This window comes from Flavisolibacter ginsengiterrae DSM 18136, assembly GCF_059568575.1.
The window spans coordinates 1-57,671 of record NZ_JCANTR010000024.1 but is presented as its reverse complement, the minus strand read 5'-3'; the positions used below and the strand labels follow the sequence as shown (position 1 = coordinate 57,671).

The 57,671-nt window shown below is 42.1% G+C and carries 59 protein-coding genes (1 of these 59 running past the window's edge); 27 read left to right on the top strand and 32 right to left on the bottom strand.

The features are described 5' to 3' along the window. The 6 genes from BP74_RS19020 to BP74_RS18995 all read left to right on the top strand — a co-directional run. Window positions 1-50, top strand: partial view of a DUF805 domain-containing protein gene (locus tag BP74_RS19020; RefSeq protein ID WP_496376640.1) — the final stretch only. It extends 307 nt beyond the left edge of the window; only the last 50 of its 357 coding nucleotides appear in the window; its start codon lies beyond the left edge, outside the window; it ends in the stop codon at window positions 48-50. A 214-nt stretch (window positions 51-264) separates the two neighbouring features. Next, the gene (locus BP74_RS19015) at window positions 265-531 is read left to right on the top strand and encodes a hypothetical protein (RefSeq protein WP_496376638.1); all 267 of its coding nucleotides are present in this window, start codon (window positions 265-267) and stop codon (window positions 529-531) included. 12 nt (window positions 532-543) lie between these two features. Then, window positions 544-1,221 carry a hypothetical protein gene (locus tag BP74_RS19010; RefSeq protein WP_496376636.1) on the top strand — a complete coding sequence of 226 codons (678 nt, stop codon included), beginning with the start codon at window positions 544-546 and terminating at the stop codon, window positions 1,219-1,221. Further along, complete coding sequence (locus tag BP74_RS19005) at window positions 1,197-1,973, top strand: sensor histidine kinase (RefSeq protein ID WP_496376634.1); 777 nt, start codon at window positions 1,197-1,199, stop codon at window positions 1,971-1,973. Before BP74_RS19010 ends, BP74_RS19005 begins: the two co-directional genes overlap by 25 nt. Next, window positions 1,970-2,623: a response regulator gene (locus BP74_RS19000; protein WP_496376632.1), complete on the top strand. Its 654-nt coding sequence runs from the start codon at window positions 1,970-1,972 to the stop codon at window positions 2,621-2,623. Before BP74_RS19005 ends, BP74_RS19000 begins: the two co-directional genes overlap by 4 nt. Before the next feature lie 119 nt (window positions 2,624-2,742). Continuing rightward, window positions 2,743-4,614 (top strand): 2-oxoacid:acceptor oxidoreductase subunit alpha, encoded by a 1,872-nt coding sequence (locus BP74_RS18995; RefSeq protein ID WP_496376630.1) that lies wholly within the window; start codon window positions 2,743-2,745, stop codon window positions 4,612-4,614. Window positions 4,615-4,690: 76 nt separating this feature from the next. Here the strand turns inward: BP74_RS18995 and BP74_RS18990 are convergent, their stop codons facing one another. Beyond that, window positions 4,691-5,947, bottom strand: coding sequence for a Pycsar system effector family protein (locus BP74_RS18990; RefSeq protein ID WP_496376628.1), 1,257 nt, complete (start codon window positions 5,945-5,947; stop codon window positions 4,691-4,693). Window positions 5,948-6,015: 68 nt separating this feature from the next. On the opposite strand from BP74_RS18990, the gene BP74_RS18985 reads away from it, so the two are divergent. The 4 genes from BP74_RS18985 to BP74_RS18970 all read left to right on the top strand — a co-directional run bounded on the left by BP74_RS18985 (window position 6,016) and on the right by BP74_RS18970 (window position 14,765). Then, a complete protein-coding gene (locus BP74_RS18985; protein ID WP_496376626.1) occupies window positions 6,016-6,864 on the top strand; it encodes an SdiA-regulated domain-containing protein in 849 nt (282 codons plus the stop codon). 6 nt (window positions 6,865-6,870) lie between these two features. Beyond that, window positions 6,871-10,503 (top strand): metallophosphoesterase family protein, encoded by a 3,633-nt coding sequence (locus tag BP74_RS18980; RefSeq protein ID WP_496376624.1) that lies wholly within the window; start codon window positions 6,871-6,873, stop codon window positions 10,501-10,503. Between the two features lie 64 nt (window positions 10,504-10,567). Beyond that, a complete protein-coding gene (locus BP74_RS18975) occupies window positions 10,568-12,088 on the top strand; it encodes an alpha-amylase (RefSeq protein WP_496376622.1) in 1,521 nt (506 codons plus the stop codon). 79 nt (window positions 12,089-12,167) lie between these two features. After that, window positions 12,168-14,765 carry a BamA/TamA family outer membrane protein gene (locus BP74_RS18970; RefSeq protein ID WP_496376620.1) on the top strand — a complete coding sequence of 866 codons (2,598 nt, stop codon included), beginning with the start codon at window positions 12,168-12,170 and terminating at the stop codon, window positions 14,763-14,765. A 24-nt stretch (window positions 14,766-14,789) separates the two neighbouring features. Here the strand turns inward: BP74_RS18970 and BP74_RS18965 are convergent, their stop codons facing one another. The 12 genes from BP74_RS18965 to BP74_RS18910 form a co-directional block, all read right to left on the bottom strand. Further along, window positions 14,790-17,165 carry a hypothetical protein gene (locus BP74_RS18965; RefSeq protein ID WP_496376618.1) on the bottom strand — a complete coding sequence of 792 codons (2,376 nt, stop codon included), beginning with the start codon at window positions 17,163-17,165 and terminating at the stop codon, window positions 14,790-14,792. 180 nt (window positions 17,166-17,345) lie between these two features. Further along, a complete protein-coding gene (gene nth, locus BP74_RS18960) occupies window positions 17,346-18,011 on the bottom strand; it encodes an endonuclease III (RefSeq protein WP_496376616.1) in 666 nt (221 codons plus the stop codon). Between the two features lie 50 nt (window positions 18,012-18,061). Next, window positions 18,062-18,301, bottom strand: a complete 240-nt coding sequence (locus BP74_RS18955) for a hypothetical protein (RefSeq protein WP_496376614.1) — start codon at window positions 18,299-18,301, stop codon at window positions 18,062-18,064. 93 nt (window positions 18,302-18,394) lie between these two features. Continuing rightward, window positions 18,395-18,703 carry an FtsB family cell division protein gene (locus tag BP74_RS18950; RefSeq protein WP_496376612.1) on the bottom strand — a complete coding sequence of 103 codons (309 nt, stop codon included), beginning with the start codon at window positions 18,701-18,703 and terminating at the stop codon, window positions 18,395-18,397. 251 nt (window positions 18,704-18,954) lie between these two features. Next, complete coding sequence (locus tag BP74_RS18945; protein ID WP_496376610.1) at window positions 18,955-19,590, bottom strand: GNAT family N-acetyltransferase; 636 nt, start codon at window positions 19,588-19,590, stop codon at window positions 18,955-18,957. 18 nt (window positions 19,591-19,608) lie between these two features. Beyond that, window positions 19,609-20,892 (bottom strand): phosphopyruvate hydratase, encoded by a 1,284-nt coding sequence (eno, locus tag BP74_RS18940; RefSeq protein ID WP_496376608.1) that lies wholly within the window; start codon window positions 20,890-20,892, stop codon window positions 19,609-19,611. 64 nt (window positions 20,893-20,956) lie between these two features. Further along, window positions 20,957-21,877, bottom strand: a complete 921-nt coding sequence (gldA, locus tag BP74_RS18935; protein ID WP_496376606.1) for a gliding motility-associated ABC transporter ATP-binding subunit GldA — start codon at window positions 21,875-21,877, stop codon at window positions 20,957-20,959. 46 nt (window positions 21,878-21,923) lie between these two features. Further along, entirely contained in the window at window positions 21,924-22,157 is a 234-nt protein-coding gene (locus BP74_RS18930) for a DUF6814 family protein (protein ID WP_496376604.1), read from the bottom strand. Between the two features lie 9 nt (window positions 22,158-22,166). After that, the gene (locus BP74_RS18925; protein WP_496376602.1) at window positions 22,167-23,690 is read right to left on the bottom strand and encodes an MFS transporter; all 1,524 of its coding nucleotides are present in this window, start codon (window positions 23,688-23,690) and stop codon (window positions 22,167-22,169) included. A 512-nt stretch (window positions 23,691-24,202) separates the two neighbouring features. Beyond that, entirely contained in the window at window positions 24,203-24,838 is a 636-nt protein-coding gene (locus BP74_RS18920) for a carbonic anhydrase (RefSeq protein ID WP_496376600.1), read from the bottom strand. A gap of 50 nt (window positions 24,839-24,888) precedes the next feature. Further along, window positions 24,889-26,481: a SulP family inorganic anion transporter gene (locus tag BP74_RS18915; protein ID WP_496376598.1), complete on the bottom strand. Its 1,593-nt coding sequence runs from the start codon at window positions 26,479-26,481 to the stop codon at window positions 24,889-24,891. 122 nt (window positions 26,482-26,603) lie between these two features. Next, window positions 26,604-26,957 (bottom strand): hypothetical protein, encoded by a 354-nt coding sequence (locus tag BP74_RS18910; RefSeq protein WP_496376596.1) that lies wholly within the window; start codon window positions 26,955-26,957, stop codon window positions 26,604-26,606. A 182-nt stretch (window positions 26,958-27,139) separates the two neighbouring features. Between BP74_RS18910 and acs the strand changes: the two genes are divergently transcribed. Together acs and BP74_RS18900 are read left to right on the top strand one after the other, a co-directional pair. Then, a complete protein-coding gene (acs, locus tag BP74_RS18905; RefSeq protein ID WP_496376594.1) occupies window positions 27,140-29,065 on the top strand; it encodes an acetate--CoA ligase in 1,926 nt (641 codons plus the stop codon). 64 nt (window positions 29,066-29,129) lie between these two features. Continuing rightward, entirely contained in the window at window positions 29,130-30,095 is a 966-nt protein-coding gene (locus tag BP74_RS18900; protein ID WP_496376592.1) for an alpha/beta hydrolase, read from the top strand. 2 nt (window positions 30,096-30,097) lie between these two features. Here the strand turns inward: BP74_RS18900 and BP74_RS18895 are convergent, their stop codons facing one another. From BP74_RS18895 to BP74_RS18875, 5 genes are all read right to left on the bottom strand, one after another. Next, window positions 30,098-30,676 (bottom strand): L,D-transpeptidase family protein, encoded by a 579-nt coding sequence (locus tag BP74_RS18895; RefSeq protein ID WP_496376590.1) that lies wholly within the window; start codon window positions 30,674-30,676, stop codon window positions 30,098-30,100. A gap of 149 nt (window positions 30,677-30,825) precedes the next feature. Further along, complete coding sequence (locus tag BP74_RS18890) at window positions 30,826-31,653, bottom strand: outer membrane beta-barrel protein (protein ID WP_496376588.1); 828 nt, start codon at window positions 31,651-31,653, stop codon at window positions 30,826-30,828. Between the two features lie 20 nt (window positions 31,654-31,673). After that, complete coding sequence (locus BP74_RS18885) at window positions 31,674-32,774, bottom strand: anti-sigma factor family protein (protein ID WP_496376586.1); 1,101 nt, start codon at window positions 32,772-32,774, stop codon at window positions 31,674-31,676. Then, the gene (locus BP74_RS18880; protein ID WP_072837141.1) at window positions 32,764-33,249 is read right to left on the bottom strand and encodes an RNA polymerase sigma factor; all 486 of its coding nucleotides are present in this window, start codon (window positions 33,247-33,249) and stop codon (window positions 32,764-32,766) included. Before BP74_RS18880 ends, BP74_RS18885 begins: the two co-directional genes overlap by 11 nt. Before the next feature lie 82 nt (window positions 33,250-33,331). Further along, window positions 33,332-33,538, bottom strand: a complete 207-nt coding sequence (locus tag BP74_RS18875) for a hypothetical protein (protein ID WP_496376584.1) — start codon at window positions 33,536-33,538, stop codon at window positions 33,332-33,334. A gap of 181 nt (window positions 33,539-33,719) precedes the next feature. On the opposite strand from BP74_RS18875, the gene kbl reads away from it, so the two are divergent. After that, window positions 33,720-34,907, top strand: coding sequence for a glycine C-acetyltransferase (gene kbl / locus BP74_RS18870; protein WP_496376582.1), 1,188 nt, complete (start codon window positions 33,720-33,722; stop codon window positions 34,905-34,907). Window positions 34,908-34,974: 67 nt separating this feature from the next. Here kbl and BP74_RS18865 read toward each other — a convergent pair whose 3' ends face one another. Continuing rightward, complete coding sequence (locus BP74_RS18865) at window positions 34,975-35,532, bottom strand: hypothetical protein (protein ID WP_496376580.1); 558 nt, start codon at window positions 35,530-35,532, stop codon at window positions 34,975-34,977. Window positions 35,533-35,685: 153 nt separating this feature from the next. On the opposite strand from BP74_RS18865, the gene BP74_RS18860 reads away from it, so the two are divergent. From BP74_RS18860 to BP74_RS18825, 8 genes are all read left to right on the top strand, one after another. Continuing rightward, the gene (locus BP74_RS18860) at window positions 35,686-35,814 is read left to right on the top strand and encodes a hypothetical protein (protein WP_496376578.1); all 129 of its coding nucleotides are present in this window, start codon (window positions 35,686-35,688) and stop codon (window positions 35,812-35,814) included. A 176-nt stretch (window positions 35,815-35,990) separates the two neighbouring features. Continuing rightward, window positions 35,991-36,803, top strand: a complete 813-nt coding sequence (gene blaOXA / locus BP74_RS18855; protein ID WP_496376576.1) for a class D beta-lactamase — start codon at window positions 35,991-35,993, stop codon at window positions 36,801-36,803. 124 nt (window positions 36,804-36,927) lie between these two features. Further along, window positions 36,928-37,977: a VWA domain-containing protein gene (locus BP74_RS18850; protein WP_496376574.1), complete on the top strand. Its 1,050-nt coding sequence runs from the start codon at window positions 36,928-36,930 to the stop codon at window positions 37,975-37,977. Then, window positions 37,974-38,561: a tetratricopeptide repeat protein gene (locus BP74_RS18845; RefSeq protein ID WP_496376572.1), complete on the top strand. Its 588-nt coding sequence runs from the start codon at window positions 37,974-37,976 to the stop codon at window positions 38,559-38,561. The genes BP74_RS18850 and BP74_RS18845 overlap by 4 nt, the downstream gene beginning before the upstream one ends. A gap of 123 nt (window positions 38,562-38,684) precedes the next feature. Continuing rightward, the gene (ispG, locus tag BP74_RS18840) at window positions 38,685-40,730 is read left to right on the top strand and encodes a (E)-4-hydroxy-3-methylbut-2-enyl-diphosphate synthase (protein WP_496376570.1); all 2,046 of its coding nucleotides are present in this window, start codon (window positions 38,685-38,687) and stop codon (window positions 40,728-40,730) included. Window positions 40,731-40,732: 2 nt separating this feature from the next. Beyond that, window positions 40,733-41,509 (top strand): hypothetical protein, encoded by a 777-nt coding sequence (locus BP74_RS18835; RefSeq protein WP_496376568.1) that lies wholly within the window; start codon window positions 40,733-40,735, stop codon window positions 41,507-41,509. A gap of 77 nt (window positions 41,510-41,586) precedes the next feature. Then, window positions 41,587-43,185: an L-aspartate oxidase gene (gene nadB, locus BP74_RS18830; RefSeq protein WP_496376566.1), complete on the top strand. Its 1,599-nt coding sequence runs from the start codon at window positions 41,587-41,589 to the stop codon at window positions 43,183-43,185. Between the two features lie 57 nt (window positions 43,186-43,242). Then, entirely contained in the window at window positions 43,243-44,157 is a 915-nt protein-coding gene (locus tag BP74_RS18825; protein WP_496376662.1) for a lysophospholipid acyltransferase family protein, read from the top strand. Window positions 44,158-44,206: 49 nt separating this feature from the next. On the opposite strand, the gene BP74_RS18820 is transcribed toward BP74_RS18825, so the two are convergent. From BP74_RS18820 to BP74_RS18795, 6 genes are all read right to left on the bottom strand, one after another. Beyond that, entirely contained in the window at window positions 44,207-45,616 is a 1,410-nt protein-coding gene (locus BP74_RS18820; RefSeq protein ID WP_496376564.1) for an MBL fold metallo-hydrolase, read from the bottom strand. A gap of 65 nt (window positions 45,617-45,681) precedes the next feature. Beyond that, window positions 45,682-46,014, bottom strand: coding sequence for an ArsR/SmtB family transcription factor (locus BP74_RS18815; RefSeq protein WP_496376562.1), 333 nt, complete (start codon window positions 46,012-46,014; stop codon window positions 45,682-45,684). Between the two features lie 86 nt (window positions 46,015-46,100). Next, window positions 46,101-46,772, bottom strand: a complete 672-nt coding sequence (tsaB, locus tag BP74_RS18810; RefSeq protein WP_496376560.1) for a tRNA (adenosine(37)-N6)-threonylcarbamoyltransferase complex dimerization subunit type 1 TsaB — start codon at window positions 46,770-46,772, stop codon at window positions 46,101-46,103. 54 nt (window positions 46,773-46,826) lie between these two features. Beyond that, entirely contained in the window at window positions 46,827-47,036 is a 210-nt protein-coding gene (locus BP74_RS18805; protein WP_496376558.1) for a hypothetical protein, read from the bottom strand. A 104-nt stretch (window positions 47,037-47,140) separates the two neighbouring features. Next, window positions 47,141-47,503 carry a hypothetical protein gene (locus BP74_RS18800; protein WP_496376556.1) on the bottom strand — a complete coding sequence of 121 codons (363 nt, stop codon included), beginning with the start codon at window positions 47,501-47,503 and terminating at the stop codon, window positions 47,141-47,143. A 100-nt stretch (window positions 47,504-47,603) separates the two neighbouring features. After that, a complete protein-coding gene (locus BP74_RS18795; protein ID WP_496376554.1) occupies window positions 47,604-48,422 on the bottom strand; it encodes an N-acetylmuramoyl-L-alanine amidase in 819 nt (272 codons plus the stop codon). Window positions 48,423-48,538: 116 nt separating this feature from the next. Here BP74_RS18795 and BP74_RS18790 point away from each other — a divergent pair, with 116 nt between their 5' ends. Further along, the gene (locus BP74_RS18790) at window positions 48,539-49,126 is read left to right on the top strand and encodes a type 1 glutamine amidotransferase domain-containing protein (protein ID WP_496376552.1); all 588 of its coding nucleotides are present in this window, start codon (window positions 48,539-48,541) and stop codon (window positions 49,124-49,126) included. A gap of 57 nt (window positions 49,127-49,183) precedes the next feature. Here BP74_RS18790 and BP74_RS18785 read toward each other — a convergent pair whose 3' ends face one another. Beyond that, the gene (locus BP74_RS18785; RefSeq protein WP_496376550.1) at window positions 49,184-49,783 is read right to left on the bottom strand and encodes a 2'-5' RNA ligase family protein; all 600 of its coding nucleotides are present in this window, start codon (window positions 49,781-49,783) and stop codon (window positions 49,184-49,186) included. 74 nt (window positions 49,784-49,857) lie between these two features. On the opposite strand from BP74_RS18785, the gene BP74_RS18780 reads away from it, so the two are divergent. Beyond that, window positions 49,858-50,268, top strand: coding sequence for a LexA family protein (locus tag BP74_RS18780; protein ID WP_496376548.1), 411 nt, complete (start codon window positions 49,858-49,860; stop codon window positions 50,266-50,268). Between the two features lie 34 nt (window positions 50,269-50,302). Here BP74_RS18780 and BP74_RS18775 read toward each other — a convergent pair whose 3' ends face one another. Continuing rightward, window positions 50,303-50,758: an RES family NAD+ phosphorylase gene (locus BP74_RS18775; RefSeq protein WP_496376546.1), complete on the bottom strand. Its 456-nt coding sequence runs from the start codon at window positions 50,756-50,758 to the stop codon at window positions 50,303-50,305. Continuing rightward, on the bottom strand, window positions 50,758-51,279 hold the full coding sequence (locus BP74_RS18770) for an Xre family toxin-antitoxin system antitoxin (protein ID WP_496376544.1): 522 nt from the start codon (window positions 51,277-51,279) through the stop codon (window positions 50,758-50,760). The genes BP74_RS18775 and BP74_RS18770 overlap by 1 nt, the downstream gene beginning before the upstream one ends. Window positions 51,280-51,381: 102 nt before the next feature. On the opposite strand from BP74_RS18770, the gene BP74_RS18765 reads away from it, so the two are divergent. Further along, the gene (locus BP74_RS18765; RefSeq protein WP_496376543.1) at window positions 51,382-52,113 is read left to right on the top strand and encodes a DNA-formamidopyrimidine glycosylase family protein; all 732 of its coding nucleotides are present in this window, start codon (window positions 51,382-51,384) and stop codon (window positions 52,111-52,113) included. A gap of 105 nt (window positions 52,114-52,218) precedes the next feature. Next, window positions 52,219-52,665, top strand: a complete 447-nt coding sequence (locus BP74_RS18760; protein ID WP_496376542.1) for a DUF1569 domain-containing protein — start codon at window positions 52,219-52,221, stop codon at window positions 52,663-52,665. A gap of 98 nt (window positions 52,666-52,763) precedes the next feature. Here BP74_RS18760 and BP74_RS18755 read toward each other — a convergent pair whose 3' ends face one another. Then, window positions 52,764-53,423: a coiled-coil domain-containing protein gene (locus tag BP74_RS18755; RefSeq protein ID WP_496376541.1), complete on the bottom strand. Its 660-nt coding sequence runs from the start codon at window positions 53,421-53,423 to the stop codon at window positions 52,764-52,766. Between the two features lie 99 nt (window positions 53,424-53,522). On the opposite strand from BP74_RS18755, the gene BP74_RS18750 reads away from it, so the two are divergent. Further along, window positions 53,523-54,734, top strand: a complete 1,212-nt coding sequence (locus BP74_RS18750) for a DUF763 domain-containing protein (RefSeq protein WP_496376540.1) — start codon at window positions 53,523-53,525, stop codon at window positions 54,732-54,734. A 57-nt stretch (window positions 54,735-54,791) separates the two neighbouring features. Here BP74_RS18750 and BP74_RS18745 read toward each other — a convergent pair whose 3' ends face one another. The 3 genes from BP74_RS18745 to BP74_RS18735 form a co-directional block, all read right to left on the bottom strand. Then, the gene (locus BP74_RS18745; RefSeq protein WP_496376538.1) at window positions 54,792-55,670 is read right to left on the bottom strand and encodes an OmpA family protein; all 879 of its coding nucleotides are present in this window, start codon (window positions 55,668-55,670) and stop codon (window positions 54,792-54,794) included. A gap of 180 nt (window positions 55,671-55,850) precedes the next feature. After that, a complete protein-coding gene (locus BP74_RS18740; RefSeq protein WP_496376536.1) occupies window positions 55,851-56,339 on the bottom strand; it encodes an asparaginase domain-containing protein in 489 nt (162 codons plus the stop codon). Window positions 56,340-56,549: 210 nt separating this feature from the next. Further along, window positions 56,550-56,786, bottom strand: a complete 237-nt coding sequence (locus BP74_RS18735) for a hypothetical protein (protein ID WP_496376534.1) — start codon at window positions 56,784-56,786, stop codon at window positions 56,550-56,552. Window positions 56,787-57,444: 658 nt separating this feature from the next. Between BP74_RS18735 and BP74_RS18730 the strand changes: the two genes are divergently transcribed. Then, window positions 57,445-57,671, top strand: a 227-nt coding sequence (locus tag BP74_RS18730) for a hypothetical protein (RefSeq protein WP_496376533.1), incomplete at its 3' end; no start/stop codon positions are given.

The window sequence follows — 57,671 nt, the reverse complement described above, 5'->3', positions numbered from 1 at the left end:
ATCTGTTGGAGGAGTTACTGGCTGAGGAACAAACAGTTGAACAGGTTTAACCAGTTCTTTATCTCATAATTCCGGAATATATCCTCTAATTCTTGCTGTTTTCCCGTCCACAGTATGTGGCATACAATATAAAACAGGGTCATTTCTGTACAAGTGTAAAGATTGGTACGTGAAAACACTATGTATTTACCGTTAAAATCGTTTGTGCCTTTGATTTAGTATGTTCATCTTTGGCAAAAGGATTGAAGTTTAAAACCATTTGTTATGCATACAGGCCAACATTATTTTAGTATTGAAAAATTGAAAGACCTTCTTACGAGGTTTGAGGCTGAAGAAACAAGGACAAAACTGGGAGCAAAGGAATTAAAAGGATTTGTTTTTACGGCTGGCCGTACTGAAGACGGTAAAGCCTGCTCTTACGCCTTTCCCGTATTTTCCCTTGCAAATCCTTTAACGGAAGGTGACAATATTATTTATCAAAACACAGATCCTACCACTACAGGATGTCCTTACCCGCCACCATGTCGTTGATAATTTGAGGGATTGATTTTGGATAAAGTGAACGAGTTTTTTATCTATCTTGATATAACAGCACCACTGGCTGTATTCGTGGTGGTGCTATTTGCTGTTTTGTACAGGGGATTGCATTTGATGCCTTTTGACCGCATCCTGATCTCCTTTTTATTGGCCCAGGTGCTGTTAAATTCTTTGGCCAATTTTTTACAGGACCACCAGATCAATAACCACTGGGTCTATCACCTGAATTGTATTACCACGCAGGTAATATTTTCGATTTACTTCTTTCACCTTTTTACTGATGTTTCCAGGAAAAAACTGCTTCTTTTCGGGAGCTTATTATTCATATTGTTTTATGGGCTGAACATTCTATTTATCCAGCCTTATTACACTTTCAATAGTTATTCCTATGCCATGGGGGCCTTTCTCTTTGTTGCTTTTGCGCTCATGAGTTTTTATGGATGGATGGAAGGTCTGCCCGCGACCAATATCTTGCAATTGAAGGAGTTTTGGGGCGCTGCCGGAATACTTTTTTATTTCGGGAGCTCATTCTTTATATTTATCAGCTATGAGTATTTATCTGAAGTATCCGCCAAAAATGTAGGTATTTTATGGAAGCTCCATAATGTTTTTCTAACATTGGGCTGCTTTATCTTTTTAAAGGCTATTTTTTCAAAGCAATGGATACCAAAATCATCATCGTGATCGGCGCTGCCGTTTTCGCCTTACTGGTGATTACTTTTCTATTCCGTTTCATTCTCCTGTATCAAAAAAAATCCATTGCCTTTACCTCTGAAAAAAAGCTGATGGAAACCAAATTTCAGCAGGAGATCCTATTATCCCAGCTGGAGATACAGGAACAAACACTGAAGAATATTTCGCAGGAGATCCATGATAACATCGGGCAAACCCTAAGCCTGGTAAAGCTAAACCTGAATACCATTGATCTTGACAAGCCTGGAGTGATACCTCAAAAAGTGGATAACTCTAAAGAGCTGGTAGGCAAGGCTATAACCGATCTGCGGAGCCTTTCAAAAAAGTTGCATTCAGATTCCATACTGTCTGCAGGCCTGTTAAAAGCCATTGAGTTTGAATTGGGCCTGGTGGAAAAATCCGGAGTCTACCATACTTCCTTTAAAATAGTTGGAGAACCGGTTTCCCTTGATGCACAAAAAGAATTAATCTTGTTCCGTATTGTGCAGGAAGCCATGAATAATATCATCAAGCATGCACATGCCAGCACAATTGCCATTAGTGCTAATTTTGAGCCTGGATATTTACATCTTTCCATAGAGGATGATGGAGATGGGTTTGAGTTGCCTGCAGACCAGGGTGACATGAACCGCGGTATTGGGTTGCGCAGTATGCAAAACCGGGTGGAGCTACTCAATGGACATTTTGCTTTAGAAACCGCGCCTGCTAAAGGCACACAAATACAAATTGCAGTTCCGGTATGAGTATTACGATAGCATTAGCCGATGATCATGTGTTATTGCGCAATGGGCTGGCCAATCTATTGAAAGAACTGGACTATGAGGTGGTGTTCGAGGCGGATAATGGCAAACAATTCATAGAGAAGCTAAAGAATCATCCTCAGCCTCAAATTGCTTTGATGGACATCAATATGCCACAAATGGATGGCTATGATACGACCCTTTTTTTAAAAAATAATTACCCGGATATCAAGGTGTTGGCGCTATCGATGTATGATGATGAGAATGCCATTATTCGAATGCTGAAAAACGGTGCTAAAGGATATATCCTTAAAGACAGCGATCCTTCTGAGCTGAAAGCTGCGCTGAGGGACCTTTCAACAAAGGGTTTTTATCATTCCGATCTTGTTACCGGAACCCTGATACATACCCTTAATCACCTGGATGATCCTGAAAATGCATCACTCAAGGAAGGGTATAAACTAAACGAAAGAGAGATCGAAGTGTTGAAATACATGTGCACAGAACTGACCTATAAAGAGATAGCAGACCAGATGAATGTGAGCCCACGTACGGTGGATGGTTACCGGGATAGCTTACTGGAAAAATTGCAATGCAAAAGCAGGGTGGGGCTGGTATTGTTTGCCATCAGGCAAGGGCTGGTAATTGTCTAAATGGCTGAATGATCGCCTTGAATTTTACTGAGTAGAGTGTTTACAATGCCTCTCACATGAACATTTAAACTCTTTTAAAAACCGCTATAGTAGAATAAACTAATAGTAATTTTGCCAACATGGAACGCAAACAGGAAGTACTACAGGATGTAGTCATCAAATTTGCCGGGGATAGTGGAGATGGAATGCAGCTGACCGGCACCCAGTTTACCAATAACACTGCTCTTTTAGGTTCTGACCTGTCAACTTTCCCGGATTTTCCGGCCGAGATACGGGCTCCCCAGGGAACGCTTCCAGGCGTGAGCGGTTACCAGTTACGATTTTCCAGCGATAGCATCTATACTCCGGGTGATAGCCTGGATGTGTTGGTGGCCATGAATGCCGCTGCATTGAAAACTAACCTGAAAAACCTGAAAAAAGGGGGTAAGATCATAGTCAATACAGATGGCTTTGATTCTAAGAACCTTCGCCTGGCCAATTATCCCGATGGGGTGAATCCTATTGAAGATGATAGCTTACAGGGCTATGAAGTGATCCGTATGGACATTACAAAAATGACCCGCGAAGCTCTTAAGGAATACCAAATGGGTACCAAGGAAAAGGACAGGGCCAAGAATATGTTTGTGCTGGGCTTTCTCTATTGGATGTATGACAGGGATATGAAGAATACGGAGAAATTCCTGGAGGAAAAATTTGGCCGCAAACCCGACATACTGGATAGTAACCTTAAGGCGCTAAGGGCAGGCTATAATTATGGCGATACTACAGAAACATTTACCACCCAATACAAAGTAGAAAAGGCAAAGATAGAAGCCGGCAGTTACCGTAGCATTATGGGTAACCAGGCTTTAGCCTATGGTCTCATTGCAGCTTCGGTAAAAAGCGGTTTGACCATTTTCCTGGGAACCTATCCTATTACACCCGCTTCTGATATTTTGCATGAATTGAGCAAACAAAAGAATTTTGGTATAAAGACCTTCCAGGCTGAAGATGAAATAGCAGGGATCAGTGCAGCTATTGGAGCCAGCTATGGCGGACACCTTGGTGTGACCACTACTTCCGGGCCGGGGATGGCATTAAAATCCGAGGCTATGGGATTGGCCATGATGCTGGAGATCCCGTTGATCATTGTTGATGTGCAACGTGGTGGGCCCTCAACAGGTTTGCCAACCAAAACTGAGCAAAGCGACCTATTACAGGCCTATTATGGAAGAAACGGAGAATCGCCGATGCCGGTAATTTCTGCTTCCACACCCAGTGATTGTTTTGAAGCTGTATATGAAGCGGTACGCATAGCAGTGGAACACATGACGCCGGTGATCTTTCTCAGCGATGGTTATATTGCTAATGGCGCAGAGCCGTGGAAATACCCATCTTCCAATGATCTCAGGCCAATACATGTTACCTATAAAACTGAGCTTGGGCATGGTGAAACTAAATTCCAGCCTTATCAGCGTGATGAGAACCTGGTACGCCCATGGGCCATTCCGGGAACTGCAGGTTTGGAGCACAGGATCGGTGGCCTGGAGAAAGAAAATATTACAGGTAATGTAAGTTACGACCCTGAAAACCACCAGCTAATGGTAAAGCTCAGGCAGGAAAAAGTGGATAAAATAGCTTTGAATATTCCTGAGCAAACTATAGATAACGGCCCGGATAAAGGTGATGTACTGGTATTGGGATGGGGATCAACGTATGGAGTGATCAAAACAGCTGTCGAATCTTTATCCAAAGAGGGATACAGCGTTGCGCATGCCCATCTTCGTTACCTCAGGCCTTTCCCACGAAACCTTGGGGATATATTGCGTAATTATAAAACAGTATTGGTACCTGAGATCAATAACGGGCAGCTGATTAAGATCATCAGGGATAAATACATGGTAGATGCTAAAGGATACAACAAGATCATGGGTATCCCTATTACCAAAACCGAACTGGTGGAAGAAATAAAACAATTAACCTCCAACCGCCCCGCCACAGCATCTGTTTAAATGAATTGAAATAGATAAAGGATAATAAAAAAAGCTCTCAGAAATTGAGAGCTTTTTTTATTGGTACCTGTTACGTTTAATAATCTATTACAGGTGTCACTGCTGTAGTATCTGTACCAGCTGTAATGATTGCGGCAATGGCAAAAGCAATTACTGCCAGGATTAAGCCCCACATAAAAATGGTATAAGCTATCCTAAGGAATTTATATTTTTTAGCCAGTACCACTCCAAGGTAGTAGATGTCCATCATCATGGTATTGTACAGATACTCTTTATCCTTTATCATCTGGTTCATACCCCACTGGTAGTCTTCCAGTTCCATGCGGTGAAAGTTTCCAAAGAAAAGCAAATTGGTCTTTTTATTCCTGATGTCCTCTTCGGTAAACCGTCCCTTGGAAATGGAAGGCCTGGTTGACAAAATAGCAAATGTAGCTGCACCGGCACAGGCAGCAACTAAAATACCTGTTGGAATAATGTATTGAGGATAATAATTCAATCTTGAGATGAGAAAAGACAAGGTCACCGAAAGAATAATGGAACTAACGGAGATCAGTATATGCGATTTGCTATCCGCCATGGAACTGAGCTGAAGATGGTTGTGAGATGTTGTCTTGAACATCGTCTGAACTCCTCTTTCCGTATTTTTAATATCTGCAGCATTACTTTTTAGCGATTCCGATTCATATACATAGGGAAAGGCTTCGGGTTCACTTCCCTTTTCCAATTCTTTGCGGTCTTTCTTTTTGCGTATCTCGTTCAGGTTATCCAGCTTGCGTCCTTCCAGTTTTTGCTGGCCATAGTCGGTAAAATATTTATGGCTTTCCAGGAACTGGATATTGCCCTTGCGCCATTCTTTCCTGGAAATCTTTTGACCTAACAGGTTCTCTCTTTCCTGTTTTAGTAACTGGTTGCGTGCTTTAAAATCATCTGTTGCGAGGTGCATCAGGTCTGCATCGCACAGGATCTTTTCCAACTGGCTTAATGGTGACTGGGGCATTCGGGTTGCCATTATGGCAGATGTAACTCTTTGAATCACGGCATCATCCACACCTCTTTGCTTTAAAAAAGTGGATGCCAGTTGCACGGATACATCTTCATGTCCTTCTGCATGGCCTTCCGTATAGCCGGTATCATGAAACCATGCAGCCAGTGAAAGCACATAACGATCATCATCACTAAGCTGGTATTGTTCCGCCATCATGCTGCAGGCATCTGCAACATCTTCTGTATGATCCAGGTTATGAAATACAAACCGTGGATCAAGGTTGTTTTTATAGAGATCTGTTACATAATGGCGTGCCGCTGTCAAATTTTGCTCCTGAGTTTCCGTCATGGTTGGTGCATTGTTTGTATTAAAGGTATTAAATGATAAAGGAGTTAATTCAAACTAAGTGCCCAACCATGGCCTTACCCTTCCTCGTGTATGCCGCAACGTTACTGTGTAGCTGTAAACAGCATGGTTATAGCAGTCCTGAAGGCTATAACCTGGAGAAACCCAAAGAAATGCAATTGGGAAAAGTTCTCAACGAAATTTCGGGGTTGACCTATGATCAACCCACAGGCAGCCTGCTTGCCATTTCAGATAGTAAGGAAAAGGTATTTGAGATAAAGCTGAAAAATAATAAGCTAAAAGACCTGACTGGGAAGGTAGTTCCCTCCGGCAGCGACCTGGAGGACCTGTCTAAGGTAGATAATACGGTTTATTTGTTATCAAGTAAAGGGATCATCAAAGCTGTAACACCTGGCGCCCAGGACACCACTGGTGTCCCATCCTATGGTATAGGCCTGGGAGGGCAGAATGATTTTGAAACCCTTTATTATGACCCTTCTATAGATGCCCTGGTTATGCTATGCAAAACCTGCAGTCACGAAAAGGGCCATCATTTGCGCACCGCTTACCGTTTTGATCTGAAAACCAAACAGTTCGATACGACTGCTTTGTACACGATCACTAAAGCATCTATCCAGCAAATATTAAAAGATGCAAACATTAAGTTCGATCCTTCTGCAGCAGCCATCAATCCTATTGATAAACGCTTGTATATATTATCCTCAGCCGGTAATCTGCTGGTAGTTGCTGATACCCGGGGAAAGGTTTTTGAAGCTTACAAATTAAACCCTGACAAATTTCCACAGGCAGAAGGCATTGCTTTTGCACCCAATGGCGATATGTATATTTCAAATGAGGGAAAGGAAGGCAAACCCACTTTATTATTTTTCCCTTACCGTGAAAGCAAAAAAAACAACTAGCCTGGTATGAAACGAATCATGACAACTTTCTTCACTCTAATCTTATCTTATGTTGCTATTGCACAGGTAGATAGCATCAACCAGCGTATATTTTTGATCGGTGATGCCGGCGAACTGGTTGGTAATAAACAGCCAGTTGTGGATTGGATCAGTCACCATGTTGATCTTAATGATCCCAAAACCACATTTTTATATTTAGGAGATAATATATATCCATTAGGACTTCCCATGGAAGGTGAGCCTACTTATGAGGATTCAAAAAAGATTCTTGATGCCCAGGTAAACCTGGTAAAAGATAAAAAATCTAGGGAATTCTTTGTTATGGGAAACCATGACTGGAAAAATGGGAAGCTGGGAGGATGGCAGCAAGCTATGAACCAGCAGAACTATATCAATGGACTGGAACAAAAGAATATACAGGCATGGCCGCAGGATGGTTGCCCCGGACCAACAGCCGTGGAGATCAGTGATAAAGTGGTAACAGTGTTTATCGACAGCCAATGGTTCCTTTTTGTTCATGAAAAGCCTGGACCAGGGTCCATGTGTGAATCTAAAACCACGGAAGAGTTTGCCACTGAACTCAGGGAGATCATAGCCATGCATCCCAACCAATTAATTATTATAGCCATGCATCATCCCATGTATTCTTTTGGGATACATGGTGGTGATTATGGCTGGAAAGAGCACCTTTTTCCACTTACAGCTGCCAATCCAAATCTTTGGATACCTCTCCCTGTTATCGGGTCTATTTATCCCATTTCAAGGGGTGTATTTGGCAGTCTCCAGGATATCCGTCATCCGCTTTACAGGAATCTTGTTGATATTGTCACTAAGGCCATGAAGGGTCACCATAACGTGGTTCATGTGGCAGGTCATGAGCATACCCTACAGATGATCATCAATGACAGCCTGCCATTTATAATAAGTGGATCTGGGATTAATCTAAGCAGGGTAAAGGAAAACAGGAAAGGAAAACTATTGTTTTCCAATGTTACTGAAAATGGATTTTCGTTGCTGGAAGTAAGAAAAAGCGGTGCCGTTGAAGCAAAGTTTTATACCGTTAGCAGTAAGGGATTGGATGACCCAAAGTTTTCCCATGCTATGGATTCTATAAAAGTCGTTCCTGAGAAGATTTCAAAAGACAGTATTCCCAATTGGCCTGACTCCATTAGGGTAGTTGCCAATAAAAAGTTGAAGGGAAGTGGGTTGAAGAACCTTTTTATGGGAAAAAATTACCGAAAGGAATGGACAACTGAAGTATCTGTACCTGTCCTTGACCTTGGAAAGGAAGCAGGTGGATTAAAGCCACAAAAGCAAGGCGGTGGTAAACAAACAAAATCTTTGAAAGTGGAAGATGCTAAAGGAGAGGAGTGGTCATTACGTTCCATTCAGAAGTTCCCTGAAGCCGCCATTCCACCAGACCTGCGGAGTCCTTTTGCGATTGACGTGGTAGAAGATGGTATTTCGGCATCTTACCCATATGGTTCTTTATCAACGGGCATATTTGCCGATGCTGCACGGGTGCCCAACCTGAAAAGAAAACTGGTGTATATACCCGACGATCCCAGGCTGGGACGATTCCGCTCCACCTTTAAAAACACCCTGGCGATCCTTGAACAAAAGAAGCCGGATAGTGTGGGTAAGGACTATAATACCGATGAATTGGTGCTACGGCTGGCAAAGGATAATGATGACCATGTGGGCCAGTTGCAGGTGCTAAAAGCAAGGTTGCTGGATAATTTCTATATGGATTTTGACCGTCATGAGGGACAGTGGAACTGGGCTACGAGGGATACAGGGAAAGGAAAGATCTATTATCCTATTCCTAAAGACCAGGACCAGGCCTTTTATACCAACCAGGGCATCATCCCCTGGTTTGTCAAGCAGCCAAGCCTTGTGCCGGAACTGCAGGGATTCAGGGCAAAGGCAAGGAACATCAATACATTCAATAAGCCTGCACGCAATTTTGACCGCTTCTTCTTAAATGAGCTTAGCAGGGAAACCTGGAGCCATGAGATAGATACTTTTCTTACATATATGACTGATACTGTAATTGAAACTGCCATATCCAGGCAGCCCACAGAATTACAGGGTAAAACAACAGATCATATTATCTCTACACTGAAAGAAAGGAAAAAGTATTACAAGAATGAAATGTTGAAGTACTATGATTTCCTGGCGAAGGAAGTAAACATAGTAGGTACCAACCAGAAAGAACTATTTACGATTGATAAAATAGAGGGTGGAAAGACACATGTCGTCATTAACAAGATCAGCAAGAAGGGGCTTGTGAGCTCTACGATCTATGACAGGGAGTTTGATCCTTCAGTCACAAAGGAATTACGCATCTATGGGCTGGAAGATGATGACAGCTTTGTTATCAAGGGTGGCAATTCGCCTATTCGCATCCGCATCATCGGCGGGTCGGGGAAGGATAATTTTGTGAACGAAGGCACCGGCGGCCATGTAAGGGTGTATGATGTGAACTTTGAAAATAATAATTTTTCAGGCAATGCTGATGGACTGAGAAAGCTTTTAAGTGCCGACCCGCGGAACAATGAATACAGCCGTATATTTTACAAATACAATGTATTTGACCCGGGACTTGTTATAGCCTATAACGTTGATGATGGTTTGTTTCTCGGTGCTAAATTCAGGTACACCACGCATGGTTTCAGAAAAGAACCGTATGCCCAGCAGCATAACCTGGCTGTTGGCCATTCTTTAAGAACATCATCATGGTTTTTTAAATATCAGGCAGATATCATAAGAGCGTTTGGATATACTGACCTGTTATTAAAAGCAGATGTGAAAGCACCTATCAATGTGGCCAATTTCTTTGGGCTGGGAAATAATACCGTGTTAAATACTGATGAAGTTCTGTATTTCCGCACGAGGTATAATGTAGTAAATGCATCTGCACTATTCAGGAGGCAATTACAATCCTGGATGCGCATACTGGGTGGCCCGACATTTCAATATTTCAAATTGCCTGCCCAGGAGAACTTTGGAAAATTTGTGAATAATACCAACCTGAATGGGCTGGATCCGGCAACCCTTTACCTGCCAAAAACTTTTGTAGGTGCTGAAGCGCAACTGGATATCAATTCTAAAAACAACCAGGTGCTGCCTACCAGGGGTTTTGTCCTGGATGCGGGGGTGCGGCAACTTTTTGGTCTCAACACACAAAGTAAGAACCTTACACAGGTGCGCTGGGACATGAGCATTTTTGCTTCCTTCGTTCCACAATCTTTTTATGTCTTTGCTACCCGGTTTGGCTACTACCGCAACTTTGGAAATTTTGAATTTCCACAGGCCAATTATTTAGGTGGAACAGACAACCTGCGGGGTTACCGTATGAATCGTTTTGCAGGACGCACATCAGCATTTAATAACTCGGAGTTGAGATTTAAGTTGAGTAACTTCAATACCTATCTTTTCCCCGGTTCTTTTGGAATACTCCTTTTTCATGATATTGGAAGGGTGTGGGCTGATGGACAAAAATCTACCAATTGGCATACTGGTTATGGAGGTGGATTGTGGATCTCGCCTATACAGCGATTTGTGATCACTGCATCTGTTGCCCATTCAAAAGAAGAAAAGATCCTTCCTTATGTAACCTTTGGATTCCAGTTTTAAAAAGCTCAGTTATATTATTTCATAAGAAAGACAATTAACCTTCCGGCAGGTAGCCGGACAGCGTATGCAAAACGGAACACTAATTCAGTTCTTTCACTGGTATTCTATTCCTGGAGGTGTTTTCTGGGATCATTTTAAGGAACAATCACCTTACCTGGCAAAACTGGGGATCAATGCTGCCTGGCTGCCACCAGCTTTTAAGGCTACGGGAGGTGGCTATTCTGTGGGGTATGATGTATATGATCTTTACGACCTGGGTGAATTTGACCAAAAAGGGACCATACCCACTAAATATGGAACTAAAGAACAATATATTGATGCGGTGAAAACTGCTCAATCTCACGGATTGCAAGTCTATGTTGATATTGTTTTAAACCACCTTGGGGGTGGAGATGAGAAAGAATTAATCCAGGTAGTAAAAGTGGACCCTGAAGATCGCAATAAGCCTGTTAGTGAACCTTTTGATATAGAGGCGTATACAAAGTTTACCTACCCTGGCCGGCAGGGAAAATATTCTCAATTTGAATGGAACCATACTTGTTTTACCGGCGTGGATTATGACGACATCAATGGCGAGACGGCCATTTTTAATATCCTGAATGAACATGGTAGTGACTGGGAAGAAATGGTATCAGACGAAAAAGGTAATTATGATTACCTGATGTATAACGATATTGAATTCAGAAATCCTGCAGTCAGGGAAGAATTGAAAAGATGGGGTGAGTGGTATTATAATACTGTAGGTTTTGATGGTTTTCGCCTGGATGCCATAAAACATATTGCTCCGCAATTTTATAATGAATGGCTGGCACATATGCGGGCAGTGACCGGTAAAGAGTTTTTTGCTGTTGGGGAATACTGGGCACCCGGAGAACTGCCCCAATTATTAAAGTATATAGACGCTACTGAAGGTAAGCTTTCACTGTTTGACGCTGCTTTGCATCATAGTCTTCATAATGCATCTAATGCTGGCAATGATTATGACCTGTCAGGAATATTCAATGACACCCTTGTATCTGTTCACCCTTTGCTTGCGGTAACAGTCGTGGATAATCATGATACCCAGCCCTTGCAGGCATTGGAAGCCCCGGTGGAACCCTGGTTCAAGCCCATTGCCTATGCGCTGATCTTACTCAGGAATGAAGGATACCCCTGTATATTTTACCCGGATCTGTATGGAGCTGATTATACAGATAAGGGAAGGGATGGGGAAGACCATTACATAGCGTTGGCGAAAGTGGAATGCCTGCCCTTATTATTGCTGGCTAGAAATGAACTGGCCTATGGCCCCCAGGTAGATCATTTCGATCATGCCAATTGTATAGGTTGGGTAAGGCAGGGTGATAAAAAACATAGAGGTAGTGGCTGCGCCGTTGTATTGTCAAACGGTGAGGCGGGTAATAAGTTTATGGTTATGGGCGAGGCTCATAGGGGCAAAAAATTTATCGATCTCCTTGGGCATCTTCCCCAGGAGATTCTCCTGGACGAAAATGGGGCTGCTGAATTTCATTGCCCTCCTGGTTCTGTCTCTGTTTGGGTGGAAAAACGGAAGGCAAACAAACTGAGGAAAATTGCACGCTCATAATCATTTAAATCTTATTAATTAATTACTGCATTAGGCACTTGGCTTGATATTTTTATAACTACCTCTACAATAATGCTCAATGAATCAATGCAGCTTTTGGAAAGCATGTAGAATAAAACTCATCAGCCAGTTTATCCTCTTGTTGACTGTATCAATAGCCTTTGGCCAGGCCTTACCACCAAACAAGGAAAAAATTAAAGTGGCCATTGCTCCCGAATACGATAATGTTTCAGGTTTTCACCGTTTTTTATTTGGTGAAAGCTACCGCAAACTTTGGGCAGCCCCGGTTAGGCTTAAGGTCTTTTACCTGGGTAAGGAAAAAGGTGGCCTTAAAATAACAGAAAAGGGTGGTGGGCTTCAAACCAAATCACTAAGGTTGGTTGATAACACAGGAAGGGAATGGGTGTTGAGAAGTGTTCAAAAATATCCGGAAAGAGCCTTGCCTAAAAAATTAAGAGCCACTATTGCAAAAGATATTTTACAAGACCAGGTGGTCACCAGTCATCCTTATGCGGCATTAACTGTTCCTCCTTTTGCTGAAGCTTTGGGCATATTACATACAAATCCCCAGATCGTTTTTGTTCCTGATGATCCGGCCCTGGGGCAATACAGGAAGGATTTTGCCAATACGGTCTTACTTTTTGAAGAAAGAGAACCTGATGGCGTGCCAGATACCGATAATACAGATAAAGCACAGGGTAAGGCAGAGGAAGACAATGATTTTACATTTGACCAGAAGCAATTACTCAGGGCAAGGCTATTAGATCATTTCCTTGGTGATTGGGACAGGCACGAAGATCAATGGAGATGGGAGAAGAATAAAAACAAAGACGAGAAATTATATGAGCCTATTCCCAGGGACAGGGATAAAGTGTACTATACTACTTCAGGGCTCCTGCCTGGTTTATTATCCACACAACCAGGAAAGGCAAATCTTCAGCCGTTTGGAGATCATATTAAGAAAATAGGGAGCTATAATTATAACAACCGATTCTTCGACCGTTACTTTTTAAATGCGTTGAGTGAAGAAGACTGGAAGGAACAGGTGTCCTTCGTTCAAAATACTTTAACAGACAGCCTTATACGATACGCTGTTTCAATGATGCCTGATACGATTTATACTTTATCAGCCAGCAAGATCATCCAAACTTTGATAGCCCGGAGGGCAACACTGAAAGAAACAGCTCTGGACTATTATCATTTCCTGGCAAGAACGGTTGATATCCCGGCTTCCGATAAGCCCGAATTATTCGACATGCTAGTTGGTGAAACCGGCAATGTGGATCTAAGCATATACAAGAACCCAGGAGAAGTGTCTAAAGGAGATCTGCTATTCCACCGTGTTTTTCTACCTACCGAGACAGATGAGATCAGGTTGTTTGGATTAGGGGGTAATGATGTGTACCAGGTTCGTGGATCCACAAAAACACCCATTCGTATACACATGATAGGGGGTGATGGGGTAGATAGTTTTTCTATTGATCCATTGCTGCACAACAGGCGCAAAATGTATATTTATGACCGCTCGGACCAGCCTAATAAATTGCCTTCTTCCAAATTGGCCAGGTTGCGTACTTCCACCGATACAACGATCAATGCGTTCGACCGCAAAAGTTTTTTGTATGATCACGTTGGTCCTGTTATATCTGCCCAATATGATCTTGATCTTGGCTTAATCCTGAAGGCCGGACTTGTATATGAGCGGCAGGGATTTCGAAAAGTGCCTTACGCCAAGCGACATTCTTTCTTTGTCAATTATGCTCCAGCCAGGCAATCCTTCATGATACAATACAACGGTGACTATAAAAAATTGTTTGGTAAAAACGACCTTTCAGTAAGTCTTCTAACCAGAGGACCACATAATATAGCTACGTTTTTTGGCATTGGGAACGAGTCGCCATTTGTAAATAAGGATGGTCAATCCATACTTTATTACAGGAACAGGTATGATGTTGCGTCGGGCGATGTGCGGATCCATCGTAGTCCCGCAAAGATCTTTGAATATAATGCAGGACTGGGATTTCAATATTATACCAGTGAACAAAAAAATAACAGGACACAGTACCTGCTGGAGTATAACCAGCTCAATCCTTCACAAGCTGTTTTCTCCAACCAGTTCTTTGCAGGTATAGTAGGAGGTGCAAGGATCAATTCCAAAAAAGAAACCCTGATTCCGAGCAAGGGCTTTTACTGGAATATGGATTGGAAGGCAATGAAACAGTTTAATGGTGCGCAAAAATGGTATGGACAGGTGGTTTCAGAAGCTATATTTTATTTGCCGGTCATTTCAGACAATATAGTTCTTGCCAACCGTGTGGGAGCAGGAACTTCGGTTGGTCAACCTGCCTACTACCAGCAATTCCAATTAGGCGGATATAATAACCTGAGAGGATTTTATGTTAACCGTTTCACCGGCAGAAGCATGTTTTACCACAACCTGGAATTGCGGGCAAAACTCTTTGACTTCACATCTTACCTATTCCCTGGTAGTGTGGGTGTCATGGCATTCAATGATGAGGGCAGGGTGTGGGTGCCGGGAGAAAATTCGCAAAAATGGCATCATGGTTATGGCGGTGGCATATTCATCATTCCGGCAGACCTTATATTGATACAGGCATCGGTTGCTAATTCTAAAGAAGGTATCCAACCATATATCTCTTTTGGATTGAGTTTTTAGTTGTAAGCCAACCTTATTGCTTATTTATTTGGTTAGAAGCTTTTCTGTAGCTGCTTTAGTCGACTCCTGTCCTGGCAAAGATTCCGTATTTAGATTCACCTCTACGCGTATCGCTTTTAATCCACTGATACCTTGTGTATCTTCCAGTTCCAGGTGCTCAACATTATCCGTGAGCAATCCTTCCTTCTGGAGGAATTCCATATACTCCAGGTATTCATTCAGCTCCTTTTGCTGTGAATAAACAATACCTATCTTACCTGGTTGGGTCAATCTTTCTTCGCTGTCTTTTAAATGAACCTTGTCTATTCTTTTCTTTACAATCTCATAACGAATATTATAGGCTCCATCCACATCAAATTTTCTTTCTTTTCTACGGAAGCTAATGGTGAGTGGAATGGAATGGGCCAATATCAGCTGCGTTGTTTGCAGAGGTAGTGACAAGCGTTTCTCCAAAGCATTAGTGACCCTGGCAGCCTTAGCCAATAATGTCAGTTGCCAAAGCTTCAGATTGCTGACATACATTTCATTGAATGGCTTGTGAGGCGAAATGGATTGGCCCACGTATATATTGAACTCAATACCATCTGTAATATATCGTTCAAAATAATGCGGGTACACTTCCTGGGCGGCATGCTGCTCCGCATCCATAAACCTGTCCAGCACATCGTTGATCCTGGTAATGCTTTCTTCGTAAGCCATCCGCTGGTGGTATATGCATTTACGTTGAGGATCCAGCGCATCAAAATACTTGTTGATCGTTTTTTTGATCTCAGGCTTATTCTTGATCAGGTTTTTAAAAAGCGCGTCAACATCTATTTGAAGAAAGTCATAGATCATCATTTCATCATCGGGCAGCAAGGCTTCAGAAACGGAAGCAATGTATTTGTCTATGCGAAACTGGTATTCTTTCAGCAATGGAAATTCCATGATATTATCTGCCTTGCCTAATACATCCTTGGCCATGTGTAACTGTTCCATCAGGTCCTTTTGAATGGAAAGGCTTCGTTCAGTTGAAGAATTACGCACATCTATGGAACCATATAAAGGATAAACATCTTCAAAAGCTATGGCTGGCATTCGCGCCAGGTCGCTAACCTGCTGGTGTTGCAGGTATTGGAAGGCTGCCTCAGTGAACTTCCATTCTACTGCCGGCTGAATGGCGGTGAAATGCTCCTTGATTGTTTTATCAATTTGCATTTCCAGGCTTTCAGCTGTCTTTTCCAGGGCAAGAGCGAACAGTTGTATAGCAGGTTGTATTTTGGAAAGGTGGTGAAACTGTAACCTGGACTTGGTTTCACTGGCTATTTCCAACAGTCCAATTAACTCTCGATCATCACGCTTAAGTGGACAAAGGATAAGACTTTTAATACCTTGCTCGTAATAGTATTTTAAAAGCTGGTTGAAACGGCTGCTACTTTCATTTAATATCTCGTATAGGATAGATTGATTGGAATGCCTGAAGACATCCCTGCATTGCTCGCTAATGCTATCCTTATTATTGATCACTTCCGCATTCTTAAACAATAGACTATTCTGATAATGGGCTTCAGTATATAAGTAGTATTCGTTCTTTTTAAAGAAAGGTGTGATCCCTATATGAACATTTTTTAATCCTATCAGGCTTTGTACATGCTGTTGCAGGTCATTATATACTTCCACATCAGAAAATGCATTGATATTCAACAACGCATTTTTGATCTCTGCAATGACCTGTTCTGCAGTCACGTCCATCACTTCCATCACCACCAAACCTTCAAAACGAAAATTCTCCAAAGGAAATAATTCCTGCAGTTCCTCTATTTCTATGGTCCGGTGCGGTGCAAATGCCACAGGCATTGCAAAATCTTTGTTGATGCATTTAACATCAACAAATTGTGCATTCATCCTTAGTTCATAATACCGGGTAAGATGCGTTTCTTCATCAATGAATGGATGAACGGATGTAGCGATCAATGATACACTATGTGAATAGAACTTTTGCAGTATCAGGTTATAGGCTAATGAAAGGTTGGCCTTTGCAATATTGATATTGGTCTTCGGATCAGGAATACTGATGGTATTGTTTTCTTTAATGAATAATTTGCTGAATAAGGGAGAAGCATATGCTGTTTCTGGTCTGAATGGATAACATACAGCATATATACCCTCATCTCTTTGTGTGGAAGGAGGGAAAATTGTAGATAGCAAGGTGGTGACCAGTATTTCATTTCGTTGAATAACTGCCGGATCCTCAATAGGCTGCAGTAATTCGGGAATTGCTTCAATTTCATTGATCATGCCCTGGTACAAATGTTTGGCACCGGGTTTCCCTTCTGCTATCATCTTCTTTAGTACCATTATCAATGGTTCAAGAGATAATTCACCATTAAATCCTTCATATAAGTTTGAAACAGTTGACATATTGATTATTTACTATCAAAAATTGCGCTGCCTTCTTGAAAAAATGAAAAGAAGTCGCTAATAATAAAAGCAAGCTCTACGCCAAAGAATTTACTAAGCTGAAGAGTGGAATTTTCCCTTGTACCAGGATAAATAATCTGATAACAGGATGTTTAAGGATGTAAGTGGGAAACTATAAGATCACTTTTTTTCTGCAATTGTCTTCTTCTTTACTACTGTGTGGTAATATTTACACACTGGCTTAAGCCCACATTCAGCACATTTAGGATTTCGGGCTATGCAGATATACCTGCCATGCAATATTAGCCAGTGGTGAAATTTATGAACCAGTTCTGTAGGAATGTATTTTAATAACTGTTGCTCGGTTTGTAAGGGGTTTTTAGCATTAAGTGTAAGTCCTATCCTGGCTGAAACCCGGAATACATGTGTATCAACGGCCATATTAGGCTGTTTATCAATAACGGAAGTAATGACATTGGCTGTTTTTCTGCCTACACCTGGCAATTGAACCAATTCTTCTACTGTCATTGGAATTTCACCACCAAATTGTTCCATGACCATTTTGGCCATTCCCATCAAATGCCGGGTCTTATTGCCTGGAAAAGAAATGCTTTTGATAATCGCAAAAAGATCATCAAAATCAGCCTTAGCTAATTTAGCGACAGTGGGATACATGGCAAATAATCCCGGGGTGGTCATATTGACCCGTTTATCCGTACACTGCGCGGATAAAATGACTGCTACCAATAATTCGTATGGATTACCGAAAACAAGTTCTGTTTCGGCTTCAGGGCGGGTAATCTTAAAATAATCAATAACTGCTTGAAAACGTTCAGGCCTTGTCATGGGGCCTCAAAGTTACAGGTAGATAAGATCAAATGAAGGTGGTAATGACGTCAGCTTTTTACCTTAGAAACTTCAGACTCTTTGGCTGCATACTTCATTACATTAAGAATTAACTCAGTGCGGGGAGAAGTAACAATGGAATCAAGTCTTTTCATAGAAGTTTTCAGCACTTCCAGTTTCTCTCTTAATGTCCAGTCTGATTTTATAGCCTCTTCAATCGCTGCGGATGTTTCCGGACTGGTTTCTTTGTATAAATAAAGAATCAGATCCTCAGGTGAGTAATTATGCATAGTATCCAATAAATCGTAAAAAATAAAAGGGTCCAGTATTTCGATATTCGATACTATAAACGAGAAGTGGAAATCCTTATTGTGCAGGTATGCCTATTCTTTTGTCGTGGCTGGTTCCACAATGAACAGATCTTCATTGTCTTTTTTCATCATATATTTCTCCCGGGCATATTTTTCAATGGCTGCAGGGTTGGATTTTAATTCCTCCAGCGCCTTTTGCTCTTTGGATATTTCTGAAGCAAAATAAGCCTTGCTTTCCTGCAATAGCCTGAGTTCCCTGGACCTTTCACGTTGAGTTAGAATGTCTTTCGCATCAAAAAATATCATCCATATAACAAAAGCTATGAGGCTCAGTATATATTTATTTTTTAACCAGGCGGGAATGTGTGAGAGAAACTTCATGATTCAGGTGATATAAAAGAATGGTGTCCTAATGCTAAAATAGTGGAAAAATATAAAAAGTGAAAAGAAGTTAAAAAGTTGAAAGATTGAAAGGTAAACCTGGACTGGACACAGCTGCTCCTCAACATTCCTATCCAATCTTTAAAAATTAGATCTTTCTTTAAAATTGGTCATTGAGCATTGAAAATTGAGCATTTTTCATATCCTAAAAAAGACCACATTCAATAATGACTCACCCACCTAAACCTTCATTATTCAGTATTCCGTGTTCGATATGCTCTTGCTTCCACCATTTCAATAAGCCTCGCTTTCACTCCTGGCCATTCCTCCTTTAAAATGCTGAATATTACGGTGTCCCGGAGGCTGCCATCAGGCCTGTAGCCATGGTTTCTTAAAACGCCTTCCTTTACGCCACCAATTTTCTCTACTGCTTTCTGTGATCTTATATTTTGCCCTGCCACATACAATTCAACCCTATTGAAACCCAATATTTCAAAGACATATCGCAACAGTAATAATTTGCATTCTTTATTATGTACATCACCCCAAACCCGGGGAACATACCAGGTATAGCCAATGCTGACCCTTTTATCCTTAGGTTCTATTCCATACAACCTTGTCATACCAATGATCTCATTATTACTTACCTGGCGAATGATAAAGGCCTGCTGGCCTCCAAGCGCATTTCTGTCAAGAGCAGTGGCCAGGTAACTGTCCGCCTGTGCTTCAAATGTTTCGTTGATCAGTAAGGTTTTCGTGCATTCCCAGATCCGTTCATCCCTTGCCAATTCCTTTAAAAACAGCAAATGCTCTGGCGCAAGCTTTTCCAGGAAGACAAATTTTCCTTTCAGAAGTGTAACATCAAATTCCATAAAAAGAAAAGCCACCCGGAGGTGGCTTGTATTTTACTTTCCGAATTTTAAATTGCTGGAAGGGTAGTAAGCCGAAGCCCCAAGGAGTTCTTCAATACGGATCAACTGGTTGTACTTGGCGATCCTGTCCGTGCGGCTGGCCGATCCTGTTTTGATCTGGCCGCAATTCAATGCAACAGCCAAGTCAGCGATCGTTGTATCTTCTGTCTCACCACTTCTATGGCTCATAATAGTATTGTAACCATTATGCTGCGCCATTGTAACGGCGTTGATGGTCTCTGTAATAGTACCGATCTGGTTCACCTTTACCAATAAACCATTGGCAATATGCTCGTCAATGCCTCTTTTCAGGCGCTTCACGTTGGTTACAAAAAGATCATCACCTACCAACTGGATCTTCTTTCCCAAAGCCTCTGTCATCATTGCCCATCCTTCCCAATCATCTTCAGCCATACCATCTTCAATAGATATGATAGGGTATTGCGCCACCCAATCAGACCAGTATTTTACGAGTTGCTCACTGGTCATTGTTTTGCCATCACTTTTATGGAAGGTGTACTTGCCATCTTTATACAATTCACTGTTGGCAGCATCCATAGCAATAAAAACCTGTGAGCCTGCTTTATACCCTGCTGCATCAATGGCTGCAAGCACAGTTTCAATGGCTTCTTCATTCGACCCGATATTAGGAGCAAAACCACCTTCGTCACCTACGTTTGTGCTGTATCCTTTTTTCTTCAATACAGATTTCAGAGCATGGAATATCTCAACACCCCAACGCAATCCTTCACTGAAAGAAGAAGCACCCACAGGCATGACCATGAATTCCTGGAAGTCAATCTTATTATCAGCATGTGCACCTCCATTCAGGATATTCATCATAGGCACAGGAATCGTTTTGGCATTAGTGCCACCAATATAACGGAACAGGGGCAATGAAGCTTCTTCTGCAGCGGCTTTAGCCACAGCCATACTTACGGCCAGCATGGCATTGGCGCCAAGTTTACTTTTGTTTTCTGTAGCATCCAGCTCAATCATTAACTGGTCAACGCCTGTCTGGTCGGCCACATCATATCCAATGATCTCCTTGGCAATGATCTCATTTACATTTTCTACTGCCTTCAATACTCCTTTACCTACATAGATCTTTTTATCGTTATCGCGCAATTCTACTGCTTCGTGCACGCCTGTACTGGCACCACTTGGAACTGCTGCTCTTCCAAATGCACCTTCGTCTGTTACTACATCCACTTCCACTGTTGGATTACCACGGCTATCAAGTATTTGTCTGGCGAAAATTTCGGCTATGTAACTCATTGTTGTAGTTTATAGTTTTTTAAGTTTTAGTTCTTTTAAAGTAGGGAGCTTTGATAATTAATGCTTAACTGCTCTTGGTAATATTACCTGTCAGCATCCTAAACACTTCTTCCAGGCTCTGGTTTTCACTTTGCAAAGAAACAATATCAAGATTATTTTCTGCCTCTAACTTTTTTAATTCCCTTCTAACAGTGTCGGGATCGCTGGTTTCTATAGTGAAACTGTACCTGTCTGACTGGGAAACCGATTTAATACCTGGTAGTCTTTTTATCCATTCAGGTTCCAGGGGTTCTTTAAAGCTAACCTTGACCAGGTTCAGGTTAGAGTGTTGTTGCAATTGCTGTAGTGTATTGTCGGCTACCAGTTTTCCTTTATTAATGATGATCACCCTGTCGCATATGGCCTCCACCTCCTGTAAAATATGAGAAGAAAAAAGGACCATTTTATTCTTTCCCTGCTCCTTAATCACATTTCTTATTTCAAGTATCTGGTTGGGGTCAAGGCCACTGGTTGGTTCATCCAGAATCAATACTTCAGGATCATGTAACAGGGCAGCTGCCAGTCCCACTCTTTGCTTGTAGCCCTTTGATAACTGGCCCACCCGTTTTTTGCTTTCAGGTATCAGTCCTGTCAGTTGAATGACATCTTCGATCCTTTTTTTCTTATCGGTTATTTCGTGAACGTCTGCAATAAAATCAAGGTATTCCCGCACGTACATATCATAATAAAGTGCATTGGATTCCGGCAGGTACCCGATCTTCTTCTTGGCAGCAAGCGGATCTTTGGTTACATCTATGCCACTCACCTTTATATCACCTGCATCCGGTTGAAGGTAACCAGTGATCATTTTCATGGTAGTGGATTTGCCTGCCCCGTTTGGACCCAGGAAGCCAACGATCTCACCCTTTTTCACAGTGAAAGAAATTTCGTTTACTGCTTTTTGTTCGCCGTATTGTTTCAGTAAGTTCTTTACTTCAATGGACATGGTTCAAATGTACGCAGTAAATCAAGTCGGCAAGTGCGCTTCCCTTTCAGGTTTTGATTTCACCATCATAAGCGCCTTTCCATGCATACCAGCCAAAAATGGTAAGCCCTATGGCTATGGGAGTGAAGATGCCAATGATGATCAGCCAGGGCAAGGGTTTATGTATGTCCGCAGTTCCGCCGGCACTTATGTTTTGAACAGCGCTGGTTATTAAAACACCAATCGTAATGGGTCCTAATATCATCCACAACAGTCCCAGTATTCTTTTGATCTTATCCATATGTTTATATTATATGACAGGAAGTTCCATCTGGCCCTCACCTGGTTTAATTGCTACTTCATCGGTTACATGTTCTTCTATCTTATTGGAAAGGTATAAGCCACCCACCACGAGGCAAAGGGCTGCCACACCGATAGGGTACCATAAACCAGATAGATAATTTGTTCCTGGAATGGTGGTGATAAGCGTAGCAATAAATGGTACCAGCCCTCCAAAAACACCATTACCAATATGGTAAGGCAGTGACATGGAAGTGTACCGGATACGGGTGGGAAACATTTCAACTAAAAAAGCGGCTATGGGTCCATATACCATGGTAACAAACAATACCATGGCTGTGACCAGCAGTATCATCTTCCATTTGGTATCACCATTCAAAATAACTTCCCTGGTAGTTTTGACACCAGTGGCAGATGTTGTTGTTGCTACTTTTAATACGGTGCCATCAGAATAATTGGTCAGCACTGCCGGAACTTTCATATTGCTGCCAACCTGCCCTTCTATGACAGTATTGGTTACCGCTTCTTTTCCTGAAGTATCTGCAAGAGCATATAATTGGTGGAATATGGGCCTGTATAACAGCACACCTAATAGCATTCCCATGAGCATGATGTTCTTTCTTCCCCATTTATCAGATAAAGCACCAAATACAATAAAGAATGGCGTCGCCAGCAACAATGCGATCATAATAATGGCATTGGCCTGTTCATATTCAACATTGCATTTGGTAAGAATAAAGCTCTGTGCATAGAACTGGCTGGTATACCAGATCACTCCCTGGCCCATAGTGGCACCAAAGAGAGCCAGGAGCACCATCTTAAAATTCTCCTTGTGACCAAAGCTTTCTTTTATTGGATTGAGTGAAGTTTTGCCTTCTTCTTTTAGTTGAGTAAATAATGGCGATTCCTTCATCTTCAGCCTGATGAAAATGGAAATGAGCACCAATACTATCGATAATAAAAATGGATAGCGCCAGCCATTGCCATTGGTAAATTCTTCAATGCCTACCAATCTTCTCACGCCCAGTATAACCACCAATGAAACAAATAAGCCCAGTGTGGCCGTGATCTGTATCCAGCTGGTAAAGAATCCCCTGCGGTGCTCTGGTGAATGTTCTGCTACGTAGGTAGCGGCCCCGCCATATTCTCCTCCCAATGCCAGCCCTTGCAGCAGCCGAAGTAATAGCACGATCAAAGGTGCCCAGAAACCTATGGTTACATAGGAAGGAACAAGCCCGATGAAAAAGGTGGAACCACCCATAATTATAAGGGTAAGTAAAAAGGTGTGTTTGCGGCCAATAAGATCACCCAGTCTTCCAAAAACCAGTGCCCCGAAAGGTCTTACAATAAAGCCTGCAGCAAATGTGGCCAGTGTGGCAAGCAAGGCTGTGGTTGGGTTGCCTGCAGGAAAGAATTTTGCAGCAATGATGGTGGACAGGCTACCGAAAATGTAAAAGTCATACCATTCTATCAGGGTGCCAACAGAGGAAGCAGTAATGATTTTCCAGATGCCCTTTGCAGGGGTTTGCGCCATTGGTTCAGGTTTAATTTTAAATATAAGGAAAGATCTGCTTACCAATTATTTCTCCACGCCATTCAACTGTTATTGCTCATAGGTAGCTGCGTCTTAGGATAGGTAATGTTAAGGCTGAGCTACGGCTACATAACCCCGTTGTATCCCCGTAGTAACCCCGTTGTATCCCCGTACTTTACCCGTTCCCAAGCGGGCATGCTTCGGGGATATAACGGAGATGAAATGGAGAATGTTCGGTGATACTATACTGCAGCATGAAAGTAGCCGGGAGCTAGTACTGGTGGAGATGGATGATAAGTATCTATTCAACGAGTTTCTGAATGAGTGAATACATTACTTATCAATTATTGGTGACATAAACAATAGAGGAGAAGCTGTAATTAGCATTGGTAAAGCAAAAAGGCTTTCCCAGGTTAGGAGAAAGCCTTTTTAGTGTAAAGTATGCTACCTGTTTGTAACAAGGTTTGCAAACAATGCCAGGTAACTTTCAGTGAGTTTGCCAGAAATAATATTTACAGATCATCATATTCGTATATGGGATCCAGCGGCGTACCTGCAGTCATTTCAAATACCGGTTTGATGATACCGTCTTTCAAACCATACACCCAGCCATGCAGGTGAGGCCTGTTCTCGTTTTTCCACGCACGTTGCACAATGGATGTTTTGGCCAGGTGGATGACCTGTTCCTTCACGTTTAATTCTACCAACCTGTCAGCGCGTGATTCTTCATTGTCTATAGCTTCCAGTTCTTCACTATATAAACGGTACACATCCTTAATATTACGAAGCCACATATTAAGCACGTATTTAAAATCATGATTGGTCATTGCTGCTTTAATACCCCCGCAACCATAATGGCCACAAACAATGATATGCCTCACTTTTAAATGTGTAACAGCATAATCGAGCACACTTAACAGGTTAACATCTGTGTGAATGACCAAATTGGCAACGTTACGGTGTACAAATATTTCACCTGGTTGTGTACCTGTAATTTCATTTGCCGGTACCCGGCTATCACTGCACCCGATCCATAAAAATTCGGGCGTTTGTAAATGAGCCAGGCGCTCAAAATATTCCGCATCATCATTCACTTTTTCTGCGGCCCAGGCTTTATTTTCCAGTAACAATTTTTCGTATGATTTCATTTTAACTATTTTATGGTTTTCAAATTTATCTTGCTTTCAGTTCTTATTTCTCAGTTTGTAACAATATTATTATCGTTGACTTCTACAACTGCATGATTTTTTGTTTTAATACCATACCTGTCCTCATGCCTTGTCTTCACCTGAACCCTGATGCTTTTTAGCGGTGCGTGTTTGGTGAAATCTTCAATGACCTCCACTACATCTTTATCAATAAAGTCTGCCCGGCTGGCATCGATCAATACAAATGAATTTTCCGGTACTTCCTCCAGTTTATTCTTGATATACGGTTTATTTAGAAAGGAAACATCTTTTCTCAGCCGGAATAAATACCGGTTATCATCATGCACAATAAAAACGGAGGTCCTGAAATTGCTTCTTATGATAAAGAATATGCTCATACCGATACCTATCAATACACCAATTAATAAGTCAGTGAACAATATGGCAAGAATGGTTAATACAAACGGAACGAATTGATCCCAACCCTTTTTATAATAGGCTTTAAACAATGAGGGCTTGGCCAGTTTGTAACCGGTAAACATAAGGATGGCTGCCAGTGCTGCCTTCGGGATCATATTTAATATGGAAGGAATGAGTGCCACGCAAAGTAATAACAAGCCACCATGCATCATGGTTGACATTTTGCTTTTAGCCCCGGCATTCACATTGGCTGATGAACGCACAATGACCGATGTTACAGGCAAACCTCCCACAAGACCGGAAAGCATATTGCCAATCCCCTGGGCCTTTAGTTCCCTTTCCTTATTCGTTACACGCTGGTAAGGGTCAAGGTCGTCAACGGCTTCAATACTAAGAAGGGTTTCAAGACTTGCCACAAGCGCCAGTGTGATACCTGCAATCCAAACTTCTTTATTGTTGAACGCTGAAAAGTCAGGCAGGGTAAAAAAAGAAATAAATTCTGAAGCTGAGGAAGCCTGGGGTATGGCAACCATATGGGATGGGTCAAGGGAATAAGCAGAGCCACTTGCTAATTGCAGGATCCCTATTCCTATCAGCACAACGATCAGGGGTGCTGGTATCATTTTGATAAAGCCTTTTTTATTGGCGGTAAATTTTTCCCAGCCAAATTGAAATGCCAGTGAAATGACTCCAATAATAACTGCTACCGGTGTTATGTACCTGAAAGCACGGCCAATGGAGCTGAATGTATTTTCGTGATTTGGCTGTTGAAAAGATTCATTGCCCTCAAAATTGCTGTCATATCCAACCAGGTGCGGAAGCTGTTTTAATATCAGGATCAATCCAATAGCAGCCAGCATACCTTTGATGACACAATTGGGCACAAAATCACCAATAATACCTGCTTTGATAAAGCCCAGTATAACCTGGAAGGCACCACAAATAACTACAGCCAGCAAAAAGGTTTCAAAGGAAGGCAGCTTTAATATAGCTGCTGCTACAATAGCTGTCAGACCCGCAGCAGGCCCGCTAACACTTAGCTGTGAACCACTGAGAAATCCTATAACGATCCCGCCAATAATGCCGGAGATCAATCCGCTGAATAAGGGTGCGTTTGATGCCAATGCCACACCCAGGCAAAGCGGTAATGCCACCAGAAAGACTACAATAGATGCAGGTATATCTGCACCCAAATTTTTTATGGAAAAGGTTGAACGCCTCATCTTCAATAAATTTTTAGTGAGTAAAATGTACCACCAGGGAGTTCCTTACTTCAATAAATACATGAGCACAGGAATCCCGGTAGAAATAGATCCAATAAAATAAATCGGTTAATAAAATGAGGCTAGGCTTCCGGAGGGGGAGAAATCAGTTCAGGATGAAATGCAAAATACAAAGCCGACGAATGGCATTTGTGATGTACCGTGACTAAAGTGAAGTAATTTTCTGTGTGATGCGTTTCATGCAGGTACTCAGATAGAGTATTAGTAACGGTATGCGTTTTCTCTTCGGTAGTATTACTCAGTGGATTGTTCGTCTGGTCTGTATTGTTCCGGGACTTTTGTTCCGTTTGTTCCTTGCCCGATTGTTGACCCTGGTAGACATAGGGAAGGCTGACAGTTAACCAGGCAAGTGTAACCAGCATCATTAGGCTGGAAAGCTTTTGCCATACATTCACTTTGTTCCTTTCCTGTTTCATCAGTGCGCAAAAATAAAGGAATCAATAGGCATTCCTATTATTTCGTGTTATATAAATACTATTATTATAAAAATAGCTATAGTCATTTTGAACAGATGAGTTAAACATCTGCAGTGTAAACAAATATTGAAGTTCATTTTCTTACATTTTCTTTAAGTTTAAACTTTCAAACCATTTGTTGAATGTCATATCCTTACCAACTTAAATCGTTAGACGAATACAAAGAAGCATATAAAAAGAGTATAGAAGATCCTGCGGGTTTTTGGAGTGAAATAGCTGAAAACTTTCTGTGGAGGAAGAAATGGGACAAAGTGCTGCAATGGAATTTTACTGAGCCTTCCATAAAATGGTTTGAAGGTGGGAAATTGAACATCACTGAAAATTGTATAGACCGCCATTTAGAGGAGATGGGGGATAAGCCTGCAATTATCTGGGAACCGAATAATCCTGAAGACAGGGTAAGGGTGGTTACCTATAACCGGTTGCATAAAAGGGTTTGCCAGTTTGCACAGGTATTAAAGAACAATGGTGTAAAGAAAGGAGACAGGGTATGTATATACATGGGTATGGTGCCTGAGTTGGCCTATGCAGTACTGGGTTGCGCAAGGATAGGTGCTATTCACAGCGTGATCTTTGGAGGTTTTTCAGCACAAAGCATTGCAGACAGGTTGGAAGATGCCAACGCAGAGTATATCGTTACCTGCGATGGGGCCTATCGTGGCGAAAAGGTCATTCCACTGAAGAATGTGATCGATGATGCATTGATTGGTAATAAAACAGTGAAAAGGGTCATAGTTTATACACGTACACGTACACCGGTTTCAATGATCAAGGGACGTGATGTGTGGTGGGAAGATGAGATGGAACATGCAGAGGGACAGATAGAGAAGGACAATGTTGTTTCTTTTCCTGCCGAGGAAATGGATGCAGAGGATCCCTTATTTATTTTATACACTTCGGGATCAACAGGAAAGCCGAAAGGGGTGGTGCATACCAGTGGAGGTTACATGGTCTTTACGGCGTACAGTTTTGTGAATGTATTCCAGTACCAGGAGGGTCAGGTTCATTTCTGCACAGCAGATATAGGCTGGATTACCGGGCATAGCTATATTGTTTATGGACCGCTGGCTGCGGGGGGTACCAGTGTGATGTTTGAAGGCATTCCCACCTGGCCGGATGCCGGTCGCTTTTGGGATATTGTGGACAGGCACAAGGTGAATATCCTGTACACGGCTCCTACTGCCATTCGTTCATTAATGGGATTTGGCCTGCAGCCCCTGGAAGGCAAGGATCTTTCTTCATTAAGAGTGTTGGGAACGGTGGGTGAGCCTATAAATGAAGAAGCATGGCATTGGTATCATGAGCATGTCGGTAAGGGAAATTGCCCTGTTGTTGATACATGGTGGCAGACAGAGACAGGCGGGATGCTTATCTCTAATATGGCGGGCATTACACCTGCCAAACCCACATATGCAACCTTGCCTTTACCCGGGGTACAACCGGTATTGGTAGATGAAAATGGAGTGGAGGTGAAGGGAAATCCTGCATCCGGCAATCTTTGCATCAAGGCGCCCTGGCCTGCTATCCTGAGAACAACCTATGGTGACCATGAACGTTGTCGGCAGACCTATTTTTCTGCGTATCCCAACCTGTATTTTACCGGTGATGGGGCTTTAAGAGATGAAGAAGGTAATTACAGGATCACGGGAAGGGTTGATGATGTGTTGAATGTAAGCGGGCACCGCATTGGCACTGCCGAAGTGGAAAATGCCATCAACATGCACTCCGGTGTTGTTGAAAGCGCTGTTGTTGGTTATCATCACGATCTGAAAGGACAGGGCATTTATGCCTACGTGATCTTCCAGGGAACACATGGTGATGAGGCCAGCAGGAGAAATGATATTCTTCAAACTGTGGCGCGGATCATTGGGCCCATAGCCAAGCCGGATAAGATACAGTTTGTGCAGGCTTTGCCAAAAACAAGAAGCGGTAAGATCATGCGACGCATCTTGCGTAAGATAGCTGAAGGTGAAACCAGCAACCTGGGAGATACAACCACCTTGCTTGATCCGGCTGTAGTGGATGTTATTGCAGGAGGAAAATTGTAATCTGAAGGGCGTAATTTATGATTATGATTTATTGGACTGTACGAGTACATTTGCCTGTTCCTGCATGAGTTCAGCCACAAAACGTAAACTACCTCCTTTCCTAAAGACCATCCTATGGGTGGTTCTTGTGCAATTGGTATTATTGAACCTATCTGCTGCTTCCTATGCCTTCAAATTCACCCATTTCAAAGAAGGTTTACCGCCTGCATTAAATAGCTCCAATATATTGGACCGCACCTGGAAATTTTTTGTTGGCCCAACGTTTTACAAAAATGAGGAGGAGCCCTTGCCATCCTTCCCGTTTCAATCAGTGCAATTGAGATTAAAAGATGATGTATCTATTGATGCCTGGTATAGCGTTGTGCCATCATCTTCTAAATGCGTCATCATGTTTCATGGGTATAGCTCGAATAAAAGCATTATGAATGCAGAAGCATTTCGCTACAGGAGCTGGGGATACAATGTGCTGATGGTAGATCTTCGGGCACATGGCAAGAGCCAGGGAACTGCCACGAGCTTTGGATATAAAGAAACGGAGGAGGTAACGAAGGCATTTGATTTTGCCAAAACCAAGGGTAATCAAACTGTTATTTTGTATGGTGTCTCCATGGGTGCTGTGCTGGTAATGAAAGCTGTTGAAAAACATGTAGTGGCTCCTGCAGCTGTAATTGCTGATATGCCTTTTGGTTCGCTTCATGATCATTTGAAAGCACGGGCGAGGGTGACAGGCTTTGCTTCAGAACCATTTGCTTTTTTTACTACACTATGGATTGGGATTGAAGGCGGGTTCAATGGGTTTAGTTTGGACGTATGTAATTATGCAAAAGGGATAACCTGCCCCATTTTATTGCAATGGGGTGAAAGGGACAGGTTTGTAACTGGCAAGGAAACCCAGTCTATCTATCAATGCCTGGCCAGCAACAGGAAGAAACTGGTTGTGTATGCAGAGGCAGATCATGATTCTTATCTACAATCAGATCCTATACTTTGGGAAAAAGAAGTCGGCAGCTTTTTAAATACGGTGCGTTAAAATCATTTGCGGATAGTGACCGGGGTGCCCACAGGTATGATCCTGTATAATTCTTCTACATCTGAATTCTTCAGGGAGATACATCCATTGGTCCAGTTCTTATAACGGTCTATTACGAAGTCCTCATGAGGCCATACTCCATGAATGCCTATACCGGCACCTGGGCGGGCTGAAGATGGTATCTCTCCACGTCTTTTGCGTTCATTGAATTTATAAATACTTTCCTGGGTCGGGTAATCCAGGCCCATGTACCTGTCCCATTTTTCATGTACCCTTTTGTTCACGATCCGGAATGTGCCTTCCGGCGTATTGCGATCACCTTCCATTTTTTTATCGTCAAGCGAGCTGTTGCCGAATACTACAGGATAGGTGGCATACCATCCCTTGGCATCATAGACATACAATTCATAGCTTGATTTGTCGATGGCGATAGAAACTGGTGCAATGGGCATGGAAGAAGAAGATCGTTTGGAGGTATTGGCTTTATATGCCGGCAAGGTAAGGCTTGTAGTTGTATGGTGGTCTTTCACCAACAAGCTGCCCCCTGCAATAAGGCACGAAAGAAAAATGGCGGTTTTCATAACTCCAGAGGTTTAGCGTTTCTCTTTGGCTTAACGCTGTTGAAATTCTTTTTATTTTGGGTTGTTGATATCTTTAACGAGACTTTGCAAAATAAAAAAACCCTCTGTGTAAAACAAAGGGTTTCCACTAAATTATCAGTTAAGTAAGTTTACCAGTTGCTCAAACGGATACCTACGTTGTAAGGAGTTTGATCAAGGCCTTTTTCCCACATACTTTTCATAGCATAGCTACCGTACAATTTCACCGGCCCAAGGTTTAATTCACCAATGTAGGAGAGTTTCCATTTGCGCAGGTCATAGTCATCATGGAACTTATGCTTACCATCACTGCCTTTGATTTTCTGGCGGGAGGAGTAGAGGAAACCTGCACTAACACCTCCACTGAATCCAAAACCTTTATTGCGGCCGGGCGTAAGGTTTACATTCAGCATCATGGGTACCGTGATATAATCAGCCGCCAGTTTATTCTTTTTTAAGGTTGCATAGTCCGGATCCAGCATTATTTGTGTTGGATTCTTTTGCAAATGCACTCTTTTATCATCAAACCTGTAGTTATTCAATTCAAGACCTAATCCATATTTCAAATTCAAGACATGCTGCACCATATTCAGGCGTTGCATAAAGAACCAGATGTTGACGTTAATGGATTTGGTGGTATTCAATTCCAGTGCATCCTTGTTAAAACCAGGAGCAAATGCCATGGCTTCAGCAGAACTGTAATTGGTTTGATCATTCCAGTTGGAAAAGCCCAGGTCAACGATTCCCCAGTTGGTGCTTACATTGGAATTACTCCGCCTGTGTGACCGGTTGGATATGGTGACTTCTTTAGTTTCTTTTTCCTCTTTGCCTTGTTTTTTAATGATGATCATGCTTCCCACCCTGATGGTGTCGGCCTTTTGGGCTTCGGTACTATCCACCTGGGCAAAGGAAGACATAGTGATGCCTGATGCAATTATTGCAAGTAGTATTCGGTTCATAATATCAATTTGAAAAATGATTATTTAAGTTTTACTGCAAGGGCACCAACCAATAGTTCTTCATCATCGCCATTGGTAGGGTCTATCCCTGTTTTCCTTTCGATCATCCGGGTGGCTTTGCGCAAAAAGCTTTTGAATGATCCTTTGTTTTCTTTGTCAGCTACATCACTCTTTGGTACCTCAGATTCTGTAGCCTTTATAGAAGTATTACGTTGAGCTAAGGCAGAAGTTACACGGGAGTTGTTAATGATTTGCTTAGATGGATCAAATGAAGCAGCAGGATCTTCAGTTCCATTATTCACATGAAGGGCAGCAGTGGATCTTTCCAAAGGCTTACCTGCCTGGTCATTCACATTCTCAATAATTTTTTCTGGCGTAGGATCGGCAACATAAGCAACAGGATTATTTTCAAAATGCCTGCTGTTATCATTTATTTTTTCTGTTACAGTATTTTCTTTAGTAACGGTTCCGGCAATTTCCACGGGATTTGTAATTGCAGGGTCACTATGCTGGGAAGTTGTTGCCTGTTCTGAGTTTTTAATTGTAGCAGGGGATCCAGTTGATTTGGAAACTACAGCTACAGGAAGTTCAACTCCTGGTTTATTTCCATGCTGTAAAAAATATAAAGACCCCATGCCCGCCACTAATAATACGGCTGCAGCAATGCGTAAATAGAATTTATATGCTATAACCCTTGTAGAACGATGGTATAGTTCTTCTTTATTGGGATAGGGAATGAGTTCAGTAGCATCCAGTTTGGTCTGTAAAAGAATAGAATGCTGATGTTGATATTCCCTGTTGGAAGCCAGTTCTAATTCAAGGCGGTTTTTCTCGTTGCCGGGTAGTTCATTGTCGATGTACAGCAGGAGTTCTTCTTCGGCCGTACTAAGCTTCATGGAAGAAGATAAAAGAGATCCCTTATCAAAGCTGACAGCTTCAGCAGGCAGTTGCGTGCTAAGCAAAAGGTCAAATTCAGCCCTCAATTCCGGGTGGCTTTCCAAAAAAGATTCAACCATCTTCCTTTGCTCCTGCGTTAATTCATTATCCATGTACAGGATAAAGAACTCCTCGTAATTGCCGGTGTGAATGGTTTTATTGATATCGTTTGAATTAGATGACATTTTCAACTTTTACAATGTATTCTTTTAATTGCAGGCGTGCCCTGTGCAGGTAAACTTTTACCTGGCTTTCGCTTAGGTTCATGATCCTGCCAATTTCCTCGTAACTATATCCTTCATAATCCTTGAGCATTACCAGTGACCGTTGGGTCTCGCCTAATTTAGCTAATGCTTCATTGAGAATAGCCTTTGTATTATTGAACTCCTTGCTGTGAACCCTTGTATCTTCTTTAAATTCTTCTTTCAGATGAATCCTTTTCGATTTCCTCAGGTGGTCGATCATTTGGTTGTAGGCTACAGTAAACAGGTATGATTTGCTTTTTGCATGTTCTACCTCCTCCCGGTTCCGCCAAAGCTTTTCGAATGCTGTTTGCACTACATCACGGGCATCTTCCTCGTGACGCAGGTTTTTTACAATGAACCTGAATACATTGTCAGCATACAGGCTCACACAGTCATTATATTCTTTTTCAGTCATAAACAGTAAACAAAACAGCTTGATTCTACAGTTATACGTTGCAGTATATCAAAAGTTACAACAAAGGAAGAAATTTTTCCTGTCACATATGTACCGCTGATACTATTTGCCGGGAGAGGATATCCCAAAGCATTTCGCTGCTGCCATTGGATTCAGGTTTCTGGCAACATTCTTCCACCTGGGGGGTGACGTTGTGTGACCTGGAATAAGCAATAAAGGAAAAAGCAGAAATAACGAAGATAAAAAGGAGAGCAAGTATCAGGTTCCTGCTTTTTAATACCTTTTTCATGGCGTTGGTTTGAATGGTTTGACGAAGGTATCAGGGCTTATGTTACAGGAATGTCAAAAATAATTTTACTGTACAGCCTATTACTCTTTTAAGCAGATGAGTATTACCAGGTCCCCACATGAACTCACAAGGGGCTAATATGATATTTAGGTGACTATATTTGCGGCTCCAAACCAATGTTATGAACGAAAAATTTGTAGAACGTATCCGCCAGGAAGTGGAAGAAATCAAAACGTCCGGCTTGTATAAAACAGAAAGGATAATTGCCTCGCCACAGGGGGCTGAGATAACAGTGAATGGCAGGCAGGTTTTGAATTTTTGTGCCAACAACTACCTGGGTTTATCCTCTCATCCAAAAACACTGGAGGCAGCACATCACTACCTGGACACAAGGGGTTATGGAATGAGTTCAGTGCGTTTTATCTGCGGCACCCAGGATATTCACAAAGAGCTGGAACAAAAGCTCGCCACCTTCCTTGGAACAGAAGATACTATACTATATGTGGCTGCATTTGATGCCAATGGGGGTGTGTTTGAGCCCTTATTTAACGAGCAGGATGCCATCATTTCCGATGCATTGAACCATGCTTCCATTATAGATGGCGTCAGGCTGTGCAAGGCCCAGCGCTACCGCTATGAGCACAATAATATGGAGGACCTCGAGGCTAAACTAAAAGAATCTGCTCATTTGCGCAGCCGCATCATTGTTACAGATGGGGTTTTCAGTATGGATGGAACTATTGCCCAACTGGATGTGATCTGTGACCTGGCGGATAGATACGATGCCATAGTAATGGTAGATGAAAGTCATGCTTCGGGTTTTATGGGTAAAACCGGCCGCGGCACACATGAATACCGGGGTGTAATGGGGAGGATAGATATCATTACAGGTACATTGGGAAAAGCATTGGGTGGTGCTTCTGGTGGGTTCACCAGTGGCCGTAAAGAGATCATAGACATTCTGCGCCAGCGCAGCCGTCCGTACTTATTCTCCAATACGCTAGCTCCATCCATTACAGGGGCCAGCATCGCTGTGCTGGATATGTTAAGCGAGACCACAACCTTAAGAGACAAACTGGAAAGCAATACAACCTATTTCCGCAATAAAATGACGGACGCAGGCTTCGATATTAAAAAAGGGGAACATCCTATCGTTCCCATAATGCTTTATGATTCCGTGCTGGCGGCAAAATTCGCTGATGCCTTATTACAAGAAGGGATATATGTAATAGGATTCTTTTTCCCTGTTGTGCCTAAAGGCCAGGCTAGGATCAGGGTTCAGATCAGTGCAGCCCATGAGCAGGAGCACCTTGACAAAGCCATCAATGCCTTTACCAGGATTGGTAAAGAATTGGGCGTCATTAAATAAATCTTCAAAAACTGGTAAATGGCAGGGTAAAGCTTTTTGGCTATCCTGCCATTTTTAATTAGATAAGCTACCGGCCAATTTGCCCTGCAGCTTCCTTTACTTTTTCAGGATCCATGTTCCTTGAAGAAATGTTTACTAGTATCCTTCCCCTGGTAAGGTAAGTTATAGAGGTTACCCTAGTTTGGTTATCAAATTCTTCAATGGCTTTTTCCCCATTAAGTTCAATCAGTTTTGAACCGTCTTTCAATTTTGAAGCATAATTTGCTCTAAACCAGGCAAGTCCGGAAGATCCGCTGCAATCATAAAGGGTAACCCTCATGTCTGTCCTGTTGTTTTTTTCGTAATCAGCATGAGCGGTGGCATAACCCATATTATTATTCATGGTTAAACCACTGCGCCTGATGCCATTCAGGGTTTGGGGCAATAAAGCTGCCAGTTCATCAAGGCCCAGGGGCTGTAATGCACCCAGTTGCTGCATTTTAACTGCCAAAGGATCTATCGGGGTAGCCACAGTTTTTACTTTGGCCTCATTACTGGCTTCGCTGATTTGTTCAGTCTTTACAGAGGGGTTACATGCAACAAAAAGGACAACCAGGGAGAGAAAAATTGGTAGAATTCTTTTCATATATGTTAATTTAATGAATGACTCCTTTAAAATTACCTGTAATTACTCTCCAAAACAATAACTTTCGTCATGTGGCGTTAGAAGAAGACTGGCTCCGTTTTTATACCCATATTCTAAGAATTACCTTTACTATTTATCAATAAAACGTACGTAATGAAAAGGATCTTTCTCCTTTTGTCAGCCTGGATGATCATAATGTTTGCTTTTCCTTCATGCACTTCCATGAAAAGAGATTGCCAGGGAAATAAGCATACCCGCTTGAAGAATGGCATTTATCTATAATCTTTCTCTTTGGTCTTTCACGTTTGGTAGATTTCCAGCTTATTACTGAAATACTTTAGTATTTCGGCGAGGTATTTTGGTTGTATGTTTTATCCTGTTAATGATCATCAGGTTTAAGTTTTAGATACTTCAGTTTTCCCATCTGGTTACCTTTGCCCAAATTTTGAATCTATCCCATGAGATTTTTTTCAAGTATTGCGCTATTCCTCCTGCTGGTTGGTTGTTCCCCCAATAATGTTGATGTTGATAATTCACTGGGGAAATATTTTAAGGAAAATGGAGTTGAAGGCTGCTTTGCACTTATGAATAACAGCACAGGCAATTTTACAGTATATAACCTGGAGCGTTACCGCGACAGTGCTTTTTTGCCAGCTTCCACATTTAAGATCGTCAATTCATTGATCGGGCTCCAGACAGGAGTGATCAGCAATGACAGTATGGTCATCAAATGGGATGGCATTACCAGGCCTGTTGCAGACTGGAACCGGGACCTGAGTATGTACCAGGCATTCAGGCTGTCCGCTGTACCCTATTACCAGGAAGTTGCCCGCCGCATTGGAAAGGATACCATGCAGCACTGGCTGGATTCACTGTCCTATGGGTCGAAAAAGATAACCACCAGGATAGACACTTTCTGGCTGGATAACTCGCTGAAGATCACGCCTGACGAAGAAATGGGCCTGGTAAAACGTCTTTATTTTAACCAGTTGCCATTTTACCAGCGCAACCAGGAGATTGTTAAAACAGCCATGCTGATGGAAGATAAGCCAGAATACAAACTCAGTTATAAAACCGGCTGGGCACCATGGGACAGTATTCATAAAAAGCAAATAGGCTGGATCGTAGGCTGGATCGAAGAAAACCGCCACCCATATTTTTTCGTCCTTAACATGGAATCTGCAAATAAAGATTTCGATATGCCAGGCACACGTATGAAGATCCTGAAAGGAATATTGTCAGACCTTGGTTTTATGAAAGGGAATAAATAGGATTAGTATTCTTTAGAGGTTCTCTAAAGTGCGAAAGCTTATGGCGCTGTTGTGAAAACTATGGGTTAACAGGCCAAATATGTATTTTAGCACATTCTTTGCCTTAAACCGAAAAACCTGATCCTTGAATCTTCAATTTCAATATCCAGAAGCCTTTTATTTACTAGGTCTGCTTGTCTTATTTATTTTACTGTACATATTTTACCAGTTCTGGAAGAAACGCAGCATCAGGAAAACCGGCGACCCTGTGGTAGTCAATAAACTGATCACCAACCATTCCCGTATCAAGACCCTTCTGAAGTTTTGCATGGCACTGGTAGCATTTGGTTTAGGCTGCATTGCACTTGCCAATCCAAGGAAGCCCGATGCTTCTTCTGCTGAAGCCCGCAAAGGCATTGACCTTGTCATTGCCCTGGATGTGAGCAACAGCATGCTGGCTTCAGATATTGCGCCGAACAGGTTGGCAAGAGCCAAACAATTTATTTCCAAACTGATCGACAACCTGAAAGATGACCGTATTGGTCTTGTGGAATTTGCCGGCAATGCTTATCTGCAAATGCCCCTGACCTTTGACCAATCAGCAGCCAGGTTATACGTTTCAACAGCCAATCCCGGGGCCATACCCTCGCAGGGTACCAGTATTGGAGATGCCCTGAAAAAAGCGGAAATAGCCTTTGGCGAGGAATCAGATCGTTTTCGTTCCATTGTATTAATTACGGATGGTGAAACACACGACGAGGATGCCCTGGATAAAGCAAAAGAATTGGCGGGAAAAGGAGTTATGATCAATACCATAGGTATCGGTTCTCCTGAAGGAACAACCATACTGGACACGGCAACTGGTGGACCCAAAAAAGACCAGGCGGGCCAGGTAGTCATTTCCAAATTGAATGAGCAGATATTGCAGCAGATAGCTACAGTTACCAATGGTACCTATGTACACCTGGAAAGTGCAGAAGCGGCTGTAAAGACAGTAATGTCACAATATACAGAGATTGATAAAAAGGCACTGGGTGATACCTCGTTGTACACGTATCATAGTTTTTATGCCTGGCTGGTTGTGCCTATGCTAGGCCTTTTATTAATAGAATTATTTATCCCTGACCGAAGGAAAATGAATACCCCAGAGCGTAAAAAAGCAAAGATTCCGGACCCCATAAAAGCAAAGGCATGAAGCAGCTGATTGTAGCCCTATTGATATCATTTTCTGTTGCTGGCCATGCGCAAAGCGCCAACAGCTATATCATCAAGGGCAATAAATATTATACACAGACACAGTTTGACCTCGCGGAAGGTCAGTACAAAAAAGCTTTGTCAATAGACGAGGGCAACACCACGGCACAATATAACCTGGCCAATGCCCTGCAAAAGCAAAAGAAATACGATGAAGCCGTGCAGGTATTGGAAAAATTGTATAATGCCGGCCCTGAAACCAAACTGCGGTCAGCAACTGCCTACAACCAGGGAGTGGCATATACAAAGCAGAAGGAGCTGGAACCAAGCATCGAAGCTTATAAAAAAGCCCTCAGGTTGAATCCAAATGATAAAGATGCCCGTGAAAATTTGCAAAAGGCCTTGTCAGAATTAAAGAAAAAGCAGGACGAACAGAAACAAAGCCAGCAAAAGTCATCCTCCAGCATGAGCCAGAATGAAGCAGAGCAAAAGCTGAAGCTTTTACAGGAAAAAGAAAAACAATTACAGCAGAAACTACAGAACCAGAATAAGCAAAAAGGCGGTGGACAGGCCCAGGATTGGTAATTTTTACATAAGATCCCTATCAATCAGCCGTTTTATGACTTATCTAAGATTTCCGTCAGTTCTTTATGGATAAGGAAGCGATATTTTTGCTATTCATAAAATACTCCCCTGGGAGATTGTCTTATGCAGTTTTATTGCGAAAGTCTTACTGAATATAAACGGCTGGCAACGAGAGAAGTAAAAGTGGGAGATCTTTTACTGGGTAACTATAATCCTATCCGTATCCAGACCATGACCACTACAGATACCATGGATACCATGGGCACGGTGGAACAAACGATCCGGTGTATTGAAGCCGGGGCAGAGTTGGTACGCATTACAGCTCCATCTAAAAAGGAAGCTGAAAATCTATTACTGATCAAAAATGAATTACGCAGGAGAGGATATACAACTCCCCTGGTAGCAGATATTCATTTCACTCCCAATGCCGCAGAAATTGCAGCCAGGATAATAGAGAAAGTAAGGGTGAACCCGGGCAACTATGTCGATAAGAAGAAATTTGAATTGATAGAATATACTGATGCCGATTATGCTGAAGAAATAGACAGGATCAGGGAGCGCTTTACACCTTTGGTAAAGATCTGTAAGGAATATGGTACTGCCATGCGCATAGGTACTAACCATGGTTCCCTGAGTGATCGCATCATGAGCCGTTATGGCGATACGCCTATGGGTATGGTGGAAAGTGCGATGGAGTTTCTGCGCATTGCCAGGAGCGAAAGCTATCACAACATTGTCCTGAGCATGAAAAGCAGCAATCCACAGGTAATGGTACAGGCATACCGATTACTGGTCAGGACCATGTTTGATGAATTCAATGAATGTTATCCATTGCACCTGGGGGTTACAGAGGCCGGGGATGGTGAAGATGGAAGAATCAAAAGCGCCGCAGGCATTGGCACTTTGCTGGAAGATGGTTTAGGAGATACCATCAGAGTATCCTTAACCGAAGATCCTGAATTTGAAATCCCTGTTTGCAGGGATATTGTAAAGCGTTATGCCAGGAGGAGCAAGGATATAATTGATCCGTTAAGCATTCCTAAAGTGGATAAGTTGCCTTATAACCCTTTTGAATATAAAAGAAGAGCAACGTTCCAGGTTAGTAATATGGGTGGGCACCAGGCACCCGTAGTCATTGCAGACCTAAGTAAACTGACAGCTATAACACCTGCAGACCTCCAGGGGGTAGGTTATAGTTATGATGCTGTTACAGATAAATGGACTATCTCCGATACTGCAGCTGATTATATATTTACTGGCCATCATATCCTTGATTTCTCCTTACCAGGCACATTAAAGGTTATTGTTTACCCTGCCACCTGGATGATGGTGGAGGACAAGTCAAAATACTTCCCGATTTACGATGATGTTGGCTATACCCAGGCTGAATATAAAAGCAATGAATTGAATTTCGTAATGGTCGATTGCTTTCATGAAGCTGCTCTGATTCCAGACCTGACAGATTGGGAATACCTGGATGCCATAGCCAATGATACTACAGTGGTTATATGCCTGAGCAGCCGGAATCCTCATTCCATGTCGGCAGTAAGAAGAATGTTTATTGAACTGATGAACAGGGGAATTCAAAACCCGGTGGTAATTACTGTTGACAGTAACTGGCAAACAATGGATGAACACCTGATTCATTATGCTTCTGAAGGCGGTGCATTGCTTTTGGATGGAATGGGTGATGGTGTTTGTTTTGGAATGAGCAGTGAAAGCTATAAACTCCAGGCTTCCAGCCAGGAAGCCGTTAGCGGCCGCAATTATATCCACGCGCAAACCGTAGAACAATTTATCAACAATACTTCATTCAGCATTTTACAGGCGACCAGGACCCGCATTTCTAAAACGGAATACATTAGCTGTCCTTCCTGTGGCAGAACTTTATTTGACTTGCAGGAAACAACAGCTAAGATTCGCTCTGTAACTAACCACCTTAAAGGAGTTAAGATCGCCATAATGGGATGCATTGTTAATGGCCCTGGAGAGATGGCAGATGCAGATTTCGGATACGTTGGCAGCGGACCTGGAAAGATCACCTTATACAGGGGTAAGGAAGTGGTGAAACGCAATGTTCCCAGTGAAATCGCCGTGGAAGAATTGGTCAATCTTTTAAAAGAAAATGAAGCCTGGGTAGAACCCCAGCATGTAATGCAAAAAATATAACAATGAAAAAACTAACTGCTGTTCTCCTTATTTTTTCTGCCTTTATTTTCTCTGGTTGCCTTGACACCGTGGAGGAACTCACCATCACCAAAGATGGTTCGGGTACCTATAAGACTACCATGGATATGAGTGGCATGTTCGACATGATAGAGATGATGGCGGCCATGGACACCAGTGCCAGCAGCCAGCTCAAAAAGTTATCAGAGAAGGATATAGACAGCACTTTTAGCCTTCGTTCTTTTATGGATACAGCAGCAGGTATTACTGAAGATCAACGCCAGTTGTACAAAGACGCCACTATGAGCCTAACCATGAAGCAAAAGGACAAAGTATTTAAAATGGCCATGAACTACCCTTTCAAAAAACTGGAAGATGTGCAGAAGATCATAGAACTGAATGCATCAGGCAAGGGTGTAGACATATTAAATAAGGGCGGAAAGAAGGACGGTTCTGTTCCTTCAATGGAAGATAAGGGCAGCATGCCGTCCATTAATAATTTCTTTGACATCACGTACAAAAAAGGCCTGATTGAGAGAAAGTTTAATGAAGCTAAACTGGAAGACCTTAAGAATGATGAGAAATATAGCCAAATGAAGAGTGCAGGTGATATGTTGGGTAGCATTACTTATACAAGTATCCTGCACCTGCCAAAACCGGCCACTAAAGTGGAGGGAACAATAGTAAAACTATCTGATGACAAGAAAACAGTTACCATTAAATCCACTCTGGCTGACCTTTTTGATAATCCAAAGTCATTGAGTTTTAGGATAGAATACTAAGCTTAGTACTTATTTTGACTATAGATAAAAAGAGTTGCCACCCGGTAACTCTTTTTATTTTGATATAATTTGCAGCCATGCAAACAGACTTTTTGGTAATTGGATCTGGTATAGCTGGTTTGACTTATGCATTGAAAGTAGCACAGCACTTTCCGGATAAGAAAGTTACTATTATAACAAAGGCAGCGGCGGATGAAACCAATACCAAGTATGCACAGGGTGGTATTGCGGTGGTGAATGACCTGGAGAAAGACAGTTTTGATAAACATATTGAAGACACACTGATAGCAGGCGACGGGTTGTGCAATAAAGAAGTTGTTGAAATCGTGGTAAAGGAAGGTCCTGCCCGTGTGCAGGAGATCATTGACTGGGGTGCTCAGTTTGATAAAGACGCAGAAGGTGATTTCAAACTGGGAAGGGAAGGGGGACATTCGGAATTTCGCATCCTCCACCATAAAGATGTTACGGGCAGGGAAATGGAAAGGGCTTTATTGGATGCGGTTGAAAAAGCATCAAACATCGAATTCATCAAGCATTGCTTTGTCATAGATATTATTACCCAGCACCACATGGGATATTTGGTAACTAAATCAACACCTGATATCAACTGTTATGGTGTTTACGTGCTGAATGCAAAAAATAACCGGATAGAAAAGATATTATCAAAGATCACCTTGCTGGCAACCGGTGGTAACGGCCAGGTGTACCGCACCACCACCAATCCTTCCATTGCCACCGGCGATGGTGTAGCCATGGTGTACAGGGCTAAGGGCCGTATAGAAAATATGGAGTTCATTCAGTTTCATCCTACCGCATTATATGAAGCAGGTAAAAGAGGACAGGCATTCCTGATCACAGAGGCGGTGAGAGGCGATGGGGGTATTTTAAGAAATATTAATGGTGAAGCTTTCATGGAACGCTATGATGAAAGAAAAGATTTGGCGCCGAGAGATATTGTTGCAAGGGCTATTGATAGCGAAATGAAGATTACCGGTACTGAAAATGTATTTCTTGATTGCCGGCATATGGATATGGTGAAGTTTAAAGAACACTTCCCCAATATTTATGAAAAGTGTTTGTCCATAGGGATTGATGTAGCGGTAAACATGATACCTGTAGCACCTGCAGCTCATTATAGTTGTGGCGGTATCAAAACAGACGAATGGGGACATAGTTCAATCCGTCACCTCTATGCATGTGGCGAGTGCTCCAGCACAGGCCTGCATGGAGCCAACCGGCTTGCGTCAAACTCCCTCCTGGAAGCTATGGTATTTGCCCATCGATGCTATGCAGATAGTGTGGGTAGTTTTGAACAGGTAGACAACCTCCCTGATATTCCTGACTGGAATGCCAGTGGTACTTCCGAGCCAAAGGAAATGATCCTGATCACTCAAAGCCTGAAGGAATTACAGCAGGTTATGAGTGATTACGTGGGTATCGTGCGTAATAATGTTCGTTTACAAAGAGCTATTAAACGAATTGACCTTCTTTTCGAAGAAACAGAAGGATTGTACCAAACAACCACTGTTTCACCACAATTACTGGAACTACGAAATATGATCACTGTAGGATATTTGATCACCAAGGCGGCCAGCTTTAGAAAGGAAAGCAGGGGCCTGCATTTCAATACTGATTATCCTTATAAATCGGATCTTGTTCAGAATATTGTGTTGTAAGAAAAAGCCTTAGAGAAATGATGCAAAAGAGAAAGACCTGCTTTTAACGCCTTTTCTATTTTCTTCTTAAAACGGGCATCTATCTTTGCCTGCTTTATGTATTACGTAGTTTATGGCATTTTCTATCTATTATCCCTGCTTCCTTTAAGAGTATTATATCTCCTGACGGATTTCTGCTACCTTATTATTTATTATGTAGCAGGATATAGAAAGGAAGTGGTAATGCAGAACCTCGCCATCGCATTTCCTGAGAAAACAATTGAAGAAAGAAAGAGGATCGCTAAGCAGTTCTATAGAAACTTTACAGATTTCTTTGCAGAAACCATTAAGATATTTAGTGCCACTGATGCTTTCTTACATAAACATTTTGTCCCTGACCTACGTGTATTTGAGCGCTTAAAACTAGAGGGTAAGAAATGCCAGGTTCACCTGGGGCACAACTTCAACTGGGAGCTGGGATACCTGGCCTGTGTATCGCAGATCAACCTCACGGTGTTAGGTGTATACATGCCTCTGAGCAGTGCCGTTTTTGAACGCCTGTTTGTAAAGCTGCGTACCCGTAAGGGAGGGATACTGTTGCCGGCGACAAATATGCGAAATGCTTTATTGCCTTATCGTAATGAACCTTACGCACTTTTGCTCGTTGCCGATCAAAGCCCTCCCTATCCTCAAAATGGGATCTGGGTCAACTTCTTTGGACGCCCCACACCTTTTGTCCGCGGACCTGAAAACGGTGCAAGAATAGGTAATCTTCCTGTTGTCTTCTGCCATGTAAAAAAGATCAAAAGAGGTCATTATAAGGGCTATTTTGACCTGGCTGTCGAAAATCCGGGATCATTGCCCAAAGGGGAATTGACTAAAATGTATGCACAGTTCCTGGAAGAAAAAATGAGAGAGCAACCCGAAAACTGGTTATGGAGCCACCGTAGGTGGAAGTGGGATTGGAAAGAAGAATATGGACCAGTATATTAAATAAAAGCAGGCATCCGAAAGGATGCCTGCTTTTATTAACCAGTTTTTATTAATTCAATACACTCTTTTCCTTCTCAGTTTTGATCTTCGGCTCTTCCTTTATTTTATTAAAGCCACCCACAATGTTTCTCAGGTTATGTATGCCTTCACGTTTCAGCAATGAGGTGGCGATCATACTCCTGTAACCACCCTGGCAGTGCACATAAATGTTTTGATCTTCTTCGAATGAAGCAATATTCAATGGATCTGTTAGGTCATTAACAGGTATATTAAGTGCATCTTTTACATGCCCTTCTGCAAATTCTGCCGGCTTCCTTACATCCAATACCACCAGTTTATCATCAAATGGAATATCCATGGCCAGTTCATCTGCTTCGATATTAATGATCATATCCGTTTCTTCACCTGCTGCTTTCCAGGCTTCAAAGCCTCCATCAACGTATCCTTTTACATTGCTGAAACCCACCCTGGCTAACCGGATGATCGTTTCCTTTTCCATGCCTGGTTCAGTCACCAGGATGATGGGTTTATCAAAAGGTAACAAACTGCCGGCCCATTCCGCAAATCGACCCTCAAGGCCAATAAACACCGACCCCGGAATAAATCCTAGGCTGAAAACTTCCGCATTGCGGGTATCCAGTAAAAGCTCATGATCTTCTACAGCCTTTTTTATGTCAGTTATGGATAAAGGTTTCATGCTTTGTTCTACCACGGCATCAAGGCTGTCGTAGCCCTCCTTGTTGATCTGGGCATTGATGGGGAAATAGTTGGGAGGTGCTACCAATCCATCCGTTACTGCATTAATGAACTCTTTTTTATTTTGGGCTTTCAACGCATAATTATTTTGCTTCTCTTCTCCTATGGTGCTGTAAGTATTTGGTCCCAGGTTCTTGCCACAGGCACTGCCGGGTCCATGAGCAGGATATACGATCACCTTGTCTGAAAGAGGCATGATCTTGCTGTGCAGGCTTTCATAAAGCATCCCTGCCAGGTCCTGCATGGTCAGTTCAGCACCTTTCTGCGCCAGGTCCGGGCGCCCTACATCGCCTACAAACAGGGTATCGCCGGTAAATATGCAATGATCTTCACCTTTTTCATCTTTCAATAGAAAACAGGAAGACTCCAGGGTATGTCCTGGTGTGTGCAATACTTCGATGCGAATATCACCCAGTTGAAATTGTTCACCGTCTTTGGCTACATGAACATCAAATTTTGTCACTGTGCCAGGTCCATAAACTATAGTAGCACCTGTGGCCTTTGCAAGATCAAGATGACCACTTACAAAATCTGCATGGAAATGAGTTTCAAAAATATATTTGATAGTGGCCTTCCGCTCTTTAGCCAGCTGGAGATAAGTATCAATATCACGAAGAGGATCTATTACAGCGGCCTCGCCCTTGCTTTCAACATAATAGGCGGCCTCGCTGATACAACCCGTATATAATTGCTTAATGAACATAAAAATTCCTTTGAGCGCAAAAATACTTGATTGCCCTCAAAGGAATTTGTTACTGTTAGGCAGTCTTATTTTAACAATTCCTGTACAATGGCATGTACCTGATCTAAACGATCATAATTCACCGAATAGAAAATAAACTTTCCATCACGAACGGTATTTACATACCCTGCTTTACGTAAAATAGCCAGGTGTTGTGAAGCAACAGATTGCTCCAGTCTGAGCTTAACGTAAATCTCCGTAACAGTCATTTTACCATTCTGATGAATCAGCTTTAAGATTTGCTGTCGAAGCTTATGATTCACAGCGCGTAAAATAAGTGCTGCTTTCTTCAGCTGAAGAACATCGATCTTCAGTTCCGAAGAAGTGGCTACAGCAGTTTCCAGAATTTCATTGTTCATAGACATTTCACTCTTGTTCAGTTATCACAAATTTATAAATACCTAACGCTTATGCAAATCAAATTAATATAAATCAATAATTATTACTAAGAATGTTTAACAAACGGGGTGTAAAATGCTTTGCCATAAAAAGGTTCTGAATAGGCCAGGTCTGCAAATTCCTGGTTCTCAAATTGGCTGAAACTCAAGCCTGTCATGTGTTGCGCGTTTGGTTCCAGTTTTTTAAAGTAGGCATTGGGGTCGGAAGTGAGGTGCATGAATTTTTCACTTCCATTGCCAAAAAAAAGTACAGAGTCCGAATGTAATATCTCCTGGAAGCTCTCCTTTTCAAGGATAATATTGACCGGGGACAAGATTTCGGATAGCGAATGATCATAAACAGCGGTAAATACTTCCATCCTCCGGGCATCTATCATGGGGCATAAAAGTGCGGTGGGAGCGTCCAGGGCCGCCACTGCCATCATTTTTAGTGTTCCTACTGTGATCAATGGTTTTTGCAAGGCATAACAAAGACCTTTGGCTGTAGCCATGCTTACCCTAAGCCCTGTATAGGACCCCGGTCCGGAACTGACAGCTATAGCAGCAAGTTCCTGCAGGGAGAGTCCGGCTTCTTCCATCATTTCTTTAATAGCCACATGCAACCAGGAAGCATGATCTTTTTGGGAAGGATTGATCTTTAGACCAATTACTTCACTGTCTTTCGCCAGGCAAAGAGAGGCAGATACCACCGCAGTATCAATATTCAATATATAACTCACGCCGGAAAGTTACTATTTGAATGGGTTAAATTGATTTGTATAAGAAAACAATCTTTAACTGACGGGTGGGCGGGAATCATCCCTGGTAGTCCTTATAAGACTGATGCCTGTAAAAAAGAATATGGCACCTAAGACACCATATACGATCAGGGCCTTGATCTGTCTTTCAGCCCCGCTGGAGTTCATAAAAATAGTGGCAAAATAGATGAGACCTCCAATTCCTAAAACGGTAAGTATCACGCCAAATGTTCTTTTCAGATTCATAGATATCCTTTGAAGGGATATTTGCAAATCAACTGCCACGTTACCAGGAACCCGGAAATACCAGGTCATGTTAACCTATATTGGAATGTACATTAATGAATACGCTAATTTTTCAGCGACCCCACAATATCCCCGGTTGCCAGCTTTAAACCTAATTGCTGATTTTCAGAAAGCGGGATGAGAATGGCAGGGGAGTTATTGGCCATTGTCGTCCTGGCAAATATGCCTTTTAAAGGCCCTGAAGTGAAGAAAACTCTTTGAGCCGTGGCGCTGAACCTGTATTCACCGGAATCATTGCCATTGCCAATTTTATAATGGCCTTCATCTAATAATAAGATATCACCTTTATCCCATTTGCCATTGTTCTTGATAACGGTTTCATACCGCCCCGAAGGTAGGTTGTTGACCTGTGCTTTTGTTACCAAACCAACACAGGAAAACATAATAGAGAGTATAAATAATTTCATAGGTAATCGTTTACGGTTTCATTGAGTAAGTTACAAATAAAAGGCCGGAAACGTATCGTAAATGAACGAGCTTAACCATGAAAAACTACGCTCACTGAGCTTATTCAAAATTTTTATAAAGCGAGTAAAGCACCTTTTTATCTTCCTGCAAAAACACTTTGCTGGAGTCAATTTGCTCATATTTCCGTTTAAATGTTTGAAATACTGCCAAACTGTCCCTGGTGTCATACCCTATCAAACGGAGCGCCTGGAGATGATTAAAATTGTCGGGAACTATGATCCCGGTAGTGTCCTTCCACCATACCCCATACCCACTGTCAGCCAGCCTTTTCCATGGAAAATTAACATTTGGATCATTTTTCCTGGTCGGTGCGATGTCTGCATGGCCAATGAAATTGGCCGCGGGTATGTTATAGGCTTTCTTCAAACCTGATAAAATATTCAATAAACTGGTGATCTCAGGTTCTGTAAATGGCTCGAACCCATTATTATCAATTTCAATTCCTATGGATGAGGAATTAATATCTGTATTATTTCCCCATTTGGCCAGGCCACCATGCCAGGCACGCAGGTAATCGTTAAGCATATGATGAACTGTTCCATCCTTACAGATAACATAATGGGCACTTACCTGGGTTCTGGGCAATGTAAAAGTTTGAAGTGTTTGATCGCAACTGTTCTGGGCTGTGTGGTGAATGATCACATAATTGGGCTTGCGCAAATTAAAATTGGTAGTACCCACCCATGCGCCCGAGGATAATGAATCAGTTAGTGGTGCCTGTTTCAGAATATTGGCATATTCCTTCGCCTGTTTTTTATAAGATTTATTGGTTGCGGCATAAGGACCACGATTACATCCAAGATATATGATGGCAGAGCCTAACATAGTAAAACAAAAAACCCCTCTTAAAATATTCATGTGGAATTTGTTAGGGTTTGAAAGTACAGAAGATTTTAATTGCTTAAACAAAAGCGCTGGTGGTTTGGTTTTTGTGGCCTGAATGGCATTATCATTCACCATTTAAAAATTTCAATATGGCAAGAGATGTTAATGGTAAAAAAGTAGCCATTCTTACAGAAAATGGATTTGAAGAAGTGGAATTGACCAGTCCCATGAATGCATTGGAACAGGCAGGCGCCACTGTTCATATAGTGTCACCACAAAAGGATAAAGTAAAAGCCTGGGATCATGACCATTGGAGTATTGAACTCCCGGTTGATAAGAATCTTTCTGATGCCAACCCCGAAGAATATGATATGTTGGTTTTACCCGGTGGTGTATTGAACCCTGATACCTTGCGACTGAATAAAGATGCAATATCCTTTGCCCAGCACTTCCTGGAGCAGGGCAAACCACTGGCAGCTATCTGTCATGGACCACAAACTTTAATTGAGACAGGCATGCTCAATGGGAGAACGATGACCTCTTATCATTCCATAAAAACAGACCTTGTAAATGCAGGGGTCAATTGGGAAGATAAGGAAGTGGTGGTGGATAATGGCCTGGTCACAAGCCGCAGTCCTAAAGACCTTGAAGCATTCAATAAGAAAATGATCGAGGAATTAGGCGAAGGCAAACATGCCACTACAGGCCAGTTTACGCATTCTGATAAGAGTTTTTAAAAAATAAGCATCCCGCAAACGCGGGATGCTTCCTTATATGCACAAAACCGGGTCACACTATTCGACGGAGGGTGAAGTTGCCAGGCGGAAGGAACGCACCACCTGGCAATTACCATAGTTGCCTTCTTTTTTTAAAAGCACCAGTTTTTCCACCCGGAAGTTGTGACTAAAACAGCGTTGGGCATATTCTCTCACAGCCTGGTTGTAAATCCTTTCACTCAATCCTGATACCAGGGCTAAATGTGGCCTTGGACTCAATGTCAATGGCGGGCAATTATTGCTTTCAATGAATCCGCTGATCATTTTCAACTGGTTGCCTATATGTATGAAGGGCATGGGATCAATTATGCGCAAATAGATAGTGTGTGGAGGAAAACTGCTAAAATTGTTCAGGCGTACATCGAAACTATTGTGCAACATACAAATGTTTTGAATCCAGCGTACCAGTGTTTCTTCCATGATCTCCTTTGCCTGGAACCGCGCTATGGTGATGTGAAGGTTCTCTTTACAATGGCCTTCTTTCATAAATGTTTCCCGGAAAAATTCTTGCTCTGACCTGATGCAATCATGAGTGCTATCATCCGGAACAACTACCAACTCATAATCCAGCAATTCGTAATTAGGTGTAAACTCAGCAAATTCTCCTGTGTATCTCATTTGTGGATTCCTTTCTTCGTGATGCAAAAATATTTAGTATAAATTTACTAAATAAATTAGTCAAACCAACAGTAATGGATAAAAATATTTTCATCAATGAGGCTTCCTTTCACCATTATCTTTCTAATCCAAATCAATCTCAAAGCGCCGGTTATAACAATACAGATAACAATTCCTGGGGTATTATCGACCTGAATGAAGCACTGGTAAAGAACAAACAAACCACTTTCTTTTTAAAGGTCAATTGCAATGCCGTTAAGGATTCTGGTATTGAGAAAGGAGATGTGGTCATAGTGGACAGGTCATTAGTTCCTGGTGATGGAAAGTTGGTCATTGCTCATGTAGCAGGTGAACTCATAATTAGGAAATTGCTGATCATAGATAAACGTATGCACCTCTTAGGCGACCGGTTAGCACCCCTGGTACTTGACCAGGGTGAAGTTTATATCTGGGGTGTTGTCACCTTTGCTATTCACGGTTTTTAATGCATGGCATGTGAACATATGAAATTGAGAAAGACTATTTCTTTCTGAGTCGGTCATCAAATGGAATGAATCGTTTTTCTACCAGGCGTAGTGTTTTAAACTGGGGATGTTTAGGATTGATAAGAATGTTATGATCCTGTGGAATGATGACAGAAGGGAGTTGCAGGGCCAATGCCAACCCTTCTTTTATGAACCTGTCACCAATCTTTTTAAGCGATGAGGGAGGAGGGTTATGTTGCCAGTTTCGTGGCAGATCCTTCTCGGTCAATACAAGTATGTCGGCACCGGGTAATTCAATTGTGGCCATGCAATAACCCGAAACGGGGATGGTATTTACATGTACTACAGTTTCAAGTAAGGCAAGTGCCGGGGTAGCAGCTGTGTATAATACATAAGTTCCTTTATTATTCCACCTGCCACCATACAGGGCAGCCCCTTTTCCTGAAAGGTCGTCAATGTACTGGCATTTACTGATACGGTACACTTTCATCAGGCAAAAAGTCCTTGTTCTATCCTGCCCAATTCATCCATCAATATTTCTATGCCTATAGAAGTATCCAGTAATTCTTTGGGCTGCTTATTTCCCAGGGGTATTACCGCAGTTTCCATCCAGGTTTTGAATGCTTCAAGGCTGTCAAAAACTTCTTCTCCACGGCTATATAGCAATGCAAGTTTTATAACTTTTTCAGATTGTTCGGGATTCAATAATTTACTTGGCTTATAGCGTCTTAATGTTCTGTCTGATGTGTGCATGATCTCTGCGATCTCTGCGGGACTTATGCCGGTTACCATCAACAAGTTGTCCAGCGATTTCCGGGGAATCCCTTTCTTGATTAATGGAATGAGATCTTCCCTTTCTTTAATTGCTACCGTTCCTTGTAATACTCCTCTTCCCCCCAGGTATTCTATAGCACGGAGGGAACCGCTTTTTGAACTGACTGCCACTTCCTTTCTTTCTGCTATGGCTTGCCGTGAGGTGTACCTGGTTGGAGTGTTTTTCTTCTTTTCCATGCTGGGAATATTGTCCTAAAGTTACGGACATTTGTCCAATACCTATTGCACTAAACATTTTGGATGGCTTAGTATTTGATTAATTATGAGCTAAAACGCATTATGCCTGAAGGGCCCTCCCTGGTTATAGCTAAAGAAGAAATGCAGCTGTTTATCGGTAAAAAGGTATTGGCAGTGTCGGGCAATTCTAAAATAGAAAAAGAACGGATGCTCAATAAAAAGCTACTGGATATTAAAACCTGGGGCAAGCATCTCTTATTATGTTTTAATGGGTTTACCGTTCGAATCCATTTCCTCATGTTTGGCAAATACCTTGTCAACGAACAAAAAGAAACCGTGCCCCGCATTCATTTACAGTTTTCTAAAGGTGAACTGAATCTTTACACTTGCGCGGTAAAGCTTATTGAAGAACCGCTTGATGAAATATATGATTGGTCTGCAGATGTATTAAGCGATGAATGGGACTCGGCATCAGCCAGGAAAAAATTGAAGGCGTTGCCCCATATAATGGTCACAGATGCCTTGCTTGATCAAATGATATTCTCGGGTGTGGGGAACATTATCAAAAATGAAGTTTTGTACCGCATTAAAGTTCACCCAAAGACCAAGGTGGGTGACCTGCCACCCCGTAAGTTAACCGAAATGATTAAGGAGGCACGTAAATACAGTTTTGATTTCCTGGAATGGAAAAAAGAATATACACTTCGTAAACACTGGCTGGCACATACTAAAAAGCAATGCCAGCGCGATGGTGATATAATCGTTAAGGAATACCTGGGTAAAACCCAGCGACGCACTTTCTTCTGCAATACCTGCCAGGTACTTTATAAATAACAGGATACTATTTTTCATAGGCCTGGCCATTATAGATAATTTTCCTCCCCAGCTTACTTGGGCAATTTTCTGCTCTTTCGTATCTTAATTTCTTAATTGCCTGCTATGGATAATTTATTTGAACCAACAGCTGCTGATGCTGTCATTTCACGCCTGGACAAAATTCAGCCTTCATCACAACCACGCTGGGGAAAAATGAATGCCGCTCAAATGATGGCTCACTGCCAGGCAACCTTTGAAGTGTATTTTGGTGAGAAGAAATTAAAACGTGGCCTTACCAGTATTTTATTCGGTAAGATTGCCAAAAGGAAATTATTTGTCAATAAACCCTGGCCCAAAAACCTGCCCACAGCTAAAGAGTTTAAGATCGCAGACCACAGAGATATGTTACACGAGAAGGCAAAACTGGTGCAACTGATAAAGCGGTTTTCTTCGGATGGTTATACGATCACAGAAACCATTCATCCTTTCTTTGGAAAAATGAGCTCGCAGGAATGGGCTCTATTTGCCTACAAACATCTGGATCATCACCTCACTCAATTTGGCGCCTGATCATTATTAATGCTCCAAATATTCATATAATAAAAAGAGCTACAGGTAAGTAGCTCTTTTTATTAAAATGTGTTTAAGAAGACTTGCTTGTAGTGTCTTTAAGATGACTTACCTGTTTTCAAATCCTCCAGTTTCTTTTGTTCTGATTCAATGGTCTTTTGCTGGTTTTCCTGGTCTTGCCGGTTCTTTTTCAGGTCAGACTGCAATTGTTCTATTTTCTTGTTAAGTGATTTTTCATCATCCTGCAATTTGGTCAATTTCTTTTGTGCATCTTTCAGGGTGCTTTCCTGCGCTTTTATATCCAGGTCTAATTTGTACCCTGCTGATTGTTCAAGAAATCCATTCAAGAATCGCTGGGCTGCACTGTAGTCTGAGCCTGAGTTTATAAATCCTTCACTTCCCTTGTTAACTAATAAATAAATGATGGATTTGTCTTTCTGTTTCCTGCTTTTCGGTTCCACTTTAAAATACAGATCCACCGGCTCGTCGCTTCCTTCCAGCCTCACCCCTTTGTAGGTATAGTATCCATTGATCTTGTTGTTTTTCCAGAAAAGACTTCCCTTTGTCTCTGGCTCGTACCCTGTCTTTTTAAGGTTTGTTACAATAAAGCCTTGCGACACATCTTCCGTATAGGGCAATTCGATCATTAAGGCCGGCTGATCGCTTTTATTATAACTGACAGTGGTAGGTGATGATTGTGAATATACTACATGACAGGTAGCTAGTAAACAGATAATAAATGCAGTTAAATTTTTCATTCTTCTCTATTTTGATTTTGTAATTTAAACAACATTTTACTATTTGGGTATTAACAGTTTATAGCCAACTGGCAGAACCCGATTTGGTACCTTTAATGTATGAAGCGCAGTGGCTCCGCCGATCTTCCCTTACACTATGGTTATGTTCCTAAATGGCTCTATGAGCGCATGGCCAAACTGGGTTTGGCTATTACCGAATCCATAGTAGGAGAGTATGGCAGGAAAGAGTTTTTAAGCCGTATGAGCGACCCATTCTGGTTCCAGAGTTTCGGTGCAGTAATGGGCATGGACTGGCATTCGTCGGGCATCACAACTTCAGTAATGGGTGCATTGAAAAGAGCTGTGAATCCTCATTCCAAAGTATTAGGTATTTATATCTGTGGTGGAAAGGGTAAATTCTCCAAACAGGCACCCCAGGAACTGGTAGGTGTTGGCGAACAAACCGGGTTGAATGCGGATGAACTGGTACGCCATAGTAAGCTCAGTGCAAAAGTGGATAACACGGCTATCCAGGATGGCTTCCAGCTATACACGCATAATTTCATTGTAAGCAACGAGGGCGATTGGAGCGTCGTGCAACAAGGCATGCGCGAAGGAGATTCTATGGCCCGCAGGTACCATTGGCATTCGGAGCTGGTACGTTCCTTCGTGGAAGAACCACATGCTGCCATTTGCGGCACCAACCAGGGACAGATCCTCAACCTGACAGCTATGGAAGCCAGTGGCTCTCGTAGTGGTATTCTAAGCATATCGCAGGAAAAGCCCGAACTAATGATGCAGGAAATACAGCAACTGGTAATGCCATCGCACCATGATGTCAGGAGCAAGGATGTTGACCTGCGAAGGCTGGGTTCCATATTATGGGTGGCCCATGAAGCGCAGCCCAAAGATTTTGAAGAATTGTTGTTATTGGAAGGTGTAGGTCCGAGGACAGTTCAATCACTGGCATTGGTTAGCGAAGTGATACATGGCACACCTTCAAGATTTAAAGATCCTGCACGCTTTTCATTTGCACATGGAGGCAAGGATGGCCATCCTTTCCCGGTACCCACCAAAACCTATGATGAAGTGATTAGCACTTTGCAAAAAGCTGTGCATAAAGCTAAGATCGGCCAGACGGAAAAAGCTGACGCATTAAAGAAATTGCATGCGCTGGCAGCAAGGGCTGAAAAAGATTTTATCCCTGTAGATAACCTGCAGCAGGTAATAGAAAAAGAGATCAGTGAAAGCTGGAAGTATGGAGGTAAGACAGTTTTTGGAGATGCCAGGCCTCCCAAACGTTCGAAGGGTGTGCAGTTGCGATTATTTTAAAACTGAAGTTTCGATATTTAGCATGAAAAAAGCCACCTGCAGGTGGCTTTTTATCAATTAAGGTTTTGTTCCTTGTGGCTTTTCCAATAACTGGAAGAACTGGTCAAGCTGTGGCAGTATCACTATGCGTGTGCGCCTGTTAGCTGCCTTGCCCTCTGCAGTGTCATTTGTCTTTAAAGGAATGTATTCACCACGTCCACCCGCAGTCATACGCTTGGGATCAATATTGAATTTATTCTGAAGTATCCTGATCACTGAAGTGGCTCTCTTTACACTCAGGTCCCAGTTGTCTGTAATACAATTGTTCTTAATGGCAACATTATCTGTGTGGCCTTCCACCATAAATTCTATCTCAGGCTTGCTGTTCAATACCTGGGCCACCTTACCTAATACGCTCATGGCTTTGTCAGATACATCGGAGCTGCCGCTTCTGAAAAGCATTTTATCAGAGATGGAAATAAATACCACTCCTTTTTCAACTTTGATCTCAACATCAGTGTCATTGATATCACTCAATGCCCCTTTAAGGTTCATCACCAATGCCATGTTCAATGAATCTTTACGGGCAATGGCGCTTTGCAACGTTTGAATATAATTATCCTTGGCACCAATATTATCCAGCGATTTTTTGATGCTTTCAGCTTGTGAACTGGAGATCACGGAAAGATCCTTTAACTGGTTTAATACGGTGTTGTTGTTTTCTTTCAGAAAATCCACCTGCTTGTTAAGGCCTGCTAACTCGGTTTCCAATAAAGATTTGCGGCGGGAAGCTTCCGCTTCATCTTCACGGCATTTTCTCAGGTCATCCTGCACCTGCATGTAAAAAGTATTCAGCTTGGCGTATTTATCTTGTTCTGCTTTTAATGTTTTACGGCTAACGCAGGAAGTAAAAACCAATACAGGCAGGCAAAACAAAAGGAGATGGCGAGGTTTCATAAAATAATGTTTAGTTGAATAATTGTAGACCTAAAGCGAACTCTATAGTCAATTTTGCCTCAAAAATAGGGGCATAAAAATTAATGCTGCCATGTTCTCAATAGCAGGATGTTAAAAAACAATTAGAATCTGATATGATCGAAATACCTGGTTCAGGTATTTAAAAAATAGTAGATCAAACTATTTAAGTTCTTCAAAAACGCCGGTAAGTTTATTCTTACGCACATTCTCAGCATGGAAGTAGCGTCCATTCATGGCCACATATACACCTGTTGGCAGTGTTTGAACAAAGGCCAGCGCACTTCCCAGGTTGAACAATCCATCCGAAGATCCGAACTTGTAAGGTATCATGGCACCGGTAAGTACAATGGTTTTGTTTTTGATCTTTTTCGCCAGCAATTGTGCCGTTTCCGCCATGGTATCCGTTCCGTGGGTGATAATGATCTTGTCTTCCGGGCTTTTCACACAATGCTCTGCCACCAGGTTGCGGTCATCCTCCGTCATCTCCAGGCTGTCCACCATCATCAGCGTCCTGACTTCGACTGGTGCCAGGTTTCGTCCAAGGTCCAGCATTTCTGGTAAATGAGAATCGTTGAAATACAATTGCCCTGTCAGTTCATTATATTCTTTATCAAATGTGCCGCCTGTTATTAAGATCCGGATATTCATAATAAATGATTGCGGTAAAATTAGGGAGAGAAGCGCATTTCATACAGCTAAGCTTTTATATGTAAGGCAACAATCAGCTTGTGTGCATGAAAACCAAATACTTTGTAAGAGGAAAAGTGCAGGCAATATAATGCTACCGTGCATCCTCCCATGGTGCATTATAAAAGAAGGTGAGTTGGCTTGTTGACAGATCAGTAAAAGCTTTGCAGGTTACTGCGCTGCTTCTTTTTCCATATTTTTTCCAATAACATACCCTATGGCAGCTCCAAGGATGGCGCCTGCTACGAGTACTGTATAATTGGCGCCGGCTGCAAAAAAGGCAACCAGTAATCCAAATACGCCAAATAAAATAGCCCAGGTAATTCTTCCTTTGGTTCTTTGCCGGGAAGGGATGTCAGATGGTTTGCGGTATTCATGATGTCCATGACGCTTGCGGCTTTGCGGCATAAATTTCTTTTGGTCAAAAGGTAGCGAAAATCAAATGGATTTGCAATGATTTTGGCCATTTCAGCAATGAATAGGATGTACTTGCATGTAAAAGATAATTGGTAAGAAAGCAGTAATGTAAAGTGTAGCCCAGCATTTTTTAAACGGTCATTGCTTTACTTCCGCCCAATCCTGGCGTTATTAATTGGAAAACAATCTATATTAAAGCATCATGTTTAAACATACTCTCTATCTATAGCTTACCTACGCCCTACTTACCATATAGCTACAGTATAGATACTGCGTGATCATCACGCACTAAGTATAGCGTAGGTAGGGAGATGATAGGCTTTTGTTATATGGTAAATAGGAAGAAGAACTAAGATGTATAGGATTAATAAGGATTATTGAGGAGAAAGGGAGTCATCTATTGCCTTTCCCTTATCATGGATGTAAACTAAAACCAGGACTGACAAAAACTACTGTAAACTAATGTCAGGACTATCTAATAATCTGTAAGGTTTTTTTAGGACGATACATTGTTAACCTGTCAACTCCATTCCCAAACGTTCCCAAACGTGCCATTTCGTGCCTTTTCGTGCCCGAATGTTCCCAAACGGGAAAGTGAGTGTTTCGGTTGATGTAATCTTTGTGCTATAACAATTAAAACCAATATCATATGGCAAAGCAAGTAGGCTATATCAAGGCAACAGGTACAGTGGATGATAACGTAAACTTTTATTATGACCCTGAATGGGGCTACCTGGTACGGCTGCTGCCCGGAGTGGACTCAAAGCGCTACTGGAGTGATCCTGCCTTTGAAGGAAGCCGCAGAAGCGCTGAGAGGTTTGGTACAGGCAATATCATGTCTTCCATCATCTACCGCTTTGTACCGGTTAAAAGAAG

Coding starts and splice junctions, on each gene's coding strand:
- BP74_RS19015 (WP_496376638.1), top strand. CDS start 265: ATGCATACAGGCCAACATTATTTTAGTATTGAAAAATTGAAAGACCTT.
- BP74_RS19005 (WP_496376634.1), top strand. CDS start 1,197: ATGGATACCAAAATCATCATCGTGATCGGCGCTGCCGTTTTCGCCTTA.
- BP74_RS19000 (WP_496376632.1), top strand. CDS start 1,970: ATGAGTATTACGATAGCATTAGCCGATGATCATGTGTTATTGCGCAAT.
- BP74_RS18995 (WP_496376630.1), top strand. CDS start 2,743: ATGGAACGCAAACAGGAAGTACTACAGGATGTAGTCATCAAATTTGCC.
- BP74_RS18990 (WP_496376628.1), bottom strand. CDS start 5,947: ATGACGGAAACTCAGGAGCAAAATTTGACAGCGGCACGCCATTATGTA.
- BP74_RS18985 (WP_496376626.1), top strand. CDS start 6,016: ATGGCCTTACCCTTCCTCGTGTATGCCGCAACGTTACTGTGTAGCTGT.
- BP74_RS18980 (WP_496376624.1), top strand. CDS start 6,871: ATGAAACGAATCATGACAACTTTCTTCACTCTAATCTTATCTTATGTT.
- BP74_RS18975 (WP_496376622.1), top strand. CDS start 10,568: ATGCAAAACGGAACACTAATTCAGTTCTTTCACTGGTATTCTATTCCT.
- BP74_RS18970 (WP_496376620.1), top strand. CDS start 12,168: ATGAATCAATGCAGCTTTTGGAAAGCATGTAGAATAAAACTCATCAGC.
- BP74_RS18965 (WP_496376618.1), bottom strand. CDS start 17,165: ATGTCAACTGTTTCAAACTTATATGAAGGATTTAATGGTGAATTATCT.
- nth (WP_496376616.1), bottom strand. CDS start 18,011: ATGACAAGGCCTGAACGTTTTCAAGCAGTTATTGATTATTTTAAGATT.
- BP74_RS18955 (WP_496376614.1), bottom strand. CDS start 18,301: ATGCATAATTACTCACCTGAGGATCTGATTCTTTATTTATACAAAGAA.
- BP74_RS18950 (WP_496376612.1), bottom strand. CDS start 18,703: ATGAAGTTTCTCTCACACATTCCCGCCTGGTTAAAAAATAAATATATA.
- eno (WP_496376608.1), bottom strand. CDS start 20,892: ATGAGTTACATAGCCGAAATTTTCGCCAGACAAATACTTGATAGCCGT.
- gldA (WP_496376606.1), bottom strand. CDS start 21,877: ATGTCCATTGAAGTAAAGAACTTACTGAAACAATACGGCGAACAAAAA.
- BP74_RS18930 (WP_496376604.1), bottom strand. CDS start 22,157: ATGGATAAGATCAAAAGAATACTGGGACTGTTGTGGATGATATTAGGA.
- BP74_RS18925 (WP_496376602.1), bottom strand. CDS start 23,690: ATGGCGCAAACCCCTGCAAAGGGCATCTGGAAAATCATTACTGCTTCC.
- BP74_RS18920 (WP_496376600.1), bottom strand. CDS start 24,838: ATGAAATCATACGAAAAATTGTTACTGGAAAATAAAGCCTGGGCCGCA.
- BP74_RS18915 (WP_496376598.1), bottom strand. CDS start 26,481: ATGAGGCGTTCAACCTTTTCCATAAAAAATTTGGGTGCAGATATACCT.
- BP74_RS18910 (WP_496376596.1), bottom strand. CDS start 26,957: ATGAAACAGGAAAGGAACAAAGTGAATGTATGGCAAAAGCTTTCCAGC.
- acs (WP_496376594.1), top strand. CDS start 27,140: ATGTCATATCCTTACCAACTTAAATCGTTAGACGAATACAAAGAAGCA.
- BP74_RS18900 (WP_496376592.1), top strand. CDS start 29,130: ATGAGTTCAGCCACAAAACGTAAACTACCTCCTTTCCTAAAGACCATC.
- BP74_RS18895 (WP_496376590.1), bottom strand. CDS start 30,676: ATGAAAACCGCCATTTTTCTTTCGTGCCTTATTGCAGGGGGCAGCTTG.
- BP74_RS18890 (WP_496376588.1), bottom strand. CDS start 31,653: ATGAACCGAATACTACTTGCAATAATTGCATCAGGCATCACTATGTCT.
- BP74_RS18885 (WP_496376586.1), bottom strand. CDS start 32,774: ATGTCATCTAATTCAAACGATATCAATAAAACCATTCACACCGGCAAT.
- BP74_RS18880 (WP_072837141.1), bottom strand. CDS start 33,249: ATGACTGAAAAAGAATATAATGACTGTGTGAGCCTGTATGCTGACAAT.
- BP74_RS18875 (WP_496376584.1), bottom strand. CDS start 33,538: ATGAAAAAGGTATTAAAAAGCAGGAACCTGATACTTGCTCTCCTTTTT.
- kbl (WP_496376582.1), top strand. CDS start 33,720: ATGAACGAAAAATTTGTAGAACGTATCCGCCAGGAAGTGGAAGAAATC.
- BP74_RS18865 (WP_496376580.1), bottom strand. CDS start 35,532: ATGAAAAGAATTCTACCAATTTTTCTCTCCCTGGTTGTCCTTTTTGTT.
- BP74_RS18860 (WP_496376578.1), top strand. CDS start 35,686: ATGAAAAGGATCTTTCTCCTTTTGTCAGCCTGGATGATCATAATGTTT.
- blaOXA (WP_496376576.1), top strand. CDS start 35,991: ATGAGATTTTTTTCAAGTATTGCGCTATTCCTCCTGCTGGTTGGTTGT.
- BP74_RS18845 (WP_496376572.1), top strand. CDS start 37,974: ATGAAGCAGCTGATTGTAGCCCTATTGATATCATTTTCTGTTGCTGGC.
- ispG (WP_496376570.1), top strand. CDS start 38,685: ATGCAGTTTTATTGCGAAAGTCTTACTGAATATAAACGGCTGGCAACG.
- BP74_RS18835 (WP_496376568.1), top strand. CDS start 40,733: ATGAAAAAACTAACTGCTGTTCTCCTTATTTTTTCTGCCTTTATTTTC.
- nadB (WP_496376566.1), top strand. CDS start 41,587: ATGCAAACAGACTTTTTGGTAATTGGATCTGGTATAGCTGGTTTGACT.
- BP74_RS18820 (WP_496376564.1), bottom strand. CDS start 45,616: ATGTTCATTAAGCAATTATATACGGGTTGTATCAGCGAGGCCGCCTAT.
- BP74_RS18815 (WP_496376562.1), bottom strand. CDS start 46,014: ATGAACAATGAAATTCTGGAAACTGCTGTAGCCACTTCTTCGGAACTG.
- BP74_RS18805 (WP_496376558.1), bottom strand. CDS start 47,036: ATGAATCTGAAAAGAACATTTGGCGTGATACTTACCGTTTTAGGAATT.
- BP74_RS18800 (WP_496376556.1), bottom strand. CDS start 47,503: ATGAAATTATTTATACTCTCTATTATGTTTTCCTGTGTTGGTTTGGTA.
- BP74_RS18795 (WP_496376554.1), bottom strand. CDS start 48,422: ATGAATATTTTAAGAGGGGTTTTTTGTTTTACTATGTTAGGCTCTGCC.
- BP74_RS18790 (WP_496376552.1), top strand. CDS start 48,539: ATGGCAAGAGATGTTAATGGTAAAAAAGTAGCCATTCTTACAGAAAAT.
- BP74_RS18785 (WP_496376550.1), bottom strand. CDS start 49,783: ATGAGATACACAGGAGAATTTGCTGAGTTTACACCTAATTACGAATTG.
- BP74_RS18780 (WP_496376548.1), top strand. CDS start 49,858: ATGGATAAAAATATTTTCATCAATGAGGCTTCCTTTCACCATTATCTT.
- BP74_RS18775 (WP_496376546.1), bottom strand. CDS start 50,758: ATGAAAGTGTACCGTATCAGTAAATGCCAGTACATTGACGACCTTTCA.
- BP74_RS18770 (WP_496376544.1), bottom strand. CDS start 51,279: ATGGAAAAGAAGAAAAACACTCCAACCAGGTACACCTCACGGCAAGCC.
- BP74_RS18765 (WP_496376543.1), top strand. CDS start 51,382: ATGCCTGAAGGGCCCTCCCTGGTTATAGCTAAAGAAGAAATGCAGCTG.
- BP74_RS18760 (WP_496376542.1), top strand. CDS start 52,219: ATGGATAATTTATTTGAACCAACAGCTGCTGATGCTGTCATTTCACGC.
- BP74_RS18755 (WP_496376541.1), bottom strand. CDS start 53,423: ATGAAAAATTTAACTGCATTTATTATCTGTTTACTAGCTACCTGTCAT.
- BP74_RS18750 (WP_496376540.1), top strand. CDS start 53,523: ATGAAGCGCAGTGGCTCCGCCGATCTTCCCTTACACTATGGTTATGTT.
- BP74_RS18745 (WP_496376538.1), bottom strand. CDS start 55,670: ATGAAACCTCGCCATCTCCTTTTGTTTTGCCTGCCTGTATTGGTTTTT.
- BP74_RS18740 (WP_496376536.1), bottom strand. CDS start 56,339: ATGAATATCCGGATCTTAATAACAGGCGGCACATTTGATAAAGAATAT.
- BP74_RS18735 (WP_496376534.1), bottom strand. CDS start 56,786: ATGCCGCAAAGCCGCAAGCGTCATGGACATCATGAATACCGCAAACCA.